At 67.1% G+C, this 56245-nt stretch carries 54 protein-coding genes and 6 tRNA genes (2 of these 60 only partly in view); 17 read left to right on the top strand and 43 right to left on the bottom strand.

Going from position 1 to position 56245, the window contains the following annotated elements; translation table 11 throughout:
* Positions 1-17 carry the 3' portion of an alpha/beta hydrolase gene (locus tag HRV97_RS04555; protein ID WP_425505728.1) on the top strand. The gene continues 955 nt to the left of window position 1, outside the view, so the window shows 17 of its 972 coding nt (coding positions 956-972); the start codon falls outside the window, past its left edge; the stop codon is at positions 15-17.
* Positions 18-45: 28 nt separating this feature from the next.
* Here the strand turns inward: HRV97_RS04555 and HRV97_RS04550 are convergent, their stop codons facing one another.
* The 5 genes from HRV97_RS04550 to HRV97_RS04530 all read right to left on the bottom strand — a co-directional run bounded on the left by HRV97_RS04550 (position 46) and on the right by HRV97_RS04530 (position 5236).
* Positions 46-1059, bottom strand: coding sequence for an SMP-30/gluconolactonase/LRE family protein (locus HRV97_RS04550; RefSeq protein WP_174192440.1), 1014 nt, complete (start codon positions 1057-1059; stop codon positions 46-48).
* A 29-nt stretch (positions 1060-1088) separates the two neighbouring features.
* Positions 1089-3329, bottom strand: a complete 2241-nt coding sequence (locus tag HRV97_RS04545) for a glycoside hydrolase family 3 N-terminal domain-containing protein (protein WP_246248507.1) — start codon at positions 3327-3329, stop codon at positions 1089-1091.
* Positions 3326-4432, bottom strand: coding sequence for a Gfo/Idh/MocA family protein (locus HRV97_RS04540; RefSeq protein WP_174192748.1), 1107 nt, complete (start codon positions 4430-4432; stop codon positions 3326-3328). Before HRV97_RS04540 ends, HRV97_RS04545 begins: the two co-directional genes overlap by 4 nt.
* Before the next feature lie 322 nt (positions 4433-4754).
* Positions 4755-4830: transfer RNA gene (locus HRV97_RS04535), tRNA-Ala, on the bottom strand.
* An 85-nt stretch (positions 4831-4915) separates the two neighbouring features.
* Positions 4916-5236, bottom strand: coding sequence for an FYDLN acid domain-containing protein (locus HRV97_RS04530; protein WP_174192439.1), 321 nt, complete (start codon positions 5234-5236; stop codon positions 4916-4918).
* A gap of 96 nt (positions 5237-5332) precedes the next feature.
* Here HRV97_RS04530 and aroA point away from each other — a divergent pair, with 96 nt between their 5' ends.
* The 7 genes from aroA (at position 5333) to HRV97_RS04495 (ending at position 11737) form a co-directional block, all read left to right on the top strand.
* The gene (gene aroA, locus HRV97_RS04525) at positions 5333-6667 is read left to right on the top strand and encodes a 3-phosphoshikimate 1-carboxyvinyltransferase (RefSeq protein WP_174192438.1); all 1335 of its coding nucleotides are present in this window, start codon (positions 5333-5335) and stop codon (positions 6665-6667) included.
* On the top strand, positions 6664-7290 hold the full coding sequence (locus HRV97_RS04520) for a (d)CMP kinase (protein WP_174192437.1): 627 nt from the start codon (positions 6664-6666) through the stop codon (positions 7288-7290). Before aroA ends, HRV97_RS04520 begins: the two co-directional genes overlap by 4 nt.
* A gap of 258 nt (positions 7291-7548) precedes the next feature.
* Positions 7549-9255 carry a 30S ribosomal protein S1 gene (gene rpsA, locus HRV97_RS04515; protein ID WP_174192436.1) on the top strand — a complete coding sequence of 569 codons (1707 nt, stop codon included), beginning with the start codon at positions 7549-7551 and terminating at the stop codon, positions 9253-9255.
* A 183-nt stretch (positions 9256-9438) separates the two neighbouring features.
* A complete protein-coding gene (ihfB, locus tag HRV97_RS04510; protein WP_174192746.1) occupies positions 9439-9717 on the top strand; it encodes an integration host factor subunit beta in 279 nt (92 codons plus the stop codon).
* Between the two features lie 69 nt (positions 9718-9786).
* A tRNA-Leu gene (locus HRV97_RS04505) sits at positions 9787-9870 on the top strand.
* Positions 9870-11309, top strand: coding sequence for an ABC transporter substrate-binding protein (locus HRV97_RS04500; protein ID WP_174192435.1), 1440 nt, complete (start codon positions 9870-9872; stop codon positions 11307-11309). Before HRV97_RS04505 ends, HRV97_RS04500 begins: the two co-directional genes overlap by 1 nt.
* Before the next feature lie 5 nt (positions 11310-11314).
* Entirely contained in the window at positions 11315-11737 is a 423-nt protein-coding gene (locus HRV97_RS04495) for a DUF4112 domain-containing protein (RefSeq protein WP_174192434.1), read from the top strand.
* Positions 11738-11750: 13 nt separating this feature from the next.
* Here HRV97_RS04495 and HRV97_RS04490 read toward each other — a convergent pair whose 3' ends face one another.
* Positions 11751-12947: an exo-beta-N-acetylmuramidase NamZ family protein gene (locus tag HRV97_RS04490; RefSeq protein ID WP_174192433.1), complete on the bottom strand. Its 1197-nt coding sequence runs from the start codon at positions 12945-12947 to the stop codon at positions 11751-11753.
* Complete coding sequence (locus HRV97_RS04485; protein WP_174192432.1) at positions 12944-13474, bottom strand: DOMON-like domain-containing protein; 531 nt, start codon at positions 13472-13474, stop codon at positions 12944-12946. Before HRV97_RS04485 ends, HRV97_RS04490 begins: the two co-directional genes overlap by 4 nt.
* Positions 13475-13524: 50 nt before the next feature.
* Here HRV97_RS04485 and rimO point away from each other — a divergent pair, with 50 nt between their 5' ends.
* On the top strand, positions 13525-14856 hold the full coding sequence (rimO, locus tag HRV97_RS04480) for a 30S ribosomal protein S12 methylthiotransferase RimO (protein WP_174192431.1): 1332 nt from the start codon (positions 13525-13527) through the stop codon (positions 14854-14856).
* Positions 14857-14973: 117 nt separating this feature from the next.
* On the opposite strand, the gene HRV97_RS04475 is transcribed toward rimO, so the two are convergent.
* From HRV97_RS04475 to HRV97_RS04460, 4 genes are all read right to left on the bottom strand, one after another.
* The gene (locus HRV97_RS04475) at positions 14974-15363 is read right to left on the bottom strand and encodes an HIRAN domain-containing protein (protein ID WP_246248506.1); all 390 of its coding nucleotides are present in this window, start codon (positions 15361-15363) and stop codon (positions 14974-14976) included.
* Positions 15364-15417: 54 nt separating this feature from the next.
* Positions 15418-15494 (bottom strand) — tRNA-Met (locus tag HRV97_RS04470).
* A 55-nt stretch (positions 15495-15549) separates the two neighbouring features.
* Positions 15550-16089 (bottom strand): 2'-5' RNA ligase family protein, encoded by a 540-nt coding sequence (locus HRV97_RS04465; protein ID WP_174192429.1) that lies wholly within the window; start codon positions 16087-16089, stop codon positions 15550-15552.
* A complete protein-coding gene (locus HRV97_RS04460) occupies positions 16086-17999 on the bottom strand; it encodes a potassium transporter Kup (protein WP_174192428.1) in 1914 nt (637 codons plus the stop codon). Before HRV97_RS04460 ends, HRV97_RS04465 begins: the two co-directional genes overlap by 4 nt.
* A gap of 141 nt (positions 18000-18140) precedes the next feature.
* On the opposite strand from HRV97_RS04460, the gene HRV97_RS04455 reads away from it, so the two are divergent.
* On the top strand, positions 18141-18356 hold the full coding sequence (locus tag HRV97_RS04455; protein ID WP_174192427.1) for a DUF3072 domain-containing protein: 216 nt from the start codon (positions 18141-18143) through the stop codon (positions 18354-18356).
* A 98-nt stretch (positions 18357-18454) separates the two neighbouring features.
* Here HRV97_RS04455 and HRV97_RS04450 read toward each other — a convergent pair whose 3' ends face one another.
* The 17 genes from HRV97_RS04450 to HRV97_RS04370 all read right to left on the bottom strand — a co-directional run bounded on the left by HRV97_RS04450 (position 18455) and on the right by HRV97_RS04370 (position 33026).
* The gene (locus HRV97_RS04450; protein WP_174192426.1) at positions 18455-19081 is read right to left on the bottom strand and encodes a tetratricopeptide repeat protein; all 627 of its coding nucleotides are present in this window, start codon (positions 19079-19081) and stop codon (positions 18455-18457) included.
* Positions 19082-19112: 31 nt separating this feature from the next.
* Positions 19113-19547 carry a cytochrome c maturation protein CcmE gene (ccmE, locus tag HRV97_RS04445; RefSeq protein WP_174192425.1) on the bottom strand — a complete coding sequence of 145 codons (435 nt, stop codon included), beginning with the start codon at positions 19545-19547 and terminating at the stop codon, positions 19113-19115.
* Positions 19548-19644: 97 nt separating this feature from the next.
* Positions 19645-20370 (bottom strand): heme ABC transporter permease CcmC, encoded by a 726-nt coding sequence (gene ccmC, locus HRV97_RS04440; protein ID WP_174192424.1) that lies wholly within the window; start codon positions 20368-20370, stop codon positions 19645-19647.
* Between the two features lie 64 nt (positions 20371-20434).
* A complete protein-coding gene (locus HRV97_RS04435; protein WP_174192423.1) occupies positions 20435-21481 on the bottom strand; it encodes a Leu/Phe/Val dehydrogenase in 1047 nt (348 codons plus the stop codon).
* Positions 21482-21504: 23 nt separating this feature from the next.
* Positions 21505-21581: transfer RNA gene (locus tag HRV97_RS04430), tRNA-His, on the bottom strand.
* A 151-nt stretch (positions 21582-21732) separates the two neighbouring features.
* Complete coding sequence (gene gspN, locus HRV97_RS04425) at positions 21733-22455, bottom strand: type II secretion system protein N (RefSeq protein WP_174192422.1); 723 nt, start codon at positions 22453-22455, stop codon at positions 21733-21735.
* Positions 22455-22931, bottom strand: coding sequence for a type II secretion system protein GspM (gene gspM, locus HRV97_RS04420; protein WP_174192421.1), 477 nt, complete (start codon positions 22929-22931; stop codon positions 22455-22457). The genes gspN and gspM overlap by 1 nt, the downstream gene beginning before the upstream one ends.
* A 16-nt stretch (positions 22932-22947) precedes the next feature.
* Positions 22948-24060, bottom strand: a complete 1113-nt coding sequence (gspL, locus tag HRV97_RS04415) for a type II secretion system protein GspL (RefSeq protein WP_174192420.1) — start codon at positions 24058-24060, stop codon at positions 22948-22950.
* Positions 24057-25025: a type II secretion system minor pseudopilin GspK gene (gene gspK / locus HRV97_RS04410; protein WP_174192419.1), complete on the bottom strand. Its 969-nt coding sequence runs from the start codon at positions 25023-25025 to the stop codon at positions 24057-24059. Before gspK ends, gspL begins: the two co-directional genes overlap by 4 nt.
* Entirely contained in the window at positions 25012-25683 is a 672-nt protein-coding gene (gspJ, locus tag HRV97_RS04405; RefSeq protein ID WP_174192418.1) for a type II secretion system minor pseudopilin GspJ, read from the bottom strand. The genes gspK and gspJ overlap by 14 nt, the downstream gene beginning before the upstream one ends.
* A 5-nt stretch (positions 25684-25688) precedes the next feature.
* On the bottom strand, positions 25689-26081 hold the full coding sequence (gene gspI, locus HRV97_RS04400; RefSeq protein ID WP_174192417.1) for a type II secretion system minor pseudopilin GspI: 393 nt from the start codon (positions 26079-26081) through the stop codon (positions 25689-25691).
* On the bottom strand, positions 26068-26550 hold the full coding sequence (locus HRV97_RS04395) for a GspH/FimT family pseudopilin (protein ID WP_174192416.1): 483 nt from the start codon (positions 26548-26550) through the stop codon (positions 26068-26070). The genes gspI and HRV97_RS04395 overlap by 14 nt, the downstream gene beginning before the upstream one ends.
* Before the next feature lie 27 nt (positions 26551-26577).
* Positions 26578-27015 carry a type II secretion system major pseudopilin GspG gene (gspG, locus tag HRV97_RS04390; RefSeq protein ID WP_174192415.1) on the bottom strand — a complete coding sequence of 146 codons (438 nt, stop codon included), beginning with the start codon at positions 27013-27015 and terminating at the stop codon, positions 26578-26580.
* Between the two features lie 8 nt (positions 27016-27023).
* Positions 27024-28247, bottom strand: a complete 1224-nt coding sequence (gspF, locus tag HRV97_RS04385) for a type II secretion system inner membrane protein GspF (RefSeq protein WP_174192414.1) — start codon at positions 28245-28247, stop codon at positions 27024-27026.
* 110 nt (positions 28248-28357) lie between these two features.
* Positions 28358-29989 carry a GspE/PulE family protein gene (locus tag HRV97_RS04380; protein WP_174192413.1) on the bottom strand — a complete coding sequence of 544 codons (1632 nt, stop codon included), beginning with the start codon at positions 29987-29989 and terminating at the stop codon, positions 28358-28360.
* Positions 29986-32223, bottom strand: a complete 2238-nt coding sequence (gene gspD, locus HRV97_RS04375) for a type II secretion system secretin GspD (protein WP_174192412.1) — start codon at positions 32221-32223, stop codon at positions 29986-29988. Before gspD ends, HRV97_RS04380 begins: the two co-directional genes overlap by 4 nt.
* Complete coding sequence (locus tag HRV97_RS04370) at positions 32223-33026, bottom strand: type II secretion system protein N (RefSeq protein ID WP_174192411.1); 804 nt, start codon at positions 33024-33026, stop codon at positions 32223-32225. The genes gspD and HRV97_RS04370 overlap by 1 nt, the downstream gene beginning before the upstream one ends.
* Positions 33027-33146: 120 nt before the next feature.
* Here HRV97_RS04370 and HRV97_RS04365 point away from each other — a divergent pair, with 120 nt between their 5' ends.
* Entirely contained in the window at positions 33147-33776 is a 630-nt protein-coding gene (locus tag HRV97_RS04365; protein ID WP_174192410.1) for a prolyl hydroxylase family protein, read from the top strand.
* A 149-nt stretch (positions 33777-33925) separates the two neighbouring features.
* Here HRV97_RS04365 and HRV97_RS04360 read toward each other — a convergent pair whose 3' ends face one another.
* From HRV97_RS04360 to lon, 6 genes are all read right to left on the bottom strand, one after another.
* Entirely contained in the window at positions 33926-36643 is a 2718-nt protein-coding gene (locus HRV97_RS04360; protein ID WP_174192743.1) for a TonB-dependent receptor domain-containing protein, read from the bottom strand.
* Positions 36644-36720: 77 nt separating this feature from the next.
* Positions 36721-38313 (bottom strand): hypothetical protein, encoded by a 1593-nt coding sequence (locus HRV97_RS04355; protein WP_174192409.1) that lies wholly within the window; start codon positions 38311-38313, stop codon positions 36721-36723.
* A 186-nt stretch (positions 38314-38499) separates the two neighbouring features.
* Positions 38500-39483, bottom strand: coding sequence for an NADP-dependent oxidoreductase (locus HRV97_RS04350; protein WP_174192408.1), 984 nt, complete (start codon positions 39481-39483; stop codon positions 38500-38502).
* A 101-nt stretch (positions 39484-39584) separates the two neighbouring features.
* Positions 39585-39659: transfer RNA gene (locus HRV97_RS04345), tRNA-Val, on the bottom strand.
* A gap of 80 nt (positions 39660-39739) precedes the next feature.
* Entirely contained in the window at positions 39740-40021 is a 282-nt protein-coding gene (locus HRV97_RS04340; protein ID WP_174192407.1) for an HU family DNA-binding protein, read from the bottom strand.
* A 219-nt stretch (positions 40022-40240) separates the two neighbouring features.
* Positions 40241-42637, bottom strand: a complete 2397-nt coding sequence (gene lon, locus HRV97_RS04335) for an endopeptidase La (protein ID WP_174192406.1) — start codon at positions 42635-42637, stop codon at positions 40241-40243.
* A 598-nt stretch (positions 42638-43235) separates the two neighbouring features.
* Here lon and HRV97_RS04330 point away from each other — a divergent pair.
* Both HRV97_RS04330 and HRV97_RS04325 read left to right on the top strand, forming a co-directional pair.
* Entirely contained in the window at positions 43236-44945 is a 1710-nt protein-coding gene (locus HRV97_RS04330) for a M1 family metallopeptidase (protein ID WP_174192405.1), read from the top strand.
* Positions 44942-45217, top strand: coding sequence for a hypothetical protein (locus HRV97_RS04325; protein ID WP_174192404.1), 276 nt, complete (start codon positions 44942-44944; stop codon positions 45215-45217). The genes HRV97_RS04330 and HRV97_RS04325 overlap by 4 nt, the downstream gene beginning before the upstream one ends.
* Before the next feature lie 36 nt (positions 45218-45253).
* Here the strand turns inward: HRV97_RS04325 and HRV97_RS04320 are convergent, their stop codons facing one another.
* The 6 genes from HRV97_RS04320 to HRV97_RS04295 form a co-directional block, all read right to left on the bottom strand.
* Positions 45254-45613 (bottom strand): DUF4440 domain-containing protein, encoded by a 360-nt coding sequence (locus tag HRV97_RS04320; protein WP_174192403.1) that lies wholly within the window; start codon positions 45611-45613, stop codon positions 45254-45256.
* A 134-nt stretch (positions 45614-45747) separates the two neighbouring features.
* A complete protein-coding gene (gene clpX / locus HRV97_RS04315) occupies positions 45748-47016 on the bottom strand; it encodes an ATP-dependent Clp protease ATP-binding subunit ClpX (protein WP_174192402.1) in 1269 nt (422 codons plus the stop codon).
* A gap of 94 nt (positions 47017-47110) precedes the next feature.
* Complete coding sequence (locus tag HRV97_RS04310) at positions 47111-47800, bottom strand: ATP-dependent Clp protease proteolytic subunit (RefSeq protein ID WP_246248505.1); 690 nt, start codon at positions 47798-47800, stop codon at positions 47111-47113.
* A gap of 98 nt (positions 47801-47898) precedes the next feature.
* Positions 47899-48837: a glycosyltransferase gene (locus HRV97_RS04305; RefSeq protein WP_174192401.1), complete on the bottom strand. Its 939-nt coding sequence runs from the start codon at positions 48835-48837 to the stop codon at positions 47899-47901.
* A gap of 105 nt (positions 48838-48942) precedes the next feature.
* The gene (gene tig / locus HRV97_RS04300; protein ID WP_174192400.1) at positions 48943-50643 is read right to left on the bottom strand and encodes a trigger factor; all 1701 of its coding nucleotides are present in this window, start codon (positions 50641-50643) and stop codon (positions 48943-48945) included.
* A gap of 60 nt (positions 50644-50703) precedes the next feature.
* Positions 50704-50788: transfer RNA gene (locus HRV97_RS04295), tRNA-Leu, on the bottom strand.
* 109 nt (positions 50789-50897) lie between these two features.
* Between HRV97_RS04295 and HRV97_RS04290 the strand changes: the two genes are divergently transcribed.
* Both HRV97_RS04290 and HRV97_RS04285 read left to right on the top strand, forming a co-directional pair.
* Positions 50898-51062: a hypothetical protein gene (locus tag HRV97_RS04290; protein WP_174192399.1), complete on the top strand. Its 165-nt coding sequence runs from the start codon at positions 50898-50900 to the stop codon at positions 51060-51062.
* A gap of 7 nt (positions 51063-51069) precedes the next feature.
* Entirely contained in the window at positions 51070-51273 is a 204-nt protein-coding gene (locus HRV97_RS04285; RefSeq protein ID WP_174192398.1) for a hypothetical protein, read from the top strand.
* A 55-nt stretch (positions 51274-51328) separates the two neighbouring features.
* On the opposite strand, the gene gatB is transcribed toward HRV97_RS04285, so the two are convergent.
* Genes gatB through gatC form a run of 3 tightly spaced genes read right to left on the bottom strand, consistent with a single transcriptional unit; the run spans position 51329 to position 54613 of the window.
* Positions 51329-52786: an Asp-tRNA(Asn)/Glu-tRNA(Gln) amidotransferase subunit GatB gene (gene gatB / locus HRV97_RS04280; RefSeq protein WP_174192397.1), complete on the bottom strand. Its 1458-nt coding sequence runs from the start codon at positions 52784-52786 to the stop codon at positions 51329-51331.
* Between the two features lie 55 nt (positions 52787-52841).
* Positions 52842-54326 carry an Asp-tRNA(Asn)/Glu-tRNA(Gln) amidotransferase subunit GatA gene (gene gatA, locus HRV97_RS04275; RefSeq protein WP_174192396.1) on the bottom strand — a complete coding sequence of 495 codons (1485 nt, stop codon included), beginning with the start codon at positions 54324-54326 and terminating at the stop codon, positions 52842-52844.
* Positions 54326-54613, bottom strand: a complete 288-nt coding sequence (gene gatC / locus HRV97_RS04270; RefSeq protein ID WP_174192395.1) for an Asp-tRNA(Asn)/Glu-tRNA(Gln) amidotransferase subunit GatC — start codon at positions 54611-54613, stop codon at positions 54326-54328. The genes gatA and gatC overlap by 1 nt, the downstream gene beginning before the upstream one ends.
* Positions 54614-54740: 127 nt before the next feature.
* Here gatC and HRV97_RS04265 point away from each other — a divergent pair, with 127 nt between their 5' ends.
* Both HRV97_RS04265 and ruvX read left to right on the top strand, forming a co-directional pair.
* Entirely contained in the window at positions 54741-55841 is a 1101-nt protein-coding gene (locus HRV97_RS04265) for a DUF3089 domain-containing protein (RefSeq protein WP_174192394.1), read from the top strand.
* On the top strand, positions 55838-56245 hold the 5' portion of the coding sequence (ruvX, locus tag HRV97_RS04260; protein WP_174192393.1) for a Holliday junction resolvase RuvX. The gene runs 63 nt beyond the window's last position; only the first 408 of its 471 coding nucleotides appear in the window; its start codon is at positions 55838-55840; its stop codon lies off the right edge, out of view. The genes HRV97_RS04265 and ruvX overlap by 4 nt, the downstream gene beginning before the upstream one ends.

The raw sequence follows: 56245 nt of genomic DNA, 5'->3' as shown, positions 1-56245 counted from the left end.
GCCTGTTGCCGGGGTAACCGACCGGGCGCGCCACGGCGATCGCGATCAGCCCGCGACCTTTAACCGGACACGTGCGACCGAGTCGCTGCTGGTCAGGAACAAGGTGCGGTTATCCTCGCCGAACGCGCAATTGGCGATGGCCTTGCCCGTCGCGATCATGCCGAGCTTTCGTCCATCGGGTGCGATCACGTAGATGCCGCCTGGACCGCTCGCGAACAGATATCCGCTGCGCGCCACCTTCATGCCATCGGGCAGTCCGGGCAGGCCGCGGCGGAACTCGGGGGTGAAATCGACGAAGCGGCGCCCCGGTCCACTCGGCAAGCCGTCCTTGTTCAGGTCATAGACGCGAATCTCCGGCGCGGCCTCGTCGGAGCAGGCGACGTACAAGCGGTCGCCGCGTGGCGACAGGCCGATGCCATTAGGGCGGTGCAGCGATTGATCGATCAGATCGACCTTGCCTGTGGATCGCAGGCGATACACGCCGTTAAATCTGAGCTCCTTGAGCGGCGATGCGTCACCTTCCGCCAACCCATAAGGCGGATCGGTAAAATAGATCGCCCCATCACGCGCGAGCGCAACGTCGTTGCAGCTGTTGAAGCGCTTGCCCGCGAACCGATCAGCCAGGATCGTCTTGCGCCGGGTTGCGAGATCGACCCGCGCGATCGCGCGTGTTCCCGAATCCGCCATGATCAGCCGCCCGGAAGCGTCGACCGTCAGTCCGTTCGCTCCGGCCTCACGGATGCCGGCCGGCACCGGACCGCTCAGGCCCGATGGATGCAGGAACGGCCGCGCACCCTCGCCCTGTTTCCAGCGGTGCACCGTATTGGCGGGCACGTCGGAGAACAACAGATACTCGCCCCGTGCGACCCACACCGGCCCCTCGGCCCAGCGATAGCCGGTCGCGATCGTCTCAATCGGTGCCGCGACGTCGATCAACGTGTCGAGTTCGGGGTCGAACCGCGTGATCCCCGCCGCTGTGTCAGCCGCGATCGCACGCCCGCTCGTCATCAACAGCGCCGAGGCTCCGGCCAGGACCGAGCGGCGGGTCACGTTCAACATCTGCGTCACATCCACTTAAACCAAACCAATCACACCACCGCCACCGCGGTGGCGATCGACGCGGCAGGCAGTGTGCCCTCACCCGCGGCGACGCGAAAGCGTCCGCGCGCGCGGATGTCGGCGGACGAACTGCCGACCATCACATCGATCACGCCCGCCTCAATCACCCATTTACCCGCCTTCCACAGCGCGAGCTGCGCGTGCGTGAGCGTGAAGCGCACCGTTCGTTGCTCGCCCGGCTTGAGCGCCAGCCGGTGAAAGCCGCGCAATTCGGTGATCGGTCGCGCGACCGTGGCGACGGGATCGCGCACGTAGAGCTGGACGACCTCCTCTGCCGGAACGCTGCCGGCATTGGTCACCGCGACGCTGACGATGGCCGCGTCGGCGCGCTCCTCGATCGCGAGCGTGCTATAGTCGAAGCGCGCGTAGCTCAGCCCATGACCGAAGGCGAACAACGGCCCGATCGCGGCGTCATGGTAGCGCGCGCTGTCGATCGCCAGATCGGGGTTGGCCGGACGTCCACTCGGCACGTGCGCGTAGCTCATCGGCAATTGCCCGGTGACGCGCGGCATCCCGATCGGCAGGCGACCCGCAGGCGATACCTTGCCTGACAGAATATCGACGATCGCCGGCCCGCTCTCGATCCCTAGAAACCAGGTCTGCAGCACCGCGGGAACGCCATACAATGCTTGTTCGAGCGCGAGCGGGCGTCCACCCATCAGCACCGCGACGATCGGCTTGCCGGCGCCCCGCACCGCTTCGATCAACGCCTGCTGCTTGCCGGGCAAGGTGAGGTCGGCGCGGCTGCGTGCCTCGCCGGTCAGGTCGTAATCCTCACCGATCGCCAGCACGACCACGTCGGCCGCCGCCGCGACGCGCGCGGCACTCGCGAGGTCGCTTCCGGAATCGAACGTCGCCTGCGGCAGCGCGCGACGCAGCGTCACCGCATCCTCCGCCTGCCCGCGCGCGCGCCACGAACCGAGCGCGGAGGAAGCATCGTCGGCCAGCGCACCGATCAGCGCGATCCTGGCACCCGCCTTGAGCGGCAGCACCGCGCCCTCGTTGCGGAGCAGGACGACCGAGCGCGCGGCGATGTCGCGCGCCGGCTTGCGCGCGAGCGGCGCCTTCTCGCGCGCCTCATCACCGAAGGAATAAGGATCGTCGAACAATCCCAGCCGCGCCTTGGCCGCCAGGATGCGCCCGACCGCCTCATCGACCAGCGGCAAGAGCGTGGCATCGGCAGCGACCGCGGGGGCGAGAAAGTCGGCGTAGGTGCTGCTCGCCATGTCCATGTCGATCCCGGCGCGCAGCGCCAGCGCCGCCGCCTCGGCCGGGGTCGCCGCGACGCCGTGGTTGATCAACTCGCGGATCGCATTCCAGTCGCTGACCACCAGCCCCTGATAGCTCCAGCGACCGCGCAGCTCGCCACGCACCAGTTCCGCATTGGCGGTCATCGGTACGCCGCCGACGTCGTTGAACGCGGTCATGAAACTGCCCGAGCCAGCGCGCATCGCGGCGTGGAACGGCGGCAGATACACTTCGTGCAGCGGGCGTTCGGACATATCGGCGCTGTCATAATCCCGCCCGCCGGCCACCGCGCCGTAGCCGACAAAATGCTTGGTACACGACAGGATGCGTCCACGCCCTGCCGGCATGCCCGCCGGACCTTCCAGCCCGCGCACCTGCGCCTCGGCCATGCGGCTGCCGAGATAGGCATCCTCGCCCGCGCCCTCGACCACCCGGCCCCAGCGCGGATCGCGCGCGACGTCGACCATCGGCGTGAAGGTCCAGTGCAGCCCGGCCGCCCATGCCTCCTCCGCCATCAGCGCCGCGGCCTGCTCCATCGCCGCCGGGTCCCACGTCGCGGCGAGTGCCAAGGGCACCGGCAGGGTCGTGCGATAACCGTGGATCACGTCCATCGCGAACAGCAGCGGAATGCCGAGCCGCGACTCCTCCACCGCGATCTTCTGCAACCGGCGCAGCGGCTCGGCGCCCGCGACGTGCAGGAATGAGCCCATCTCGCCGCGCCGCACGCGGTTGAGCATGCCGGGGTCGAGCCGCGAGTTGAGCGCCCGCTGCCGTCCGCCGGCGATCTGGTTCATCTGCCCGATCTTTTCCGCAAGCGTCATGCGCGCGATCAGGTCGCGGATGCGCGCGTCGTGCCGGGCATTGCCCGCGACCGTCGCCCGGACCGGCATCGGCGCCCAGGCGGAGGCGGCGAGCAGCGCACTCGCCTTCATCACGTCGCGTCGGTGGAAGGTGGACATCATGCCAGCGACACGGCCCGCCGCTCACGCGCGGAGCGATAGATCGCCTCGATCAGCCGCATGTCGCGCAAGCCTTCCTCGCCCGAGGCGCGCAGCGGGATGCCGGTCAGTATGCTCTCGGGCAGGTGATCGAGTTGCGCGACGAACTGGTTCTTGCGCGGCGTCGACACCGACACCTGCTCCGTATCGCCGCCGGTGCGGGTGAACAGCTTCTGACCCTCGTAGGAGGTGGCGGGCTCCATGCCGACCCAGCCCTTGGTGCCCGTGACGCGAAAGGCATTGTGCCCAGACGAGTAGCTCGACACGCAATTGGCGATCACGCCCGATGGGAACTTCAACTGAAAATCGATGCGATCCTCGACGTTGCGGAAGCGCGGGTCGGTTCGGTCGGTGTACTCGGTCGCGACCAGTTCCATCGGCTCCTCGCCGGCGAGATAACGCGCGGCGTTGAGGCTGTAGATGCCGATGTCCATCAACGATCCGCCGCCCGACATCGGCCGGTCGAGTCGCCACTGACCCGGTTGCGCGAAGAAGCCGTGCTCGGCAGTGATCAGCGTCGGGCGCCCGACGAAGCCAGTCTTCACCAACTCGACGCTGCGCAGATTGTGCGGCTCGAAATGGCAGCGATAGCCGATCATCAGCTTGCGGTTCGCCGCGCGCGCCGCCTCAATCATCGCCTGACACTCGGCGACGGAGACCGCCATCGGTTTCTCGCACATCACGTGCTTGCCCGCGCGGCTAGCACGAATCGAATATTCGGCATGCATCGAGTTGGGCAGCACGACATAGACCACGTCGATGTCGGGATTGTTCCGAAGCTTGTCGTAATCGGCGTAGCTGTAGCGGTGCGTCCTGGGCACGCCATATTCGGCGCCGTAGCGCTCCAGCTTCTCCGGCGTGCCGCTGACCAGCGCGACTAGGCGCGCATACTCGCAATTCTTGAACTGCGGCATGATCTGCCGTGTGGCGTAGCTGCCGAGCCCGACGATCGCGTAGCCGAGCTTACGCTTGGGACCATTTTGCGCCTGAGCCTGGCCAATCAGCGCGGAACCGGCAAAGCCTGCACCGATCCCCTGCAACACGGTTCGCCTGTTCCAATCCGCCATCATGCGATCCCTCGATATAGTCGAGGGTAGCGATATCAGCTGAGATTGCCGGGGTCCAAGACGACATGGTCGTATGTCGGGGGCAGTGACCTCGCCTGAATGCGCCGTGATGGCGGACGTCGAACCAGCGTCGCTACGCAGCGGCGGGATCAGAGCAATTGTTTGTGGCGGCTGTTGCTACGGCGTCAGGGATCAAGGCCGTGACCCTGAGCACATGGTGTGCGATCGCCTGCGCCGTGCCGAGCAGTGCGCGACACAGCGATCAGTCCGGCATAGTCAAGCCTAGGATGATACAATCACGATGTCAGGACAAACCATGGAATGGTGGAGCCGAGGGGGATCGAACCCCTGACCTTCGCAATGCCATTGCGACGCTCTCCCAGCTGAGCTACGGCCCCATTCCGTTGGGAAGCGCCCACTAACCGGGCGCTGCAGGCTTGGCAAGCGGTGGATCGCACCTTTTGCCAAGCCGGACGCAAAAACTTAGTGTTCGTCGTCGTCGCTGGGTGCCTCGACGCCCAGGTCGTCGTCGCCGCCCAGATCGACCTCGTCGTCGGCCGAGGGCTCCTCGTCCTCCGCGGGTGCCAGATCCTCATCGTCATCACCGGCCAGATCGCTGTCGGGCGCCTGCTTGTCGGACTTCACCGCCTCGAACGGCATCGGCTGCTTGGACTTCAGGATCGGCTCGGGCGCCCAGGCGTACCCGCAATTAATGCAGGTGATGGGATCGTCCTTGGTCAGGTCGTAGAAACGCGTCGCGCATTTCGGGCACGTACGCTTCGTGCCCCATTCCGGCTGGATCATGCCGTGAAAAGCCTTTCGGATGGGTGGTTCTGCAGGATAGCCCTGAGAAGTGGGGCGCGCCTTGCCATAGCACAACCCGGCTGGCAAGCGGCGCGAATGTCGCATGCCGAACCCTCCCCGTTGACCGTACCGATCGCCACCCGCCTGTCGGGGCGCATTCGCGTGCCCGGCGATAAGTCGATCAGCCACCGCGCGCTGATGCTGTCCGCGCTGGCGGTCGGCGAGAGCCGCGTCGAGGGATTGCTGGAGGGCGAGGACGTGCTCGCCACCGCCGCCGCGCTGCGCGCGATGGGCGCGCGGATCGAGCGTGGCGGTGACGGCGCGTGGACAATCAACGGCGTCGGCGTCGGCGGATTACTGCAACCCGCGAGCGCGCTCGACATGGGCAATTCGGGCACCTCGACGCGGCTGCTCATGGGGCTGATCGCCTCGCACCCGATCATCGCGAACTTCACCGGCGACGCGTCGCTGTCGTCGCGCCCGATGGAGCGGGTCATTACGCCCTTGTCTCGGATGGGTGCAGACGTCACCGCGTCGCCGGGCGGGCGCCTGCCGCTGATGCTGCGCGGCCTCTGCCCCGCCGTGCCGATCGAGTACGAATTGCCCGTCGCCTCGGCGCAGGTGAAATCGGCGATCCTGCTCGCCGGGCTCAACACGCCCGGCATCACCCGCGTGATCGAGCCGGTGCCGACGCGCGACCACAGCGAGCGGATGCTCGCGGGCTTCGGCGCCGAGGTGCTGGTCGAGCAGACGTCGCGCGGCCGCGTCATCTCGATTACCGGCGAGGCGGAGTTGCGCCCGCAACAGATCGTCGTCCCCGGCGACCCCTCTTCCGCCGCCTTCTGGCTGGTCGCCGCCACGATCGTGCCGGACAGCGACGTGGTAATCGAGAATGTCGGGCTTAATCCGACCCGCGCCGGGCTGGTCACCGCGCTCCGCATGATGGGCGCGGACATCACCGAGCTTGATCCGCGCACCGTAGGCGGTGAGCCGGTCGCCGACCTGCGCGTCCGTCACGCGGCCTTGAACGGGATCACCGTGCCGCACGACCTCGCGCCGTCGATGATCGACGAATATCCGGTACTGTTCGTCGCCGCCGCCTTTGCCGCTGGCCGCACGATCGCGCGCGGCGCGGACGAGCTGCGCGTCAAGGAAAGCGACCGCATCGCCGCAATGCGCGCCGCGCTGGAGGCGAACGGCGTTTCGGTCACCGAGCACGCGGACGGCCTGTCGATCGACGGCACCGGCGGTGAGGCAATCCCGGGCGGCGGCTGCGTCGCGACCCAGCTCGATCACCGCATCGCGATGAGCATGACGGTGGCCGGCCTGCATGCCCGCGCGCCCGTCATGATCGACGACGTGTCGCCGGTCGCCACCAGCTACCCTGTGTTCTTCGACCAACTCGCCCAGCTGACCGGAGCCTCCGCATGATCATCGCCGTCGATGGCCCCGCCGCCTCGGGCAAGGGCACGATCGCCAAGGCGCTCGCACGCCACTACCATTTGCCTCACCTCGACACCGGTCTGCTCTACCGCGCGGTCGCCGCCACCGTGCGCCGGATGGAGCTCAATCCTGAAAAGGAGGCCGATGCGGTTGCCGCGTGCGACTTCGACGAACTCACCCTCGCCGACCCCGGCCTGCGCGACGACGATGTCGGCCAACTCGCCTCGATCGTATCCGCGCACCCGTTAGTTCGCGCCGCGCTGCTCCAGCGGCAGAAACGCTTCGCGCACCAGGAAGGCGGCGCGGTGCTCGACGGGCGCGACATCGGCACCGTGATCGCACCCGACGCACAGGCCAAGCTGTTCGTCCGCGCGACTCCGACGATCCGCGCGCAGCGCCGTCACAACGAGCTCAAGAACCGCGGCAGTGCGGCCAGCTTCGATCAGGTGCTCGCCGACATCCGCGCGCGCGACGAACGCGACAGCAGCCGCTCGGCCGCCCCCCTCATCCCCGCCAGCGACGCCGCGCTGCTCGACACCAGCTTCCTGTCGATCGACGCCTCGGTCGCGAAGGCGATTGCGCTGGTGGAGGCGCGCCGCACGCCGGCGTAAGCGCTGCTTGCCTGTACGGCGCCGTTCAGGTATGTCGGTCCTGTCCAGCGAGCCGGTGTTCGCGGAGGCACGGCGCGGCGGGCTGGTCCCCTCGCGCCCTTTTCGCATTGGCGTCTAGGTCCTCCACGCATTCCTCGACCCGCGCGGATACCGCGTTTGGCATGGGGCCAGCGTGGTGTTTTGGCCCTGGGGTCACACCCTAGACCAGCGGAACCAACCGCTTGGCCGGAAACGACAACGTTTAGGACTTACGGATTTATGGCCTCTACGGCAGCTCCCTCACGCGACGATTTCGCGGCAATGCTCGATGACATGTTCGGCGGCGCCGACAGCTTCGAGGGCCGCGTGGTGCTCGGCACCGTTACCGGCATCGAGAACGACCTGGCCGTCATCGACGTCGGCCTGAAGAGCGAAGGCCGCGTGCCGTTGCGTGAATTCGCGCCCGCGCCCGGCCAGAAGGCCGAGCTGAAGATCGGCGACGAAGTCGAAGTATACGTCGACCGCGTCGAGAACATGCACGGCGAAGCGATGCTCAGCCGCGACCGCGCGCGCCGCGAAGCCGCCTGGGACAAGCTCGAGGTCGAGTTCGCCAAGACCGCGCGTGTCGAGGGCACGATCTTCGGCCGCGTCAAGGGCGGCTTCACGGTCGACCTGTCGGGCGCCGTCGCCTTCCTGCCGGGTTCGCAGGTCGACATCCGCCCGGTGCGCGACGTCACCCCGCTGATGGACATTCCGCAGCCGTTCCAGATCCTCAAGATGGACCGCAAGCGCGGCAACATCGTCGTGTCGCGTCGCGCGGTGCTCGAGGAAACCCGCGCCGAGCAGCGTTCGGGCCTGATCCAGAGCCTGGCCGAGGGTCAGATCATCGAGGGCGTCGTCAAGAACATCACCGATTACGGCGCGTTCGTTGATCTCGGCGGCATCGACGGCCTGCTGCACGTCACCGACCTGTCGTACAAGCGTGTCCAGCACCCGTCGGAGATGATCAACATCGGCGACACCGTGCGCGTCCAGATCATCCGCATCAACAAGGACACGCAGCGCATCTCGCTCGGCATGAAGCAGCTCGAGAGCGATCCGTGGGATGGTGCGAGCGTGAAGTACCCGGTCGGCGCGAAGCTGTCGGGCCGCGTGACCAACATCACCGAGTACGGCGCGTTCGTTGAGCTCGAAGCGGGCATCGAGGGCCTGGTCCACGTCTCCGAGATGAGCTGGACCAAGAAGAACGTCCACCCGGGCAAGATCGTCTCCACCTCGCAGGAGGTCGACGTGATGGTGCTCGAGGTCGACGCCGAGAAGCGTCGCATCTCGCTGGGTCTCAAGCAGGCGCAGAACAACCCGTGGGAGGCGTTCTCCGCCGCTCACCCGATCGGCTCCACGGTTGAAGGCGAAGTCAAGAACGCGACCGAGTTCGGCCTGTTCATCGGCCTCGACAACGACGTCGACGGCATGGTCCACATGTCCGACATCGCCTGGGGCGTTTCGGGCGAGGACGCGCTCAACCTGCATCGCAAGGGCGAGACGGTTCAGGCCGTCGTGCTCGACATTGATCCGGAGAAGGAGCGCATCTCGCTCGGCATGAAGCAGCTCGAGCGTGGCGGTCCCGTCGCGGCGGGCGCGGGCGACCGGATCGGCAAGAACCAGGTCGTCACCGTCACGGTGCTCGAGGTTCGCGACGCGGGTCTGGAAGTGCAGCAGGGTGACGACGGCGCGACCGGCTTCATCAAGCGGACCGACCTCGGCCGCGACCGTGACGAGCAGCGTCCGGAGCGTTTCCAGGTCGGGCAGAAGTTCGACGCGATGGTGACCGGTTTCGACCGTTCCAAGAAGCCGACCTTCTCGATCAAGGCGATGCAGATCTCCGAGGAGAAGCAGGCGGTGGCGCAGTACGGTTCGTCCGACTCGGGCGCGTCGCTCGGCGACATCCTGGGCGAAGCGCTCAAGGCGCGCGAAACCAAGAAGTAAGCGTACGTTCCTTCATGGGACACCCGGGAAAGGGGTCGGCGTCGCCGGCCCCTTTTTCACGTCCGGCGACCTGATCATTTCGCAGGCATGATGACGTTTCGGTCCTATCGTCCGGACGCATTTACCTGTATCAACTTAGGTCTATCGGCCAGTGCCGGCGTTCGTTGCGAAATGGGGATGGGAATGATTCGGTCGGAACTCGTGAACCGGCTCACGGAAGAGAATCCGGAATTGTCGCAGCGCGACGTCGAGGCGATCGTGACAACCTTCTTTGATCAGATCACCGATCGACTGGCCGCCAACGGCCGGGTCGAGCTGCGCGGCTTCGGCGCCTTCTCCACCCGCCAGCGCGACGAGCGCACCGGCCGCAACCCGCGCACCGGCGAGACGGTCGACGTAACCGCGAAACGCGTGCCTTATTTCAAGCCCGGCAAGGAAATGCGGCAGCGCCTCAACGTCTGATCCGCGACGGAAAACCCGATCGGAACTTGACGCGCGGCAACGAAGCGCGCTTGTGCGCGAACCACATGCGCGGACGTGGCGGAATCGGTAGACGCTGGAGACTTAAAATCTTCTGCCCATGGCGTGCGGGTTCGAGTCCCGCCGTCCGCACCATGACCTTCGGCGTCGTCCTACCGGCGCTGCTGCTCTCCACCTCTTGCGATCGCCGCGCCGACGTCGGACCGGTGGTGGTCAGCGTCATCGGCGACAAGCCCGAGCTGGCGGTGTCCGCGCGGCGCGCGCTGTCGCTGCCCGAGCGCGTGCTGACCGACGCGGTCGCCGAGGGGCTGGTCCGCTTCGACGCGGCCGGGCAGATCGAGGGCGGACTGGCCGAACGCTGGACCGTGACCGACGACGGCACCAGCTACATCTTCCGTCTGCGCAACGCGCGCTGGGCGAGCGGCCAGCCGGTCCGCGCCGGCGAGATCGTCACCTTGCTCAAGCGCCAGCTCACCCGTAGCGACGTGGCGCCATACCTTACCGCGATCAGCGACGTGGTCGAGATGACGCCCGAGGTGATCGAGGTCGAGCTGGCGCGTCCGCGTCCCGACCTGCTCAAATTGTTCGCACAACCCGAACTCGCGCTGGTGCGCAGCGCGTCGGCGGGCGGCGCAGGTCCGCTGCACGTGGTGCGTGAAGGCCGTCACTCGCTGCTGCTGCGCCCGGTCGTGGATCCCGATCGCGACCCGGACAACGCCGGTCCGACGCCCGAGGACGACGTACGGCTGATCGGCGAGCAAGCGGCGCGAGCGATCGTGCGCTTCGTCAACAAGGCCGCCGACCTCGTCACCGGCGGAACGATCGACGATTGGCCGCTGGTGCAGCGCGCCGAGCCTGCCGCCGCCAACATCCGCCTCGATCCCGCCGCCGGGCTGTTCGGCCTCGCGGTGCAGCGTCGCGACGGGTTCCTCGCTGATCCGGCGAACCGCGCCGCATTGTCGGCCGCGTTCGATCGCGCCGCGCTCGTCGCGGCGGTGTCGCCGGAGTGGAGTGCCAGCGAGGCATTGCTGCCTGACCAGCTCGACTCGCTCTCTCCGCCCACCCGCCCCGGCTGGGCGACGCTGCCGCGCGAGCAGCGACTGGGGGCGATCCGCGCACGCGTCGCCACGTGGCGCGCGGCCAACGGTGTCCCGGCGCTCGGCGTCGCGCTGCCCGACAGCCTCGGCGGGACGATGCTGTGGACGCGGCTCGCCGCCGATCTCTACGCCATGGGCGTCCGCCCGGTGCGCCTCGCCGCCGACGATCCCGCGGCCGATCTGCGCCTGATCGACAAGGTCGCGCCGTACGACAGCGCGCGCTGGTATCTGTCGGAGGCGTGTGTCGCCTGTTCGGACGAGGCGCGCGCCGCGATCGAGGATGCGCGGCTCGCCCCGACGCTCGACGCGCGTGCCGCGACGATCGCGCGCGCCGATGCCGCGCTCACCGCCGACACCGCTTATATTCCGCTCGCGCGCCCGTTCCGCTGGTCATTGGTCGCGCTCAGACTGGTGCAATGGCAGCCGAACGCGCGCGCATGGCATCCGTTGAACCATCTGCGCAGTGATACCAGATAATTGATATGACCACGCGCCCGACGATCATGCCCGGCTTCGCCGCCGCCAACCTGCCGCTCGGTCGCGATCCGGCCTCTGTGCGCCGCCGCCTGGTCGCGATGGAGCAATTGCTGGAAGGATTGTTCGTCATCCCCGGCATCAACCGACGCGTCGGCCTCGATGTGGTGCTGGGCATGATCCCCGTTGCGGGCGACGCGGTGGCGGCAGCACTCGGCGGCTGGCTGGTGTGGGAAGCGCGCAACCTCGGCATGAGCAAGGCGTCGTTGCTGCGCATGACCGGGCGCGTCGGCTTCGACGCGCTGCTCGGCCTCATACCGTTCGTCGGCGACGCGGCCGACATCTACTACCGCTCGAACACCAAGAACTTGAAGCGCATCCTGCGTCACCTCGACAAGCATCACCCTGCCACGGTGACGATCAACAATTAGGAACGATCGAGCGTCAGTAGAGCAGGAATGGCGCCCGCGTTTCTTCCCAGGCACGCTCGTCGGGGATCGTCAGCGCGTCCAGATCGCCCGGCTGTGCGGCTGCATCGTCAACCCACTCGCGCAAGCCCGGTCCGCCGTTGATGACGTCGATCGCCAGCTTGTCGAACTCATATTCGTACGGAAAATCGCGCCACAGCGGATAGTCCGGCCGAAGCGCGCGCAACGCCTTGAACGCGAGCGCCTGCAACCGCCACGGCCGAAACGCCGCATGGTCGTAGGCAGCACCCTCGGCGTGAATGAACACCCCCGCGCACAGCTCGCCGGCATGCTTGTGAAACGTCGGCTGAAACCAGATATCGCGCAACGCGCACCCGTTCAGCCACTCGGGCGCGAGCCGCCGCATCTCCGCAATCAGCGCTCGCGCGTCCACGTCTGGTGCGCCGAACAACTCGAGCGGCCGCGTCGTGCCGCGCCCTTCCGACAGCGTGGTACCTTCCAGCATCACCGTGCCGGCATAGGCACGCGCCATGTTGACGTTCGCCGCATTGGGGCTCGGGTTGATCCACACCCGCGTCTCGGGCCAGCCGTATCCGGGCGCGGCCTCGAGCGCCCATCCCTCCATCGCGACGACCCGGTAATCGACGTCCAACCTGTAGTGCGCGATGAACCAATGCCCGAGCTCACCGAGCGTCATGCCGTGCCGCATCGGCATCGGCCCCGCCCCGACGAAGCTCTCCCACCCCGAACGCAGCGTCAGCCCTTCGATCGGCCGCCCCGCGGGATTGGGCCGGTCGAGCACCCACACCGACTTGCCGTGCGCCGCTGCCGCCTCCAGCACGTAGAGCAGCGTCGTCACGAACGTGTAGATGCGGCACCCCACGTCCTGCAGGTCGACCAGCATGACGTCGAACGTGTCCATCGACTCGGGCGTCGGCCGCCGCACCTCGCCGTAGAGGCTGAACACCGGCATGCCGTAGGTCGGGTCAGTGAAGTCGGGCGACTCCATCATATTGTCCTGCAGGTCGCCGCGGACGCCGTGCTGCGGCCCGAACACCGCGGACACATTGACGCCCGCCGCCATCAACGCATCGAGCGTGTGCGTCAGGTCGGCGGTCACCGACGCCGGATGCGCGAGCAGCGCGACGCGGCGGCCCTCAAGTTCGCGGCGGAGGCTCGCATCGGCGAGCAGGCGGTCGATCCCGAGATTCATGGCTGCGCTGGTGCCGGCAGCCGCGCGGTAAAGCAATCGCGGTGATGGAAGTCGGGCGCGCCGGGCGGATGCGCCAACGCCCAGAACGAACGCCGTCCGCCCTCCTCCTCGATCACCGCAGTCAGCGACATCAACAGCTCGCCGTGCGGCAATCCGCCCAGATCGCAGTCGACCTCAACGCCTTGTCTAATCCGCGTGACGTGCGGCACGAGGTCGCGCGATAGCTCGGCCATGCCGTCGCGGTAGCCATCGAACGCATACGCCGCCCATGCACTCGACGGCGAGAAGTTGAACTCGACGTAATGCTCCTCGTCGTCGAACATCAGGAACAGCTCGAAACAGGTCGTCCGCCACAATCCGTCGCTACGCACCGCGCTGGTCCGCTCGGGCCACACCGCTGTTTCTGCTCCATCGACCACGTAGTTCAGCAGCATAGCGCCGCCGTCAATCATGCGCAGGTCGACCGTCACCCCGCGCACACCGAGCGGCGGATGATCGGGGTGAGGCGTCAATGAATATCGGCTCATCACCGCACTCTAGGAAAAGCGCGCACGAATCGCTATGTCCGCGCACTCTCATGGCAACGCAACTTCCCTCCCCGCCCCGCGTGGGCATGGTGTCGCTCGGCTGTCCCAAGAACCTGGTCGACAGCGAACGCATCCTGACCCAGCTCCGCGCTGACGGTTATCAGATGAGCGCCGATTACTCGGGCGCCGACGTCGTGCTGGTCAACACCTGCGGCTTCCTCGATTCCGCGAAGGAGGAGAGCCTGGAGGCGATCGGCGAGGCCATCGCGGAGAACGGTCGCGTCATCGTCACCGGCTGCATGGGCAAGGAAGCCGAGGCGATCCGCACCCGCTTCCCGCAAGTGCTCGCGATCACCGGCGCACACGAATATGAGCAGGTGGTGGAGGCGGTCCACGCCGCCGCGCCCGCCTCGATCGGCCCCTATGTCGACCTGATCCCGGATGCCGGCCTCAAGCTCACGCCGCGCCACTACAGCTATCTGAAGATCTCCGAAGGCTGCAACCACCGCTGCTCCTTCTGCATCATTCCGTCCTTACGCGGCGATCTCGTCAGTCGCCGCCCCGACGCAATCCTGCGCGAGGCGGAGAAGCTGGTTGCGGCCGGCACGCGCGAGCTGCTCGTCATCAGCCAGGACACTTCGGCCTACGGCATCGACATCCGCCGCGAGCCGCGCATGTGGAAGGGCCGCGAGGTCGTGCCGCACATGACCGATCTCGCGCGCGAACTCGGCCAGATCGCGCCCTGGGTTCGGCTCCACTACGTCTACCCCTATCCGCACGTCGATCAGGTCATCCCGCTGATGGCCGACGGGTTGATCCTCCCCTATCTCGACATCCCGTTCCAGCATGCCGCGCCCGCGGTCCTGCGCCGCATGAAGCGCCCCGCGAACGACGCCAAGGTGCTCGACCGCATCCGCGCGTGGCGTGGCATCTGCCCCGACATCGCGATCCGCTCGACCTTCGTCGTCGGCTTCCCCGGCGAGACCGAGGCGGACTTCGAATATCTGCTCGACTGGCTGGATGAAGCGCAGCTCGACCGCGTCGGCGCATTCCGCTTCGAACCAGTCGAGGGTGCGACCGCCAACCTGCTGCCCGACCACGTGCCCGAAGAGGTAAAGGAAGAGCGCTACGCCCGCGTAATGGAGAAGACCGCCGCCATCTCCGCCGCCAAGCTCCAGCGCAAGATCGGCCGCACGCTTGACGTCATCATCGACGCGGTCGACGCGGAGAGCGGCGGCGCGACGGGCCGCTCCTACGCCGACGCACCAGAGATCGACGGCGAGGTCCAGCTGCGCGATGCCGGTCACCTGACCCTCGGCGACATCGTACCCGTCCAGATTGAGGACGCGGACGACCACGACCTCTACGGCGTCCCCGCCTGACGCGAGCGGGGCGTCGAATGAGCCGACGCCCCCTCACCAGCGCCGTCATGCTGAGATAGTTTCAGCATCCATTCCTCGGCGATACGACTCCTGTCGAGCGGGCACGAACGCCCCCGACTAAGCCCCAAACTCCGGCCCATCCGGATCGGGCCAGAAGTTCGGCTCCTCCGCCGTCACCTCATCCCGCTCCCGCGTTACCGGCAAAGTCGGCGCGCCACCGCCGATCCGCAAGCGCAGATAGCCAGCACCGCCGGCCAGCCCCTGGTAGATCGCGACTATCTCGTCACCCGCCCTAATCCGCGCCCCGATCCACGGCGCACGCTCGGCGCTCAGGTATCCGACCTGCAACCCGCTCGAACTGAACACCGCCACAGCCTGCGGATCGACCGGGTTGCGCGGCTCCGGCACCAGCGTCATCGCCGCGCCGGGTGACAACAGCATCAGCTCCGATCGTCGGTTCGAGCGTGCACGATCGTTGTTGGGAAAGTCGATCCCGACGATCGCCAACGTCAGCTCCTTCACGGGCGAACGGCGATGCGGGACATACGCAGACGCTCCAGTTGGTAGCGGAGGAGGGACTTGAACCCCCGACCCCAGGATTATGATTCCCGTGCTCTAACCAGCTGAGCTACTCCGCCATGAAGCGACCGGAGCGTCTGCGAGGCGCGGGCTATAGCAGCCGCGGAAACGCCGTCAAGCGCTGAACTTGTGCACCGACAATTGCTCCCACGGGCCGCCGCGATACCACCATGCCGCCAGCCCCGCGACCTGCACCACGCGCGGCGCGAATGTGGCCTGCAGCGCGGCAAGCGTCTTCTTGGCCTCCGCGGGCTCGACCTTGTTCTGGATCGTCACGTGCGGGCGCCAACCGGCCTGATCCTGCGGCGTCAGCAGGCCCGTGAACGCCTCCGCCAGCCGCGCCCTGAGCGCGACCAGGTCGGGGCTCTCGATCCGGTACGCGACCCCGCGCCCCAGTGTAATGAGGCCGCCGACACGCGCGTCAGGCGCACGGACCCCGCGCGTCTCCTCGTTCAACCGCCGCTTGACCTCGGCCGCCACGCTCGGCGGCAGATGGTGGAACATCGTCAGATGCGCGTCGAGCTGATTGCGCTCGGGTGGGAAATACTCGCGCCGCTGCTGGTCGAACCACGCTTGGTCGGGGCCGGCGAAGATCGCGGTGACGATGATCGGTGCGTTCAGCGCGCTTGCCCCATGATCCTCGTGCGCGCTCATATCTCGATCTGGCTTCCCAACTCCACGACGCGGTTCGTCGGCAATCGGAAGAACTCCATCGCGCTTTCCGCGTTGCGCAGCATCCACGCGAACAGCTTCTCGCGCCACACCGCCATGCCGGGCCGCTCCGACGCCAGCAGCGTCTGGCGCGACAGAAAGAAGCTCGTCTCCATCATGCGGAACTCGGCGCCGCACCCGTCGAAGCCCTTGAGATGTGCGGGCACGTCAGGCTCCTCCATGAAGCCGTAGCGCAAGATCACGCGGTGGAATCCCTGCCCCAAATCCTCGTGCAGGAACCGATCTTCCTCGGGAAAATACGGCATGTTGGTGACGCGCACCGTCAGCAGGATCACGCGGTCGTGCAGCACGCGATTGTGCTTCAGATTGTGGAGCAGCGCGGGCGGCACACCCTCGGGCGTCGAGGTCATGAACACCGCCGTCCCCGACACACGCGTCGCCGAGTTGGCGGCCGAGTCGATGAAGATCTTGATCGGCATCGCTGCCTCGCGCATCCGCTCGAGCATCAGCTTGCGCCCGGTCGACCATGTGGTGAGCAACAGGAACACGATGCTCGCGATCATCAGCGGGAACCAGCCGCCGTCGGGCACCTTGGTCAGGTTGGACGCGAAATACAGCCCGTCGATCGTCAGGAAGATCGCCTCGAACGCGATCACCGCGTAGAGCGGCCAGTGCCACACGCGTCGGATCAGCACGCCGACCATGCAAGTCGAGATGAACATCGTTCCCGTCACCGCGATGCCGTAAGCGGCGGCGAGGTTCGACGACTCACCGAAGCCGAAGATGAGCAGCAGCACCATTACCAGAAGCGCCCAATTCGCGCTCGGGATGTAGATCTGCCCGGCTTCCGAGGCGCTGGTATGCTCAATACGGATGCGCGGCATCAGCCCGAGCTGCACCGCCTGCTGCACGACCGAGTAAGCACCGGTGATGACCGCCTGGCTCGCGATCACCGTCGCCATCGTCGCCAGGATGACCAGCGGCAGCCGCCATTCCTCCGGCGCCATCAGGAAGAATGGGTTCTCGGCCGCCGACGGCGTCGCCAGCAGCAGCGCGCCTTGCCCGAGATAGTTGAGCATCAGCGCCGGAAACACGAACACCAGCCACGCCCAGGAGATCGGCTGGCGTCCGAAATGCCCCATGTCGGCGTAGAGCGCCTCCGCGCCCGTCACGCACAGCACGACCGAGCCGAGCGCCAGGAACGCGAGTTGCCCGTCATTGGCCGCAAAACGCACCGCCCAGATCGGATTGAGCGCCCACAGGATGTCGGGCCGCGCCGCGATATGGATCAGCCCCAGACCTGCGAGCACGACGAAATAAACCAGCATGATCGGGCCGAACAACCGCCCGACCTTCGCGGTCCCGATCGACTGCATATAGAATAATGCGATGATGATCGTCACCGCAATCGGCAGCACGAACGAGTCGAACCCCTGTTCAACCGTCGCCAGTCCCTCGACCGCCGACAGCACCGAGATCGCGGGCGTAATCATGCAATCGCCGAAGAACAACGCAGTCGCGAGCACGCCCAGCATCACTAGGCTAGTGCCCCAGCGCTTGCCCGACTGCGAACGTCGCTGGATCAACGCGAGCAGCGCCAGACTGCCGCCCTCGCCGTTGTTGTCGGCGCGCAGGATCATCAGGACGTACTTGACCGTGACGATCGAGATCAGCGACCAGAACATCAGGCTGACGACGCCAAAGATGTGCAGCTGATCGACGGTCAGCGGATGGTGTCCGACGAACACCTCCTTCATCGCGTAGAGCGGGCTGGTGCCGATATCGCCGTACACGACGCCGATCGCGCCGACCGCCAGCTTCAGCAAGCCGTCGCGGGCGTGGTGATGGTGCGTGCCCGCTTGCGCGCGCGCCGCAGGATCCTCGGTGTTCACGCCTGCGCCGCTCTGACCAAGGTCACGGCCACGTCCGTTTGTGTCCCCATTGCGCCGCCGCGCCTAGCACTCTCCCTATGCCCCCGCAACGCGGAACAGGAAGCGAACATGAAGCGTTCGGCCCGCGAAAGGATCATGACCATGAGCGACACCAACCCCAAGTCCGAGCCATTCAGCAACGCCGAGAAGGATCCGTCCGACTGGACCACCGGTGGTGAGGCGATGACCGGCGCGCAGGCCAGCTACCTGAAGACGCTGAGCGAAGAAGCGCACGAGGAGTTCGACGACTCGCTGACCAAGGCCGATGCGTCGAAGAAGATCGACGAATTGCAGGAAAAGACCGGCCGGGGCCAGTAAGCCTCCAGCACAGCAGACGCGACGGTCAGCGATCGTCGCGTCCGCGCCGCTACGTCGCCGCTAACCCAATCAGTGGCTCAATCGAGCGCCAACGAAAATCAGTTGGCAGCACTCGCACGCAGCACGCGATCGAGCAGTCCCAGCCGTACGCCAATCTCCTGCCGATAAACCGTCCCCACGGGCGACAACGCAAATGCCCGACGCCAGTACGACCGTGCAGTGGCGAAATCGCCCATCCGCACATAAGCCAGCCCGGCGTAAAATGGCGGTGCCGGATGCTCGGGCGCTAGCTGTGCTGCGCGACGGAACGCGAGCAGCGCGGGCGGTTGCACCTGCCCGGCGTCACTCGACAGCGTCGTACCCAACCACGTCCAGGCGATGAAACTGCTGGGCAGCTTGCGCACCGCGCCCAGCATCACCTGCGCCGCGGCACGCGTGTCGCCGCTGCGCGCCATCGCGTCCGACGCGATCAGATAGGCCGTATCCTGCGTGTAGCGACCGAGCAGGCTGTCGCGCAGCGCGATCATCTCGGGCTCGATCGGTGCTGCGTCGATCTGCGGCGCGGCCGCGGTTGCGGCCAACAACGGGCGGCCCTGCCACGCATAGCCGGCCGCACCCAGGAACAACGCGGCACCGACCAGCGACCACAACGGCCGTGCGACCCGCAAGGTGACCAAGGCCGCAAACGCCGCACCACCCAGTAGCGCAAGCGTCAGATAGCCCATCGCGCGTGCTCCATCCTGCCCGGCACGATGCTCATTGCTCCAACGTCTTCGTCTCGTGCATCCGCCCCTTCATCTCAGGCGGCATGTACTTCTCGTCGTGCTTGGCGAGCAGGTTGGTCGCGGTGAACGAACCGTCTGGATTGAAATGCCCCTCGGCGACCACACCCGACTTCTCGCGGAACAGGTCGGGCGCGATGCCTGTAAAGCGCACCGGCGTCGTCGCCTTCCCATCGGTCACGACGAAGTCGATCGACACGCCATCGCCTGCCTGGCGGATCGACCGGTCCGCCACCATGCCGCCCAGTCGCACCGCCTTGTCGGCCGCGGGCAATCCGCGCGCGACGTCGGAGGGCGCGTAGAAGAACGCCGCCTGATCCTTCAACCCCGACAGCGCCAGCACCGCCGCCAGCGCGATCGCGAGCACGCCCGCCCCCACGAGCGCCATTCGCTGGTTCTTGGCCGTCACTTTTCCGCGCGCCGCATCGCGAGATAGCTAACGATCGACAGCAATGCCGCGCCACCCAGCGTCACACCATAGGCAGCCGCCACGAAGGGCCAGGCGTTCACGCCGCCGCCTTTCGCCGCAGCCGCGCCTCAGCCTTGGCGGTTGCAAGAAGCGCGCGCATCCGCATCAGCACGATGGCGGCGAACAGCAGGGTGAACCCGACGAGCGTGAACGGCAGCGGCCACAGGATCGAGCGGTCGATCGTCGATTGCGTCAGCCCAATGCTCGGTCCTTGATGCAGCGTATTCCACCACACCACCGAGTAGCGGATGATCGGCAGCAGCACCGATCCGGCGATCCCGTACAGCGCGGGTATCTCGCCCGCCCCGCCGCGTTCGCGGTCGGCGCGCGACAACGCCATATAGCCGAGATAGACAAACAACAGCAGCAGCATCGACGTCAACCGCCCGTCCCACTGCCAGTACGTGCCCCAGGTCGGCCGCCCCCAGATGGCACCCGTCACCAGACAGATTGCGGCAAATACCGCACCCGGCACCGCAATCGCCCGCGCCGCGATCGCCGCCAACGGATGCCGCCAGACGAGGAATGCAATGCTCGACACCGCGATGCCGCTCCATCCGCCCATCCCTAGCCACGCGGCGGGAACGTGCAAGTAGATGATTCGAACGCTCTCGCCCTGTAGATAGTCTGGCGGCGTCAATGTCAGCCCGGCCCAGACACCGAACGCGATCAGTCCAGCGCCGAGCCAGAACAGCACCGGCGTCAGCGGCCGCGCGATCTTCAGGAAACGCGCCGGATTGGCAAAGGCGTGAAGCGCGGGCACGAAGCTACCGTTAGATCAGCCGAACGCGCGCGTCACGCTCGAGCCACGTCAACGCGAACGCGGCTCAGCGCCCGATCAGGCGCCGCGCCATGCGGTCGGCGACCTCGGCCGCTGGGTCACCCGTCGCTTCGCTCTCGTCCCACACCTGGTGCAGCCGCTCGGGGATGCGTGCGATCCGCGCCATCACCTCGGCCTCGTCGCCGTGGCCGAGATATTCGAGCCCGACGTTGATGATGCCGCCCGCGTTGATGACGTAATCGGGTGCGTAGGTGATGCCCGCGTCGTGCAACCGCTGCCCTTCCGCGGCGGTCGCGAGCTGGTTGTTCGCGCCGCCCGCGACGATCTTCGCCTTCAACCGCCCAATCGACTCCTCGGTCAGGATCGCACCCAGCGCATTCGGGCTAACGATATCGGCATCAGCGAACAGGATCTCGTCGGCCGGCGCCGTGGTCGCGCCCAGCTCGGTCGCCATCCGCTCAGCGCGCGCAGTATCGACGTCGGCGAGCGTCAGCACCGCCCCGTCCTTTGCCAGCAGCTTGGCAAGCCCGCCGCCGACCGAGCCGACGCCTTGGATCGCGACGCGCACGCCGCGCATGTCGTCGCTGCCCAAGCCCCGCTTGGCGGCTGCCTTGACCCCCAGATACACGCCGTGCGCGGTGTAAGGACCCGGGTCACCCCCCGCTGCGCCCTCGGCGACCGGGAGCCCTGAAACGTACTTGGTCTCGCCCGCGATTACCTTCATGCGCGCTTCGGACATGCCGACGTCCTCGGCTGTCACGTAACGCCCCCCGAGCGACTCGACCTTCTGGCCGAACGCGCGCAGCTGTTCCTCGCTGATGACCGCGCCCGGCTTGTCGGCCAGGATCACGCCCTTGCCGCCGCCCAGCTCCAGCCCCGCCATCGCGTTCTTGTAGCTCATGCCGCGCGACAGACGCAGCGCGTCGGTGATCGCGCCCGCGCCGCTCGCGTAATGCCAGAAGCGCGCGCCGCCCGCTGCCGGCCCGAGCGCGGTCGAGTGGATCGCGATCACGGCCTTCAACCCCGAGGCGGGATCGGTGAACAGGTGGACGCCCTCGTGGTCGTCGAAATCAGGGAAGCCCCAGTTCGCCATAACGCTCCAGCCGGGTAGATTGATGGGGCGACCGACGGGACTTGAACCCGCAACTTCCGGCATCACAAGCCGGCGCTCTAACCAATTGAACTACGGTCGCCGCGAAGACCCGCGCTTTAGTCACGCGCGCAACAATCCGTCAACCGACAAAGTGCGCGCTCAAGGTCCGCCTCCTCTACTCCCGTCGGTGACAAGGGAGGAGCCGCAGATGGGCAGGCACGACACGAAGCAGCCAAGCTCCGAGGATGCCCCTAGAACCGCCCCTCGATCGCCAGCATCCGCGCCGCCCCGTTTGCCACGAACCCGGCGGTGTCGAGCCGCGTCGCGACCGCCGGATCGCTCGGCACCAGCGTCAATTCAGCCCGGTAACGCCCGTCCGCCCATAGCCGCAACGCCGCGCCCTCGGTCCCCGCGGCGCTGACCAGCGGCAGCAGCAGCGCGCCACCGTCGCATCGCGCCGTCCCGCTCACCGCGCCCGGCAGCGTCGCGCCCAGGAACGTTCCCGCGATCTCCGCGCGCACGCGTCCCTCGGCCGCCTCGCACGCCCCGTCGACGAAGCGCACGCTCACCTCGTCCAGGTTGAGTGCGGTGACCGGCAGCGGCGCGAAGGCGCTGCCCGGCTCGATCGGCCCGGTCGCGCCGATCACGCCCGCGCGGTTGCGCGACAGCTCGACCGTCCCCGACAGTGGCTGTACCGCGCCACCGCCGCGGCTTTCCAGCGCAACCCGCGCGCGCCCGATCAGCAGCGCCAGCGGCGACACCCGCGCGTCGAGATCACCTAGCGCCAGATCGCCGAAGCGCGCCTCGCTCAACCGTCCCGACCAGACGCTGCCGCGCACCTCGCGCGCCGCGAACCCTTGATCGTCCAGCCCCGCCCAACCGAGCACCAGCCGCAGCGGCAGCAGCGCCACCATCGCCACCACGAACATCGCCAGGAACAGCGTCCGCCGGTTGGTCGTCAACCGTATCCGCATCACGCGGCTCGCGCCTTCAGCGTCATCTGCGCGGTCACCATGCCGTCGCCATTGCCGCGCACGCTCAATCCGTCGACCAGCACGCCGTCATTCTCCAGATTGCCGATCCACGCCATCAGCGCGCCGGCCTTGGCGGTCGCGATCGAGGCGCGAACGCGGTCGTTCGCCTCGGGCTCCAACGTCACCAGCGCGAACCCCGCGGCCTCAGCGCGCGCGCGCACCTCGTCGGCGAGCGGCAGTTGCACCGGGCGCGGTTGCCGCCGCTGGATCGCCTTCACCGCGGCGAGCTCCCGCTCCGCCTCCCCTACGCGCACCACCGCGTCGGCGTAGCGCTCGCGCGTCGAGGACAGGCCATTGCGCACCGGGCGGATCACCAGCCCCCACACGATCGTCACCGCCAGCAATCCCAGCATCACCAGGATCAGGCGCCGCTCGCGCAAGCTCCGCCCGGAGAACCAGGCACGCACGTCGTTCATGCGTCCGCTCCCCACATCACGGCGCCACCGTCAGGTCGCCCGACAAACGCCCGCCCGCCTGCTGGAACACGCCACTCGTCACGGTGAAGCCCGCGCGCTCCAACTGCGTCTTGACTGTATTCGCCTGCCCCTCACCCGCGACCGACAAGGACACGCGCAGCGCGCCGGTCGGCTGGAAATCGAGTGCGGTCACCTCGCTGTCGGGCACGGCCTGAACGATCTGGTACACCGCCGCCGCGGTGCGGCTGAACCCGCTGCCCGGACCGCGCAGCCGCGACAGCCGCTCGCCCAGCATACGGCTCGCATCACCCTCGCCCGCGCCGCGCGGCAATCCCTGCCGCGCCACCGCCGCGGCACGCGCTTCCATCGTGTCCGCCCCGAACGAGTAACGCGCGATCCGCACCAGATCGATCGCCAGCGTCGCCAGCAGGATCATCGCGACCAGCAGCCCCAGCCGCCTGACCAGCGCCCAATCGATCGACCGCCGCGTCCGCCGCGCGAACGGCCCTTGCCTCAGGTCGAGCGGCCACGCGGACGCCGCGCTCGCCGCCGCACGCCACACCTCGTCGCGCGCCAGCGCCACCGGCTCGGCATCGCCGACGATCAGCTCGGTCAGCCGTGCCTCGTCGGCAAAACCGGCGGAGCGCCCGCGCATCACCGCCTGCCCGCCGACCTCGCCGCGCAGCCAGCCCTCCTCGGGTTCGGGCAGCAGCAGCGGCGCGGGCACCATCGCGACGGGATCGACGCCGCGCGCGTTCATCTCTGCGAGCCACGCCGCCATGCGCTCGGGTGCGACCACCGCGATCGCGCGCTCCTCACCTTCGACCCCGGCGCGCGCCTCGCCGATCGCGACGTGCAGATCGGCGGGCGTCGCGGTCGCGTCGCTCACCACGATCCGCGCCGCCGCCGCCGCCTGCGCCGCCGATCGCGCCGGGATCGCCGCCCAGTGAAGCGTCACCGCATCGGCGGGCGCGACCGCGACGACCGGCACGCTCGCGTCCAGCTGGGCGGGCGGCATGCCCTCGCCCTCGTCGTGCGCCGCCGCACCGTCCGCGCCGTCGCGGAACCGCCACCAGCGCCACGGCTGGTCTGCCTGCTGGGGCACGAAGAGGAGCGTCGCCGCCGTCATGATACGTCGCCCCATTGCCGCGCAACGAGCCGCGCGGGAAGGGCCCGCGCGTCGATCAATCCTTGTTCATGCAATTCGGCGCCATTCGCAACCACGTCGATCGTTAGCGCGAACCACCCGGTCTTCACCCCCGTCTGCCCCTTTCCATCCATCGCAGGCGTCCCCGCCCCCGCGAGCGACAGCGCATTCCACACCGGATCGGTCGTGGCGTAACCCTGTTCTGGCCGCCGCAGCAGCACACCCCGCGCCGCCTCCACCCCGCCGCCCGTCTCGATCAGCATCGCGAGCAACGGTGCCTGCTCGGGCAGCAGCGTGTTGACGTTGATCGTCGCACGCTCGACCGTCGGCAACGCGCACAGCCACGGACGAAGCGCGGCATATTGCTCCGCCGTCACCCTCGACACTGCCCGCAATTCGCTCACGTCCGCCATCAGCGTCCCCGCGGTGCGGTAGCCGCGATACGCGCCATCCTCCGCTCCACCCGGCAGCGCGGCATCGTCGGTGTCGATGAAGTCCACCGTCGCCGCGGGGATTGCGTCACCCTGCGGCACGCGCAGCAAGCGGATCAGCCGCTGAAATTGCAGCAGCGTCTGGTTGTTGGCGGCATAGGTGCCGTCGTCGCCGCGCACCACCAGGCTGTTCAAGTTGAAGCAGTTGCCCCCGTCACGCACCCGCGCGGTCGCGACTCCGCCGGGGATCGGCAAACCGAACGGCCGGTCGCTCCATCCACCCAGCAGCGCGACGCGGTCGCCAGCCTTGCTGAGCAAGCTCGTCACCCGCGTCGTTGCCAGCGTCTCGGCGGCATAAGCGTAGCCGCGCGCGGCATCGAGCGCACCAGCGTTGGCGGTCAGCCGCGTCGACACGCGCAACCGCTCCAGCGCGGTCGCCGCCAAAACCACGATCACCGCGACCAGCAGCAGCACCGTCAGCAGCGCCGCGCCGCGCTCACCGTCACCGCGGCGCATTGGGCGTCGGCGTCGGTATTGGGAACGGATTGACGCCCGGCGCACCACTCACGCGAGCACGCGGCGAACCGGTGCCGACCAGGAAAAGCATGCGGTAGCTGCGCCCGTCCTCACGTACCAGCGTAAGCTCGGCCGCCTGCGGCAAGGCAGCGACGGGCGTCCCCTCCCAGCGGTCGCTCCACGCGCCGGCGTAGCGGAACCGCCACGTCGCCTGCCGCACCCCCTCGACGATCAGCGCCGCAGGGAGCGGTGCCGCGCCGTCGAGCGCGGGATAGCCGACACGCTCGATCCCACTCGCGGTCAGTTGATATTCGACCTTCTGCAACGTCGCGCGCGGCGACTGGTCGATGTTGCTCCACCCGCCACGCACCAGCCGCAGCATCGGCACTTGCCCCGACCCGCCGGTAAAGGCGGGCAGCCGTGTGCCGTTCTGGTCACGCGTGGGCCGGTCGACCGCCTGCGCTAGGTCCGCGGTCAGGATCGACGACAGCCGGTTAATCGCGCCGATGTCGTCCAGCGCCGCGCCCGATGCACCCTGCGCGCGCACGCTGAACGCCAGCAGCGCGACACCCGCGGCGGCGATCATGCCGAAGATCATCAGCGCGATCATGACCTCGATCAGCGTGAAGCCGGCCTGCCCTTGAGTTTTTTTTGGCATGCGCCTCACTGCTGCACGCTCGCCAGTTGCGCGGGCGGCCGGATCATCGTCGCGCGACCCAGCACCGCGCCTTGGCTGTCCGCCACCGCCACGTCGACGCGCATCACGTCGCCGTCGCCGATCGCGCGCACGTCACGCACCCAGCGCCACGTGCGCCCGCCGTTCTGCTCGGCGCCGCTCACGCGCCCGCGCGTCGGCGGCTGCACGCCGCTCACCGCCTCCACCGCCACGTTCCGTGCGACGATTTGCGCGAGCAATGTGGATTGCAGTAGCGCCGTCGACCGGATCGTCGCCCCTTCCAGCCGGATCAGCGCCAGCGCGGCAAGACTGAACACCGCCAGCGCGACCATGATCTCGATCAGCGTGAAGCCGCTGTCCCGAACACTAACCCGCGACACGAACGCTCCCGTCCGCCGCGATCGCGACGCTCGCGCTCGTCCCATCGCGCCGCAGCGATACGGTGAGCGACTTGTCGGCCAGTCCGGTCGTATCGAACGTCACCCGCTCGCGCGCCATCCCTGTCGCGCCGGTTCCCTGGCTCCAGCGCTCGACCCGCAGCGGCTTCTCGACCATCGCCGCCCAGCGTCCGCCGCGCCACTGATCGAACCCGTAGCCGCTCGGCGTCACCCACACGCTCACCGGTCGCGCGTCAATAATCGCGCTGTCGTGCGCCGCGCGCACCCGCGTCGCGAAGCGTGCCGCCTCGTCCATCAACCGCCCACGCGGATCGGGCATCGCGAGCACCGCGACCGCGGAGGCGAGCCCGATGATCGTCACCACGACCATCAGCTCGATAAGCGTAAAACCCCGGTCGGCCGGGCGCAGCGCCGACGTCGAGCCCGGCTCGGCAATCCGGTTACATCGCATCAGATCGGCTCGCCGGCTCGGCCCACCTTACTGCCAGCTACCAATATCGGCATTGATCCCCTCGCCGCCGTCCTTGCCGTCGGCGCCCAGCGTCCAGATATCCGCCGCACCATGCTGCCCGGGCGAGGCGTACAGATATGCGCGGTTCCACGGGTCCTCGGGCAAGCGCTTGATATACCCGCCCGCCTGATAGCGCGACGCATCGACCCCCGCGGGCGCGCTCACCAGCGCCTGCAGCCCCTGCGAGGTGGTTGGATAGCTACCCTGCTGGAGCCGGTACATTTCCAGCCCCTGCTCGATCGTCGCGATGTCGGCCTTCGCCTTCTGAATGCGCGCGGTGTCGCCCGAGGGCAGCACGTTCAACGCCACGATGGTCGCGAGCAGACCGATGATGACGATCACCACCATCAGCTCGACGAGCGTGAAACCGTTCTTGCGCCGGCGCTTCTTCTGTTCGGTACGCATAATCTCTCTCACTGTCCCGCGAGCGTGTTGAGCTGGAGGATCGGAAGCAGGATGGATAGCACGATCGTCGCCACGATACCGCCCATGATGACGATGATCAGCGGCTCCAGCAGCGACAGCGCAGTCGCGGTGAAGCGGTCGAACTCGCGCTCCATGTAATCCGCCGCGCGCTCGAGCATCTCGTCCAGCCGCCCCGCCGCCTCGCCCGACGCCGCCAGATAGACGAGCAGCGGCGGGAACACGGCCGTCCGCCGCATCGCCGCCGACAGGCTGCCGCCCCCGCGGATCGCGTCGGTGATCTCGTCCGACGCCGCCTTCAATCGCCGGTTGTGGATCGTCCCCGCGGTCAGGTTGAGCCCTTCCAAGAGCGGCAACCGGCTTGCTACCATCGTCGACAGCGTCCGCGCCATCCGCGCCGCGTGCAGGTCGCGCAGCAACCGCCCGACGAGCGGCACACGCAGCAGCCAGGTGTCGAACGCCAGCCGGATCGGCGCTTGCCGGAGCGCCGCCCAAGCCCCCAGCCCGGCGAGCACCAGCACCAGCAGCATCGCCCACCAGTAATCCGTGATCGCCGCTGACAGCGCAATCACCATCCGCGTCAGGAACGGCAACTCCTGCCCGACGGTATCGAATTGCTCCACCACCTGCGGCACCACGAACGCCATCAGCGCGATCACGACCCCCATCGCGACCGTCGCCAGCACCGCCGGGTATGCCATCGCGGTAAACAGCTTGCCCCTGATCTCCGCCTGTCGCTCCAGCAGCAGCGACAATCGCTCCATGATCTCAGGCAGCGACCCCGAACTCTCCCCCGCCGCCACCATCGCGCGGTACAGCGGCGGAAAGCTCTTCGGCTCGCGCGCCATTGCGTCCGCCAGGCGCCGCCCCTCGGTCACGCCCGCGTGGACGTTCTGCACGATCACGCGCACGCGCTCCTGTTCGGTCTGGCGCGACACGGTGCGCAGGCTTTCCTCCAGCGGCGAAACGCGGTTCAACGTCGCCAACTGCCGCGTGAACAAGGTCAATTGCTTGCCCGACATCTTTGCACGACCGAGCTCGAGCCCGAACAGCGGCCGCCCCTTGCTCGCCGGTGCGCTCCCCGCCTCGATCTTGACCACGAACAACCGCCGCCGATCGAGCACCGCGCGCGCCGCCTCAACCGACGCCGCCGCGACATGCCCGCGCGCCTCGTTCCCGCGCGTGTCGATCGCGACATAGTCGAAGTCAGCCATCTATCCTCCCCAATTTGGGGAGGGGGACCAGCCGAAGGCTGGTGGAGGGGCGCTGCGGCGAACGACACATTAGTCCAGCAGGCGCGAACCTTACCTTACGAGACGTCACCTCAATGCGCATCTGCGATCGCCGCCTCAGCCGCATCGGCCGCGACAAGCCTCTCCTGCGGCGTGTCGGTCGCGTCCGCCCGGCTGACCCGCACCGCTTCCTCCGCAGTTGTGCGCCCTTCCTCGACCAGCCGCCGCGCGGCACCCGCCAGCGTGTCGCGCGCCGGATCGGCGAAGGCGTGCCGCGCGATCGCGTCCTCGTCGCCGCCATCGTTGATCAGCCGGCGGATCACGGAGTCGACCCGCACCGCCTCGTACACGCCGATCCGCCCGCGAAACCCCGTCCGGTTGCACTCCTCGCACCCGACCGCCTCGTACACCAGTGCGTCGGCAGCGATCCCGAGCAAAGGCGCCACCGTCTCACGCGCCGGCACCGCGCGCCGGCACGTCGGGCACAACCGCCTGACCAACCGCTGCGCGATCACCGCGCGCAGCGTCGAGGCGAGGAGGAACGGCTCGACCTTCATGTCGCGCATCCGCGTAATCGCGCCGACCGCGTCGTTGGTGTGGACGGTGGAGAGCACCAGGTGCCCCGTCAGCGACGCCTGCACCGCGATCTCCGCCGTCTCGCGATCGCGAATTTCGCCGATCATCACCGTGTCGGGGTCCTGCCGCAGGATCGCGCGCAGCCCGGCGGCGAAGGTCAGCCCGACCTTGGCATTGACCTGCGTCTGCCCCACCCCCTCGACCGCATATTCGACCGGGTCCTCGACCGTCAGGATGTTTCGACTGCCGTCGTTCAACAGGCGCAGCGCCGCGTAGAGCGTCGTCGTCTTGCCGCTGCCGGTCGGCCCGGTCACCAGCACGATCCCGTTTGGAACCGATATCGCCTCGCGCAGTAGCGCGTTCATCTCCGCGCTCATGCCCAGCGCGTCGAGGTCGATACCCGCATTCTCCTTGTCGAGGATACGCAGCACCACGCGCTCGCCCGCGCGTGCCGGCAGCGTCGAGACGCGCACGTCGAGCAACTTGCCCCCCAGTGTAAGCCCCATGCGCCCGTCCTGCGGCACGCGCCGCTCGGCAATGTCCAACCGCGCCATCACCTTGATGCGGCTGACCACTACCGGCGCGACGTGAGGCGGCATCCGCAACGTCTCGCGCAGCACGCCGTCGATCCGCATGCGGATAACCAGCCCCGTCTCGTACGGCTCGATGTGAATATCCGACACGCCGTTGCGCGCCGCGTCCGCAATCACGCCGTTGATCAGCCGGATCGCCGGCGCATCGTCGGCGGTGTCGAGCAGGTCGTCCGCAGTCGGCAATCCTTCCGCCAGCAGGTCGAGTTCGTCGCCCATCCCCACCGCCGCCGCCGCGGTCGCCTGTCCGTCCATCGCGTAATTGTCGGAGAGCAGCCGGTCGAACGCCGCCGCCTCGATCACCGCGACGTCGAACGCCCGCCCCAGCACGCGCCGCACCTCGATCAACGCGCGCGGATCGCTCCCCTCGCGCAGCGCGACGCGGTCGCCGTCGAGCGCGACGCCGAACTTGCGCGCGAACGGATAGGGCAGATGCACCGGCGCGGTGACGCCCGCGACGACCTGCGGCACCTCGTCCAGCACCGCGTCCGCGTCAACCGGCACGACACCGCTCGACAGCGTCGGATCGACCGCGACTTCGGCGCCGGTGCGGATCATTTCGGCCGCGCCGGGATCGTCGACACCGAATTGCGATACACCGGCACGCCGACGCGCGGATCCTCGATGCTGCCGGGCTGCCCCGCGGGCGGAATCGGCGGCGCCGCGCCCATGTAATCACGCACCAACGCGTCGATCGACGGCTCGCTCGCCGGGTCCTGCAACCCCTGCTGCAATCGCAGGTAACCGTAGCGCTGCTCGGTCACGCGGCGATTGTCGGCGGCCGAGCGGATCACGGTCGGGCGGATGAAGATCATCAAATTGGTCTTGGCGCGCGATTTCGCCTTCGACTTGAACAGATTGCCCAGCACCGGAATGTCGCCCAGGAACGGGATCTTCTCGATCGTCCGCCGCTCCTCGTCGGAGAGCAACCCGCCGATTACCCCGATCGCGCCGTCGTCGACGGTCAGCACCGTCTCGACCTCGCGCTTGTTGAGGATCAGGTCCGAATTGTCACTCGACACCGGCCCCGCGATCGAGCTGACTTCGATGTGCAGGTTTAGCTTGATCGTGCCGCTCGAGTTCACCTGCGGGCGCACGTCCAGCCCGATGCCGACATTCTGCCGCTGCGTGGTGCGGAACGTATTGTCGAAATTGTTCGACAGCGCCTGCCCCGTCGTGATCGGGATCTCCTGCCCCACGAGGCTATGCGCTTCCTGATTGTCCAGCGTCATGATGTGCGGGACTTGGAGCAGGTTCGACTGATTGTCGCTCTTCACCGCCTGGATGATCGCGCCGAACAGCGTGTTACCGATCGTGCCGCCGAACCCGGCCAGCCCACCCGACGACTGGATGATCGAGTTGATCGCCGACTGCGTCAGCGTGTCGGCCGCGGGCGAGGTGCTGCGCGTCGTCGTCGTGCTGCCATCGGTATTGCGCGTGACCGTAGTCGAGGTCGCGAGCTGCTGTGCGCCGATCGCGCCCGCGATCTGCAGGATGTTGGGTGCGGAGTTGGAGAAGGTCGACGCGCCGAACGCCCCACCCGACAGATTGCCTAAGATGAACTGCGCGCCCAGCCGGTTGACGGTCGAATCGGACACTTCCGCCACGATCGCCTCGACCAGCACCTGCGCGCGGCGCGTGTCGAGTTGCTGGATCACTTCGGTCAATTGCCGCTGGATGTCGCCCGGTGCCGCGATCACGATCGCGTTCGCGCCCGCGAAGCGCGTCACCACCGCCGCGGTCCGCCCGCCCTGCCCCGTGATTGCCGCCTGCTGCGGCTGGCTGCCCGACTGCGTCGTTACGCTCTGCGGCGCGGTTGATTGCTGAAAGCTCGAAGAGTTTGACTGTTGCGAGATCGCGCCGCCGCTCGTCGGCCCGGTGCTGCTCGACCCGAAGTTCGCGCGCCCCAGCGCCTGTTCCTGCACCGCATCGGGCTGCTGCCCGACGAGCTGCTGGAGCACCGGCAGCAATTGCGCCGCGTCGGCATTCTCCAGGAACACCACCTTGATCTCGTTGGCGTTGCGCGCGCGCGTGTCGAGATCGCGCGCGACCGCCACCAGCCGCGCGACTGTTGATGGATCACCGCGGAGCGCAACCGCGTTCGAACTCTCGATCGCCACCGCCGACGCGCCGCCCGGCGTCACACCCGGCTGTCCACCGCCGCCACCCGCACCGCCGCCGATCAACTGCGTCAGCGCGGTCGCGACCTCCTTCGCGTTGGCGTTCCTGAGCGCCACGATCCGGGTCGAGGCGACGTCGGTATCGAACCGCCGTACCACCTCGCGCACGCGCCGCACGTTGTCGGCGAAGTCGACCACTACCAGGCTGTTGCCGCCGCGGTTCGCGGTCACCGATCCTTGCGCGCTCACCAGCGGACGCACCGTGTCGACCGCCTGCGTCGCGTCGGTCGAGCGCAGCCGGATGATCTCGGTCACCAACTGGTTGCGCGCCGCCCCGCGCAGCCCGATCCGCCCCGGCTGGCTCGCCGCATTGTCGATCGGCTGGACGCGCAGCGCGCCGTTCGCGGTCGGCACCGCCACCAGCCCGTTGGCGCGCAGCGTGGAGAGGAACACCTCGAAATATTCCGACCGCGACAGCGGTCGGTCAGTCACCACCGTCACCTTGCCTTGCACGCGATTGTCGATGATGAACGTCCGCCCGGTCACCTTCGCCGCGTCGGCGATGAACGCGCGAATGTCGGCATCGCGCACGTTGAGCGTCGTCTGCGCTACGGCGGGTGCGCCCGAGAGCGCGCACGACGCCAGCAGCGCCGCGGAGAGGATGTGCCGCATCACCGTGCCCCCGCCGGCAGCGTGACGGGCAGCGACTGCCCGCCGCGCTCGATCGTCACGCCCGTCGCCTGGCCGTTCTGCAACTGCTCGAGATCGGCGGCGCTGCCGATCGGGCGTCCCTGAATAGCGGTCACCACGTCGCCGTCCTGCAAGCCCGCCGCCTGGAACGCACCCTTGCCCTGCCCGCGCAGCGTCAACCCGGTCACACGCCCGCCATCGATCCGCGGGATCGCCGACAGATCGGCCCGCAGGTCGACCGCTGAGGGTGTCGCGGTCGCCGGCGTCGCCGCTCCGCCTGCTCCGGGCGCTGCCACCGGCGCGCTGTTGCCGTCGCTCTGCGGCAAGAACAGGTCCTCGCTCGCACCACCGCGGTCGAGCGTGACGTGATCGAACGCAACCGATTTCAACACCACACCCGGCGCCACTTCCTCACCCACGCTCACGCTTTTCTGCACCCCATCAGGCCCCGCGATGATCGCCGATCCGCGACCCTGCGCTTCATCGATCCGCGTGCCGAACAGCGTCAGTTGCAGCGACGTCACCGCCGCTGCCTGCGTCTGCACGCCGCTCACGCGGTAGAACGGATCGAAGCTCGCGAACACGCCCGCCGGATCGCCCGGCAGCACCGGACCCGCCGGCGCCCACGCCCCCAACGGCGCGATCGGCGTTACCACGGTCCACACCAGCCGCGCGCATTGCACCGCCAGCACGCCCAGCAGCGCGATCTCGGCGACCGAATAGACATTCACCACGGGCACCCGCCGCAGGATCGCCCGTGCCCGGGCGTCGAACTTCAATCGCATGCGCTTTGGCCAACTCCCCGCCCCACCGGCGCTAGGTCGGCGATGTTACAGCCGCGTGGCAGGCTTGTGTAATATTTCTGTGATTGGGGCGGCTTAGCCGCTCGCGCTACAGGAGCAATCATGGCCACAGACGCGATCACCGCCCACCTCGCCCAGCAGCCCGGCATCCAGAAGCTGCCCAGCCTCAAACTGACGCTGTTCGTCCAGCGCGGCTTCCTCGACGCCACCACCTGCGCCGCCCTGTGCGCGATGATCGATGCCGAACGCCGCCCCTCGACCATCTCCGACCACAATGGCGACAGTGCCTTTCGCACCAGCGAGACATGCGACCTCGCTGCCACCGACCCGCTCGTCGCGGCGGTCGACGCGAGGCTCGCCGCCTTCACCGGACTCGACCCACTCCACGGCGAACCGCTGCAGGGTCAGCGCTACGCGGTGGGTCAGGAATTCAAGGCGCACACCGATTATTTCGAGCCCAATGGCGTCGACTTTCACCGCTACTGCTCGGTCGCGGGCAACCGCACCTGGACCGCGATGGTCTATCTGAACGAACCCGAGGCCGGCGGCGCGACGCGGTTCAAGGCGGTCGACAAGACGATCCAGCCGGAGGTCGGCAAGCTCGTCTGCTGGAACAACCACCGCGCCGACGGTTCACTCAACTCCGCGACGATCCACCACGGCATGAAGGTGCGCGCCGGCACCAAATACGTCATCACCAAATGGTACCGCGAACGCCCTTGGGGCTGGTGACTCGTCAGCCACAACCGCCGTCATCCCGGTCTCGACTCAGGATTCCGCTTCTTCGCAACACCAGAAGGCAAGTCGCCGCCGGATCAACTCCGAGGCGACGGTAACAAAACGGACGGAGCGGGTGCCACGACGACACCCGCCCCATCCCCTTAGAACTTCACGCCCAGCCCCAGCGACACCGAAGCGCCCAGGTCGTAGCGGTTATAGTAGATCCGCTGCGCGTCGAACTGCTGATATTCCTTGTACGGCGTCGCGGTGATGTTGCGCGCCTCGAACTTCACCTCGGTCTCGACCCCCGCGATCGTCACGCCTTCGCGCGCGACGAAGTCGAGGCGGAAACCCGGATATTCGTACACATCGGGCTGCGCGTTCGGTCCGCGCGTGGTGACCCGCTTCGAGGCGTAGCTCAGCAGGAATGTCTGCTGCGACAGCCGGTCGGTATCCTCCAGCCCGAGTTGCAGGTTGACCAGATGATCCGACTGCCCCGTCAGCGGCGCACCGTCACGGAAGAACAGATTGGCGTCGCGTGACACGCCGTTAATCACCGTCTGGTCACCGTCACGCACCTTCAGCTCCGATTGCGTGAAGGTGTAGTTGGCGATCGCCAGGAACCGACGCGCTGCCCAGAACTCGCCGCCCAACCCTTCGAGCGGGAAATACTTCTGCAGCTCGACCTCCGCACCGTAGAGCTGTGCCTCCGGCGCGGTGGCGAAGCTCGTCTGCACCTGGCCCACGATCGCCGAATAGGTTTCGATCGGGCGGTCGATCTTCTTGTAGAAACCCGCCAGCGTGAAACGCTGATCACGCCCGAAGAACCATTCGTAGCGCGCCTCGGCATTATACAATTCGCTGTCCACCAGCGAGTTGTTGCCGCGGAACAGACGGTTGGTGTCGGTGTCGATATAGACCTGGCTGATCAGCTCGCGGAACTGCGGCCGCGCGATCGTCTTCGATCCGCTCGCGCGCAACTGCATGCCCGGCTGCAACTCGTAGGTGACCGTCAGCGACGGCAGCCAGTAATCCTTGTCGATCCGCGTGTTGAGCTGACCCGCCAGCCCCACCAGCCCGGTGTTGAACACGTCGATCGCGTCGACGCGCTGCTTGCCGGTCTCGTAACGCACACCCGCGGTCACGTTCAGCGCCGGGCTCAATTGCGCGATGATCTGCCCGTAGCCGGCATGCGTGCGCAAGCTGGCGTCGAACGCCGCGGTACCGTCCTGCGCGGTCGTTTCCTGCAGGTAGATGCCGTATGCCTGGATCGTCTGGTCGGCGAGCAGATAGTCCGGGCGCAACTGCTGCACCGCGATCGGCAGCGAATTCGCCAGGAAGCTCAGCGCACGCCGCGACGAGGTGCGCTTGGTGTCGGTGTAGGCGTAGCCCACGCCCAGCTTCAGGTCGTTGGTCAGCGAGTAGACCACGTCCGCGCCGCCCGACCAGAGATTCTCCTCCAGGTCGCTGAACGCGACGTTCGCGCCGCCCTTGCCGCCGGTGCCTAAGTTGTTGCTGTACTTGTTGCCGATCGGATCGAGCGGCAGGTTGGTGCGCACGTACAGGAACTCGCGCTCGTACGGCGCCTCGCGCTGCGAATTGGCGTAGCTGCCGCGCAGCTCGACCTTCAGGTCGTCGGTCGGCTTGAACTCGCCCACCAACTGCGTGTTGATCAACTGCCGCTCGTACCAGCCGGTGTTCTGGATCAGCAGGTCCTGCCCCGCACGGTCGAGGTCGAAGCCGACGCCCAGCCGTGCCTGCTTGATCGTGTCGCGGATGTACAAATTGGTCCAGCGGATCACGTTGTCGCCGAACTCGGCGTTGATGCCGAGCAGGCCGTTCACCACCACGCGGTTGTCGGTAACGACGCGGTTGATGCTGTTCTGCAGCACGCCCTCGTCGCCGACGCCGTTGGCGAATTGCTGCAACGTCTGGCGCGTGCGCCACGTGTTGCCGATCCCCGCCGAGGCGAGCAGGCCCAGCCGCAGCCCGCCGACGTCGACGCTGGTCCCGCCGGTCAGATTGCCCGCGAAGTTGATCGGCATCTGATATTGCGTCTGCAATACCGAGGTGCGCGCATTGACCAGGCTCGACGCGATCTGGCCGAGCTGTTCGCGGTTGAACGTCGCATTCTCGCCGATCGGCGACCCGCTGTTCAGCGCGTTGGCGAGCGGGCCGGGCACGTCGCGCGTGCCATTGTCGAACCCGGTCCAGTCGGTCGGGCTGCCGTAATACACGTAGCCGAGCCGCCCGGTGGTGTAACTGTCGCCGCTGACCGATCCCGATACGGTCAGGAACGGCTCGTTCGGCGTCGTCTTGGTGGTCAGGTTGATGACGCCGCCGCCGAACTCGCCGGGGAAGTTCGCCGAATAGCTCTTTTGAACGAGACTCGACGCGATCACGTCGGTCGGAAAGATGTCGAGCGGCACGACGCGTCGCAGCGGCTCGGGGCTCGGCAACGGCGACCCGTTGAGCAGCGCCAGGCTGTAGCGATCGCCCAGACCACGAACGTACACGAACCCGCTGCCGACGACCGACAGGCCGGTCACGCGCTGCAACGCGCCCGCGATGTCGCCCTCGCCGGTGCGCGCGATATCCTCGGTCGACAGGACCGAGATTACCTGCGGCGCATTCTGCACCGGATTGGCGCGCGCGCGGCCGACGACCACGATGTCGTCGCCACCGCCGGGGATCGACACCTGCGGCGCGGCGCTCGTTTCTTCCTCGTCCTGCGTCGGATTGCCCGACGGGCTCGACGGCGTGGCGCCCGGCGCGCCGGTGGTCGGCGTGTTCGATCCGCCGGCCTGCGCGAACGCGGGGCTCGCGAACAGGCAGGTGCTCAACAACAGGGCGCTCGCGAGCGGCAGCCGCTTGGACATCATTCTTCCCCCAAATCCTTACACATGCGAATCAGGGGACGGCATCGCTGCCGCCCCCCTTGTGCGACCCGCAGGTCTCAGGTGGTCGGCAGCGACAGGCACGAACCGTTGGTGCTGCCGAAATCGGCATAGGCCAGGTTGCAGGTCCAGTTGCGGTACCAGGTGTCGCTCGCGTTGCGCACCGCACCCACGTACGGCGCCGACTGGAAGAAGCCGCCCGAGTTGACCACGCTCGCGCTCGACGGATCGACCGCGGTCGCCGCCGTTTCACCACTACCGTTGATGAACGTGCTGGTCAGCGTCGAGGTGAAGGCCGCATTGTTGTTGCGCCCGCCGTTGAAGATGCCCGCAACCTGATCGGTTGTCACGCCGCCCGTGCCGCTGAACGCCGGGCTGCAACCCGACAGCAGCACCGAGGTGAAGCTCGGCGGCCCCGCCTTGTCAGTGGCGCTGTTGGCCGCCGCGACCGTCGTCGCGCTGTTGATGCGCACGCACGGCAGGCCCGAGTCGGTCACCACCACGCCGTTGTAGAGCGAATAATCGCCGCCGCCACGGAACAGCATCACCGACGCGTTCGAGCCGATCTTGGAGCGGTGAATGAAGGTGAAGTTGGCGAGCCGCACGTTGGAGCGCGGCACCGCGTCCTCGTTGCCGTTCGAGTCGTGCTCGATCATCGCGTCACCCGAGCTGCCGCCCGGACGCTGGATCGCGATCACATATTGGATGAAGCCCTTGTAACCGACGTCGGTGTCGAGCGAATCGTCGTCCGCGCCAGAGATGACGAGGTAGTTCATGTTGGGACGGCCGCCGAACACCTCGATGCCGTCGTCCGACGAGTTGACCGACTGGAAGTGGTCGATCTGCGTGCCCGAACCGACGCCCGACGGGGTCAGCGACTGGAGCTCGCGGTCGGGCGCCAGCGCGAAGCCCGAATAGCGGATCTGCACGTAGCTCATGCGGCCCGAATTGTCGGTCGGCTGCGCACCGCCGTAGATCGCGCCCGACGTACCCTCGGTGTCACGCGTGCAGTTCGCGCTGCCCGCGACCGCGCCCGGCTCCGAACAATCGGTGATCGGCGCGCGGCCCAGCAGCACGATGCCGCCCCACTGGCCTTGCGAGTTGACGTCGTTCTGGCCGACGACGTTGGCGCGGCTGGTGAAGATGATCGGCGCGGTCGGCGTGCCGACGGCGTTCAACTGGTTGCCGCGGTTGACCGCCATGAACGACGGACCACCCTCGGCGTAGATCACCACGCCCGGATCGATGTTCAGCACCGTGTTGTAGCCGGTGCTGGTCGCGCCCGCGTCGGTGCCGACGTCGACGCGGCCGTTCATGCGGTACACGACGCCCGACACGCGCGGCAGCGTGGTGGTGGCGGTGAAGCGCGCGGGCAGCGTGCAGGCGCGGTACGTGCCGGTCGGGCCGGTCACCGTGCCCGCGTCGGTCAGCGCGTTCGGCCCCGTGATCGTCGGGCAGCTCGCCGCCGCGGTCACCAGGCCGGTGCCGGTGCTCGGCGTCGGGGTGGGCGACGCCGCCGGTGCGGGCGTCGGCGACGGCAGAACGATCACGCCTTCGCCCGGCGATGCGATGTCGTCGGCACCGCACGCGGTCAGCGCGGCGGTCGCGCAACCGAGCATGAGCATGAGCGAAGCGCGCTTGAGATTCTGCATTGAACACTCCCCGAACCGTGAATGGTGGACATCAGGTGATGCCCGGCCGACTCGATACCCCTGTGCCGGCCTCCACGCCGCGCTAGGCGTCGTGGATGACAACGGCATGGATGTTCGGAGACAGTGGAATGACTGTTGCGTTTCGGTTCCGTGACAATCCCCGCAAACCGATTGGGTCAGCCCTGCTTATTCATTCTCCGCCATGATCAGCACCACCTTGCCGCGCGGATGCTCGTCCTTGGTGAACGCGTAAGCGTCGCGCACCCGGTCGAACCCGAACGTCTCGGCCACCGCGACCTTAACCGTACCCGCCGCAACGAGCGCCGCGATTTCGCCTAATTGCGCCGCGTTCGGCTCGGCCAGCCACCGCGGCACGGTGCGGATGCCGAGTTCGCGGCCCTTCTCCTCGTCGGTTTCGAGCGTCGACACCAACGTGCCCCCGCGTTTCAGCACTCCGAACGATCGCGCCTGCGTTTCGCCGCCCTGCGTGTCGAACACGAGGTCGAGGTCGGTTGCGTGATCCTCGAACCGCTCGTTCTCGTAATCGATCGCGCGCTCGACCCCCAGCGAGCGGACATAATCGAGGTCACGGCTCCCGGCCGTGGCGAATACGGTCGCGCCCTTCCACACCGCCAATTGCGCCGCCAGATGCCCGACCCCGCCCGCCGCACCGTGGATCAGCACGCGCTGCCCCGCCTGCAACTGCCCGTGATCGAACAGCCCCTGCCACGCGGTCATCCCAGCGAGCGGCAGCGCCGCCGCGGTCGCATTGTCGATCTCGTCGGGCGTCGCCACCAGCTCCACCGCCTTCACCACAACGTAATCGGCCTGGCCGCCGCGATCGAAATCGATGAAGGCGAACACGCGCTGCCCCACGCTCAGCATGTTGTGCGCGCGCGTTCCCAGCGCCTCGATCCGCCCCGACAGATCGCGCCCAAGCGCGAACGGCAGCGCGTCCGCACTCATCGGCGGGAACTCGCCCGCCGCGGTCTTCCAGTCGACGGGATTGATGCTCGCCGCCGCCACGCGCACCAGCACCTCGTCGTCCACCGCCTGCGGGATCGGCCGCTCGGACAATGCGATCACGTCGAGGTCGCCAAACTGGTCGAGCCACACCGTCCGGTTCGGCACGAGCGGCTGATGCTGATCGGAAATCACGTCGTCGGTCATGTGTGCGCTCCTGCTGTCGAAGCGGCAACGAGCCGAGCCTCGCAGAGGATGCAGCGCAGATACGACAAGGCCCGCCGCCATCGCTGGCTGCGGGCCTGAAATGGTGGGCGCGACAGGGATTGAACCTGTGACCCCACCCGTGTGAAGGGTGTGCTCTACCGCTGAGCTACGCGCCCGAACCGTGTCGGAGCGGCGCCTTTAGGCAAGCACCACCCGCCTGTCCAGTACGAAAAGGCTCAGCGAAAAAACGCCGTCATCATTTCGCGACGTTGAGCGAATCCTTCAACACCTTGCCTGCCTTGAACTTGGGCTGCGTGCTCGCCTCGATCGTCATGGGCTCGCCGGTGCGCGGGTTGCGCCCGGTCGACGCCTTGCGCTTGCTGACCGCGAACGTGCCGAAACCGACCAGCCGCACTTCCTCGCCCTTCTTCAGGCAGGTCGAGATCGAATCGAACACCGCCTCGACGGCGCGCACCGCCTCCGCCTTGCCCAGCCCCGCATTGGTCGCGACCTGCGCGATCAATTCCTGTTTGTTCATCCCCGGAAAGTCCCCGTGTTACGCGTCGAACGGCAAAAAGAATGGCGCGCGGACTCGCTCAAACGCGAACCCGCATCTCCCCAGTAAGGCCGCAGCCGTTAACCGAGTCAAACGAAACCGCCGCGCTTCATGGTCGAAGCACGGCGGCATGTTGTGGCGCTACCACGATCGGACGGTTACGGCCATATTCGTCACGCGGCCGTAACCATCTTTGGTCGCCTAATGGTGCATCTCGCCCCCGACCGGTGCGATCGGCGCGGGCGGCAGCGCGGCGAGCTCGTCCGCCTCGGTCCAATCGATCGCCTCCAGCGGCTCGGTCAGCGCGAGCCGCAGCACTTCGTCGACGTGCGCGACGGGCACGATCGTCAACCCGGCTTTCACGTTCGCGGGAATGTCCGCCAGGTCCTTCTCATTCTCCTGCGGGATGATGACGGTCTTGATCCCACCGCGCAGCGCGGCAAGCAGCTTCTCCTTCAGCCCCCCGATCGGCAGCACGCGCCCGCGCAGCGTCACCTCGCCCGTCATCGCCACGTCGCGCCGGATCGGCACGCCGGTCAACGTCGAGACGATCGCAGTCACCATGCCGATGCCCGCCGACGGCCCATCCTTCGGCACCGCGCCCTCGGGCAGGTGGATGTGGATGTCCTTGCGGTGGAACAGGCTCGGCTTGATCCCGAACGACGGCGCACGCGCCTGAACGAAGCTGTAGGCGGCCTGCACCGACTCCTTCATCACGTCGCCCAGCTTGCCCGTCACCTTTGCCTGGCCCTTGCCCGGCACGGTCACGCTCTCGATCGTCAGCAACTCGCCGCCGACCTCGGTCCAGGCCAGCCCGGTCACCGCGCCGATCTGATCCTCCTGCTCGGACAGGCCGTGGCGATATTTCTGCACCCCGGCATATTCGTGCAGATTGTCCGGCGTGATCGTCACGCTGGTCAGCTTGTTCTCCAATATCTGACGCAGCGCCTTGCGCGCCAGCTTGGCGATCTCGCGCTCCAACGTGCGTACGCCCGCCTCGCGCGTATATTGCTGGATCAGCGCGCGCAGACCTTCGGTCGTCAGCGTGAACTCGCCGTCCTTGAGGCCATGCGCCTCGATCTGCTTGGCAACCAGATGCCGCTCGGCGATCTCGACCTTCTCGTCCTCGGTGTAACCCTCCAGCCGGATGATCTCCATGCGGTCGAGCAGCGGCTGCGGCAGGTTGAGCGAGTTCGCCGTGCACACGAACATCACGTCCGACAGATCGATGTCGATCTCGAGATAATGGTCGTTGAACTTCGCGTTCTGCTCCGGATCCAACACCTCGAGCAGCGCCGAGGCCGGATCGCCGCGGAAATCCTGTCCCAGCTTGTCGATCTCGTCGAGCAGGAACAGCGGGTTCGCCGCCCCTGCCTTTTTCAGGTTGGTGACGATCTTGCCCGGCAGCGAGCCGATGTAAGTCCGGCGATGCCCGCGGATCTCCGCCTCGTCCCGCACGCCGCCCAGCGACTGACGGATGAACTCGCGACCGGTCGCCTTGGCGATCGACTTGCCGAGCGAGGTCTTGCCGACGCCCGGCGGGCCGACCAGGCACAGGATCGGACCCTTCAACTTGTTGGTCCGCGCCTGTACCGCCAGATACTCGAGAATACGATCCTTGACCTTGTCGAGCGCGTAATGGTCCTCGTTGAGCACGCCCTCGGCCGCCACCAGGTCGCGCTTGATCTTGCTGCGCTTGCCCCACGGCAGCCCCAGCAGCACGTCCAGGTAATTGCGCACTACCGTCGCCTCGGCGCTCATCGGCGCCATCGTCTTGAGCTTCTTGAGCTCTGACGTCGCCTTGGTGCGCGCTTCCTTCGACATCTTCAGGCCGGCGATCTTCTGCGTCAGCTCGGCGATCTCGTCGCCATTGCCCTCGTCGTCGCTGTTGCCCAGCTCGCGCTGGATCGCCTTCAACTGCTCGTTGAGGTAATATTCGCGCTGCGTCTTCTCCATCTGGCGCTTGACGCGGCTCTTGATCTTCTTCTCGACCTGCAGGACGCCGAGCTCGCCCTCCATCAGCGCGAACGCCATCTCCAGCCGCTTGACCGGATCGACCTCCATCAGCAGCGACTGCTTCTCGGCTACCTTGATCTGCACGTTGCCCGCGATCGAATCGGACAGCAGGCCCGCCTCGCTCAACTCGCCGAGTTGCGCGGCGGTCTCCGCCGGCAGCTTGCGATGCAGCTTCGCGTAAGCCTCGAACTGCTTCACGACCGAGCGCATCAGCGCCTCGACGTCCGGCCCCTCGACTGCCTTGTCCTCGACTGCGGCGATCTGGGCCTCGAAGAAGCCGTCACGCTCGTTCAGCGCCTCCAGCGTCGCGCGCTGCTTGCCCTCGACCAGCACGCGCACGGTGCCGTCGGGCAGCTTGAGCAATTGCAGCACGGTCGCGGTCACGCCCATCGAATACAGATCGTCGCGCGCGGGATCGTCATTGGCAGGATCGAGCTGCGCGACCAGGAAGATCTCCTTGTCGGCAGCCATCGCCGCTTCCAACGCCGCCACCGACTTGTCGCGTCCGACGAACAGCGGAACGATCATGTGCGGAAAGACGACGATGTCGCGAAGCGGCAGGACGGGAAGAGTGGACGTCATGGATACTCCGGGGGTCGCCGAACAGCGGCGACGTTCATGATCCTATATGGTGCGTCGGCGATTTCCATCAATCGTTGCGGCGGCGTTCCACTCGCGCTGTCCTACGACCCGAGCGCGTGTCATGCTCCCCCGATGCGCGCGCTCGTTTCCGCAGTCCACACCCCACCCCGTTCCGTCGCCCTGAACTCGTTTCAGGGCCCATCCATCCTCCATCGGCTTCGCTTCCAGATCCCGGCCGCGTCCCTCCTTCGCAACAAGCCCCCCTCGCTGAAAGGGAGAAATTCGGGGTGGGTAGCCGCGGCACGAACCGCTGCCTCTCACCCAACCCATTCCGCTGCCTTCCGACAAGGAAAGAGGCTCTCCACTTCCTCCACTTACCATTTCTGCAATCGCGCGCCTTTCAGGCTCCAAGGCGCCACGACCGATCGAAGTCGCATCAGCCTCCGCTGCCGTTTATCATCCTACGAGAGGTACTTACGCCTCCAACCTCCCCCCTCACCTGAGCACCCGCTACCCAAAGTGTAAGCGCCAAGAAAAACGCGTTTGAACCTCCACTTCCTCCACTTCGCATCCCTGCAACCGTACTCCGAAGGCTTCCATGCGCCATCTAGCCGCCCTGCTCGCCCTCCCGCTGCTCGCCCTCGCTCCGCCGCCAAAAGGCAGCCCACCGCTGACCGAGCAGACCCAGCGCTCGGGCGGACCACTCACCCCCGAGCAGACCGCGCTCCGCTTCGACCACGCCGATCTGTCGTTCGAGGTATTGCCCGACCAGCAGGCGCTAACCGGCATCGCCACCCTCACCTTCACCGCGCGCGCAGCCATCACCCGGTTGGTCGTAGACCTCGACCGTAACCTGCCGATCAGCGCGATCAGCATCGACGGACGCGCGCTTCCCCGCACCGCCTGGACCAACCCCGAAGGCCGCCTGACGATCACGCTCCCCCACCCACTAGCCCCGGGCAAGCAGGTAACAGCCCGCATCAGCTACGGCGGGACCCCACACGTCGCCGTCAACGCTCCGTGGGACGACGGCATGGTGTGGTCGAAGACGCCCGACGGCCGCACCTGGTTCGCCACCACCGCGGAGGGCTATGGCTGCGACCTGTTCTGGCCGTGCCTTGACTTCCCGACCAGAGAGCCCGCCTCGGTCGACCTGCACATCACCGTGCCGGCGGGGCTCAAGGCGCCATCCAACGGTCGCCTGCTCGGCATCGATCACCTGCCAAACGACCGCACCCGCTGGAACTGGCGCGCGCGCCAGCCCAACACCTATGCCATCGCGCTCAACGTCGGTCCGTACGAGGAGATCAGCGGTAGCTACAAGAGCCGCTTCGGCAACACGATCCCGATGAGTTACTGGTACCTGCCCGGCGAAAAGGCGAAGGCCGAGGCATTGTTCGCCGAGTTCGCCCCGACGCTCGACTTCTTCGAGGCGACGGTCGGCCCTTACCCATTCGGCGACGAGAAGCTCGGCGTGGTCGAGACCCCGCACAAGGGCATGGAGCACCAGACGATCAACGCCTACGGCAACAATTACGCCAAGGCACCAGAAGGTTTCGATTGGCTGTTCCACCACGAACTCAGCCACGAATGGTTCGGCAACCAGCTCACCGCCGCCAATTGGGACGATTACTGGCTGCACGAGGGCTTCGGCAGCTACATGCAACCGCTCTACGGCCGCTGGCGCGAGGGTGAGGCACGCTACAACGTCATGCTCGACACGCAACGCAACCAGATCGCCAACGACCATCCGATCGTGCGCGGCAAGGTGCTGACCGAGGAGGAAGTCTACGAACCCAAGCTCGGTGGCCCCGGCACCGACATCTACTACAAGGGCTCGTGGATGCTCCACAGCCTGCGCTGGCTGATCGGCGACGCCGCCTTCTTCAAGGCGATGCGGATCATGGTCTACGGCCGCGACGATCCCAAGCCCGGCAACTTCCGCCCCCGCTTCGGCTCGACCGCCGAGTATCAGCGCATCGTCAATCAGGTGACGGGCAAGAATTACGACTGGTTCTTCGACGCCTATCTGCGCCAGGCCTCACTGCCCGACCTCGTCACCACGCCGCTTGCCGGTCACCGCACGGAGTTGCGCTGGAAGGTTCCGGGCGCGTCCACTTTCCCGATGCCGATCGAGGTGAGCCTCGACGGACGCACACAGCGCCTGGCAATGACCAACGGCGCGGCGATCATCGACACCTCGCCCGGCACGCACCTCGTCATCGACCCGGAAGCGCGCGTGCTGCGGCGCAATCCGGCAATCGAAGCGTTCCGCAGCCGGAGCAACCAGCAGAGGTCACGCAAATGAACGAGCGCACATCCGTCAACGCCGGCGATGACAACATTACTCTTGGCATGAAACGCGCAAGCGAGATGGCCGCGGTGTTCATGATCGGCGACGGCCTGCTCGGCCTGCTCCAGCCGACCCGCCATGTCGACCTATGGCGATCAGATCTCCGCCCCGTCGACGCCTTGGTCTCGCCGTTCGGCGGAAAACCAACTCGGCGTCGCCTCTACGGTTTGGCTCAACTGACTGCCGGAATTGCACTCGCCGCCAGCCTGCGCCCAACCAGCAACTAGAAACGGGCACCTCGCTGCAGCGAGGTGCCGTCTCGATCAACCGTTGGAGGTCAGCGGCACCATCTGCTGGTGCTGCACCACCCGCCAATTCTCATGCGACAACCAGCGATAGGTCGAGGTACAATAAGCCGCGTACTGTTCATCCCCACGCGATGCCGCGACGTGATAGGCAACGACGATCAGCCCTTCCTGCGGCCGCGCCACCTGACGCTCGCTCAACTCGACCTTGTCCCACCGCGGCGTCTTCTTCACCGCCTCGATCGCCTGCTGCCCGCTCATCACGAACGGCGGCTCGGGCAGCACCATCAGGCATTCGTCGTCGATTGACTCTTCGTAATGCTCGGGCGTCGCCGTCCACAGGCTTTCCTCGAAACTCCACACGCGATTGTCGTCCACGAACCATGCTCCCGTTGTCCGCCAAGACAATCGCACGCGCCGTTCTTCGTTCCGCTGATCGGGCACCCACCAACGAGAAAGGGCGCCGCCGAACAAGCCGGCAGCGCCCTCCTAGAGTTTCGCGGAGCGAGGAGTCAGGCGGCGCCGTCCGCCACCTTCTGCTTCTCGGCATAGACGCGGATCGGCTCCTTGCGGCCCTCCACCACGTCCTTGTCGATCATCACCTCGTCGATCGAGTTCATCCCGGGCAGGTCGAACATCGTGTCGAGCAGGATCGCCTCCAGGATCGATCGCAACCCGCGCGCACCCGTCTTGCGCTCGATCGCCTTCTTGGCGACCGTCGTCAGCGCATCGTCGGTGAAGCCGAGCTTGGTGTCCTCCATCTCGAACAGCTTCTGATACTGCTTGACCAAAGCGTTCTTCGGCTCGCTCAAAATCTTGACCAGCGCCGGGATGTCGAGGTCCTCCAACGTCGCGATCACCGGCAGACGGCCGACGAACTCCGGGATGAGGCCGAACTTGAGCAGATCCTCCGGCTCGGTCTGACGCAGCATCTCGCCGGTGCGCTTCTCTTCCGGAGAGGCGACATAGGCGCCGAAGCCGATCGACTTGCCCTGCAACCGGTCGCCGATGATCTTCTCGAGGCCCGAGAACGCACCGCCGCAGATGAACAGGATGTTGGTCGTGTCGACCTGTAGGAACTCCTGCTGCGGATGCTTGCGCCCGCCCTGCGGCGGCACACTCGCGGTGGTGCCTTCCATCAGCTTGAGCAGCGCCTGCTGCACGCCCTCACCCGACACGTCGCGCGTGATCGACGGGTTCTCGGCCTTGCGGCTGATCTTGTCGATCTCGTCGATGTAGACGATGCCGCGCTGCGCACGCTCGACGTTGTAGTCGGACGCCTGGAGCAGCTTGAGGATGATGTTCTCGACGTCCTCGCCGACGTAACCCGCCTCGGTCAGCGTCGTCGCGTCCGCCATCGTGAACGGCACGTCGAGGATGCGCGCAAGCGTCTGCGCCAGCAACGTCTTGCCGCAGCCAGTCGGCCCGACGAGCAGGATGTTCGACTTGGCGAGCTCGACATCGGCCCCCTTGGCGCCGTGGTTCAACCGCTTGTAGTGATTGTGCACCGCGACCGAGAGCACGCGCTTCGCCTGCTTCTGCCCGATGACGTAATCGTCGAGCACGTCGCAGATTTCCTGCGGCGTGGGAACGCTGCCGTCCTTCTTGGATACGAGCGCCGACTTCGTTTCCTCGCGGATGATGTCATTGCACAGTTCGACGCATTCGTCGCAGATGAAGACCGTCGGCCCGGCAATCAACTTGCGTACCTCGTGCTGCGACTTGCCGCAGAACGAGCAGTAAAGAGTGCTCTTGGAGTCGCCGCCGGAGAGCTTCGTCATTCAATCATCCTTCCCGCGCATCCGCGGTATGGTGGGGCAGGCATGGTAACCCGCCCCTCGTTCAGTGGGCAATGCCGTTGCGGCGTGGCGCCGCTCAGGCGGCAGCCGCCACGTCGTCAGCCGGTGCAGGCCGCTTGTCGAACACCTCGTCGATCAGCCCGAAGTCCCTGGCTTCGTTGGCCTCAAGGAACGTGTCGCGGTCCATGCGACGCTCAATCTCCTCCAGCGGCTGACCGGTATATTGGCTGTAGAGCTCGTTCATCCGCTTGCGGATGCGCAGGATCTCCTTGGCCTGGATCTCGATGTCCGACGCCATGCCCTGCGCGCCGCCCGATGGCTGGTGAATCATGATGCGCGCGTTGGTAAGCGCGACGCGCATGCCCGGCTCTCCGGATGCCAGCAGAAAGCTGCCCATCGATGCCGCCTGCCCGATGCAGACCGTGCCGACACGCGGCCGAATGTATTGCATCGTGTCGTGGATCGCCATGCCCGCCGTGACGACGCCGCCTGGCGAGTTGATGTACATGAAGATGTCCTTCTTCGGGTTCTCCGACTCAAGGAACAGCAACTGCGCGGTGATGAGCGAGGCCATGCCGTCCTCGACGCCGCCGGTCACGAACACGATGCGCTCGCGCAGCAGGCGCGAGAAGATGTCGAACGAACGCTCACCGCGGTTCGACTGCTCGATCACGATCGGAACCAGCCCGGCCTGGGTCGGCTGGAGGCCGACGCCGGCGCTCGCCAACTTGCCCGCGAAATCGCCGTTGTCGAACGGATTGTGCATGGAAAAACTCTCTTGAAGGGAAGACCTGCAACATCGTCGCTGGCGCAGGCTTGTTCAAGCCCCAACGTGGGCGGTAGAGATTGGGAGGCTGGCTGGGATCAAGAAGGCCGCGGCGCCGGATGCCCGAGATAGGCCAGCCGGCGCACCTCGCGACGCCCGCGCACCACCGTATCGAGGATCAAGCTGGCGAAGAACGCCAGTGTCGCAATGATGACCAGACCGGTGACCAAGATGGCCGTCGGCACGCGCGGCACCAAACCCGTCTCGGCATAAGTGATGCCGAGCGGCACCGCGAGCACGACAGCGAGCAGCGCCAGCAAGCCACCCAGACCGCCGAAGAACCACAACGGCCGCTCGATCCGATAAAGCGTCACGATCGTCCCGAGGATGCGCCAGCCGTCGCGGTAAGTCGACAGCTTCGATGCGGAACCCTCGGGCCGAGCAAAATAGGGCGTCGAGACTTCGGCGACCGGCATCTTCAACTCAAGCGCATGCACGCTGATCTCGGTCTCAATCTCGAACCCGACCGACAAGACCGGGAAGCTTTTCACGAACCGGCGCGAGAAGACGCGGTAGCCTGATAAGATGTCGCTGAAGCTGCGGCCGAACAGCCGCGCGAGCATGCCCGTCAGCATCGCGTTGCCGAACTGATGCCCGCGGCGATACGCCTCGACCGCCTCGTGCACGCGGCTGCCGACCACCATGTCGAGCTGTTCGTCGAGCAATCGCGCGACCAGTGCTGGCGCCGATGCGGCATCGTAGGTCGCGTCGCCGTCCGCCATCACGTAGACGTCGGCATCGACGTCGGCGAACATGCGCCGCACCACCGCGCCCTTGCCCTGGATACGCTCGGTCCGGACAATCGCGCCGGCAGCGCGCGCTACCTCGACTGTCCGGTCGCGGCTGTTATTATCGTAAACGTAGATCGCGGCACCGGGCAGCGCTGAGCGGAAATCCGCTACAGTCTGCGCGATCGCGGCTTCCTCATTGTAGCAAGGCAGCAGCACGGCGATCGTCGGAGCGGTTGATGGCGGCACTGAACACCCGATCGAGCATCACCGCGGCAACGCTCCAGACTGAAGGAACACAGCCCGCGACGATGCCGCGGGTGAGCGCCAGTAACTAGCGCCCACCCCTTAACATCACGCTTCGGTCGCGGGCGCCTTCTTCGCGCGCGGCTTCTTGGCAGCGGGTGCGGCCTCGTCCGGCGCCGTCGTGCCTTCCGCTGCTTCTGCCGCCTCGGGCGATGCTTCGAGAACCTGCGTCTCGGCCTCGACCGGCGCACCCTTCTTGGCGCGCGGCTTCTTGGCCGGCGCGGCCTCGGCGTCGGTCGACTCGACGCCGGCATTGTCGCCCTTGGCCGTCGGCTTCTTGGCAGCCTTCTTCGCCGGCTCTGCCTCGGTCACCTCGGCAGCGGCGTCTTCGTCGGTCGCGGGCTCGGCCACTTCCTTCTTCGCCTTCTGCTTGGGCTTGTGGTTGTCGTGATCGTGCGTGTGGGTACCGGTCGCGAAGCCGTCCTCACTCTCGATCGCGGCCTCCAGCTCCTCACGCGTCGTCTCGCGATCGGTGATCTCGGCCTTTTCGAACAGGAAGTCGACGACCTTGTCCTCGTACAGCGGCGCGCGCAGCTGGGCGGCAGCCATCGGCTCCTGCTGCACATACTGGACGAACTGCTGGCGCTGCTCGGCCGGATATTGCTGCGCGGCCTGCATGATCAGTCGCTGCATTTCCTGTTGGCTGACCTCGACGCCGTTCGCCTGGCCGATCTCCGACAGGAGCAGGCCCAGACGCACGCGGCGCTCGGCAATCTTGCGGTAATCGTCGCGCTCGGCTTCCATTTCGGCGAGTGCCGCCTGCGGATCGGGCTCGTGCGTCGCTTCGTGCTGGAGCTGCGACCAGATCTGGTTGAACTCCGCCTCGACCATCGACGGCGGCACTTCGAAGTCGTGCCCTTCGGCGAGCTGATCGAGCAGCTTGCGCTTCATGTGGGTGCGCGTCAGCCCGTTGTGTTCTTGCTCGATCTGCCCCTTCAGCAGACCGCGCAGCTGCTCCAGGCTCTCAAGCCCCAAGTTGGTCGCGAGCTCGTCGTCGATCACGCTCTCGCCAGCAGTCTTCACCGACTTGATCGTCAGGTCGAAGGTCGCGTCCTGCCCGGCGAGCTCCTTGGCCGGATAGTCCTCCGGGAAGGTCACCTTGATCTGACGCTCTTCACCGGCCTTCGCACCGACAACCTGATCCTCGAACCCAGGAATCAGACGGCCGGAGCCGATCTCGACCGCCATATCCTCGCCGGTGCCGCCCTCGAACGCCACGCCATCGGTCGTCTTGCCGACGAAGTCGACGGTGACGAGATCGCCCTGCTCGGCAGCCTTCTCGCCAGCGTCGTCCCACTTCTTCTGCTGGTCGGCGAACTTCTGCAGGTGCGCGTCGACCGCCTCGTCGGCAACCGGCACGCTCAAGCGCTCGAGCTTCAGCGCGTCGATCGCGGGCGTCGACACCTGCGGCAGCACTTCCAGCTCGACCTTGAGCTCGGCGTCCTTGCCTTCCTCATATCCGTCGGCGAGTTCGACCGAGGGCTGGGTCGCGGGACGCAGCTGCTTCTCGGCGATCAGCGACTGCACGCCGTCCTGGATCGAGGTGTTGAGCGCTTCCTGCATCAGCGCGGGGCCATGCATCTTGCGCACCAGATTGGCGGGCACCTTGCCGGGACGGAAACCGGGCATGCGGATCTGCGGAGCGACGCGCTTCAGCTCGGCGTCGACCTTCTTCGCGATCTCGGCGGCGGGGATGGTGAGGGTGTAGACGCGCTTCAGCCCCTCGTTCAACGTCTCCACAGTCTGCATGTTACGCCTTCGCTTCTAGGAATATCGTTGATGGTGGCACCCGCGAGCAAGTCGCGGGACTGGTGCGGGCGAAGGGACTCGAACCCCCACATCTTGCGATGGCAGGACCTAAACCTGCTGCGTCTACCAGTTCCGCCACGCCCGCACAGGACACCGTCGGTCGCGCGCCTCTATACCGTGGAAACCGCGGGAGCAAGCGCGGCGGCAACCGAAGCTTGCCGCACGGCGTTCAGACCAGCGAAGGAGACGAACACATGGCCACCAACCCAGGCGATCTGCCCGCCGACGTGCCGCAGCCGACCCAACCCGCGCAGCCCGACGTACCGCCGCCGGAAGTGTCGCCGCCCGGACCCGACATCGACATGCCAAGCCCGGGCGCGCCGAACGAGATGCCCGCCCCCGCGAACCCGACCATCTGAGGCCGCTATGACCGATCCAAAGACAGTAGACGTGACGCCCAACCGCGATGACGAGCGCCCCGACATCCAGCAGGCCGTCGAGGCACGCAGCGACGCGGTTGAGCGCGGCGAAGGCGGCTCGGAGCCCGCGATGTTCACCGACACCGGCGAGTTCGACGGCAATAGCGGTACCGGCGGCGAGGTGAAGAACCAGGACGACACGCAGCAGTAACCGCTCGAGGGTCGGTCTCGCTGATGGCGGCCGACCCTCGGTTCACCACCGCAAGTTAGTTTGCCAGCGCCTTGTTCAGCAGATCGTTGACCACCTGCGGATTGGCTTTGCCAGCCATCGCCTTCATCGTCTGACCGACGAAGAAGCCAAACAGCGTTTCCTTGCCACCGCGATATTGCTCGAGCTGCTTGGGGTTCTTCGCCAGCACGTCGGCAATCACCACCTCGATCGCGCCCGTGTCGCTGGTCTGCTTGAGCCCGCGTTCCTCGACGATCTTGCCCGGCGCGTCGCGCGTTTCCAGCATCGCCTCGAACACCTGCTTGGCAAGACTGCCCGACAACGTGCCGTCCGCCACCAGCGCGAGCAGCTCCGCCGCCTGCCCCGGCTGCACCGGACTATCGCCGATCGACTTGCCAAGGCGGTTCAGTGCACCGAACAGCTCGCTTGTCACCCAATTTGCCGCTGCGACCGGCGCCGCACCCGTCTCCAGCAGCGCGTCGAACCAGCGCGCGCTCTCGACCTCGGCGGTTAGGACGTTGGCGGCATAGGCGCTGATCCCTAACGCCTCATACCGCTTGCGCTTGGCATCGGGCAGTTCGGGCAGCGACGCGCGGCACTCCTCGAGAAAGGCATCGTCGAGTTCGAGCGGCAGCAGATCGGGATCGGGGAAATAGCGGTAATCGTGCGCGTCTTCCTTCGACCGCATCGACCGCGTCGTGCCCGTATCGGGGTTGAACAGCCGCGTCTCCTGCTGGATCGCGCCGCCGTCCTCAAGCACCTCAACCTGCCGCTTCGCCTCATGCTCGATCGCGGCCATCACGAAACGGACCGAGTTGACGTTCTTCGTCTCGGTACGTGTGCCGAGTTCGTCACCCGGCTTGCGCACGCTCACGTTGACGTCGGCGCGCATCGATCCCTGGTCCATGTTGCCGTCGCACGACCCGACGTAGCGCAGGATCGAGCGCAGCTTCGTCAGATACGCCCCGGCTTCCGCGGGCGAGCGCATGTCCGGGCGGCTGACGATCTCCATCAGCGCCACGCCTGACCGGTTGAGGTCGACGTAGGAGCGCGTCGGATGCTGGTCGTGCATCAGCTTGCCCGCGTCCTGCTCGACGTGGATGCGCTCGACCCCGATCGTTTTGACCGCGTCGCCGTCCTCAATCTCGATCGCGCCTTCGCCGACCAGCGGATGGTAGAGCTGGCTGATCTGATAACCCTGCGGCAGATCGGCGTAGAAGTAATTCTTCCGATCGAACCGCGACCATTTGTTGATCTGAGCGTCGATCGCCAGCCCGGTGCGTACCGCCTGGCGGATGCACTCGCGGTTGGGCACCGGCAGCATCCCCGGCATCGCCGCGTCGACCAGGCTCACCTGGCTGTTCGGCTCGGCCCCGAACGCGGTTGCCGCACCCGAGAACAGCTTGGCGTTGCTCGTCACCTGCGCGTGGACTTCCAGGCCGATCACGACCTCCCAGTCCCCGGTCGCGCCCTTGATGCGATAGGTCGATTCCATTGTCGTCAATCCGCTTCCACCCACGGCGCACGAGCCTTGCTCGCACGCCTGCCTATCACCACCAGCGCTCCGGCCGCGCCACGAAGCCCGCGCGCTCTTCGATCGCGAGCGCGGCGTTCAACACGCCCTGCTCGTCGAGCGCGCGACCGATCACCTGCAGCCCGAGCGGCAGCCCCGCCTTGTCGAGCCCGCCCGGCACGCTCATCGCCGGCAACCCGGCCAGCGACGACGGCACGGTGAAGACGTCGTTCAGGTACATCGCCAGCGGATCGGCGCTCTTCTCACCCAGCTCGAACGCGGCCGACGGCGCGGTCGGGGTCAACAGCACGTCGCATTGCTCCCACGCGCGCTCGAAATCCTGCGCGATCAGCGCGCGGACCTTCGATGCTTGCGTGAAATAGGCATCGTAGAAGCCCGCCGACAGCACGTAGGTACCGATCAGGATGCGACGCTTCACCTCGTCGCCGAACCCCGCCTCGCGCGTCGCGGCGTACATGTCCTGCAGGTTCGCACCCTCGGGCAGGTCGCGCTGCCCGAACCGCACGCCGTCGTAACGCGCCAGGTTGGACGATGCTTCGGCCGGCGCGATGATGTAATAGGCCGGCAGCGCGTAGCGCGTGTGCGGAAGCGACACCTCCAAAATCTCGGCACCAGCGTCACGCAGCCAGGCGATCCCCTGCTGCCACAACGCCTCGATCTCCTCGGGCATGTTGTCGACACGGTATTCGCGCGGGATGCCGACGCGCTTGCCGGCCATGCTCGCGTTCAGCCCGGCCTCCCACTTGGGTACGGGCAGGTCGAGCGAGGTCGCGTCCTTCGGATCGAACCCGCTCATCGCCTCCAGCATGATCGCGCAGTCGCGCACGTCGCGTGCCATCGGTCCCGCCTGATCAAGCGAGGAGGCAAAGGCGATCGTGCCCCAGCGCGAGCAGCGCCCGTAGGTCGGCTTGATGCCCGAAATGCCGACGAACGCCGCGGGCTGGCGGATCGAACCGCCCGTATCGGTACCCGTTGCGCCGGGCGCGATCCGCCCCGCAACGACCGCCGCGCTGCCGCCCGACGATCCGCCGGGCGCTAGGGGCGCATTGCCGCCGTCGTTGCGCCGCCACGGGCTGATCACGTTGCCGAAATAGCTCGTCTCATTCGACGACCCCATTGCGAACTGGTCGAGGTTGAGCTTGCCGAGCATGCCTGCGCCCGCGTCCCACAGCTTCTGCGAAACGGTGGACTCATATTCGGGCTTGAAGCTTTCAAGAATGTGGCTCGCCGCGGTTGTCTGCACGCCGCGGGTGCAGAACAGGTCCTTCATCCCGATCGGCACGCCCGCCATCGATGGCAGCGTGTCACCTGCCGCGCGCGCCTCATCGACCTTGTCGGCCGCGGCGAGCGCGTGGTCGGGCGTTTCGACAATGAACGCGTTGAGCGGCTTCGCGGCCGCCACCGCGGCGTTGAAGGCCTCGGCCACCTCGCGCGCGGAGAAGTCGCCGCCCGCCACGCCGTCGCGGATCTGGCGGATACCCAGGTCGGTCAGCTCGCTCACTATTCGATCACCTTGGGAACCGTGAAGAAGCCGTGCTCGGCCTGGGGCGCGTTGGCGAGCACCTGCGTGCGGATGTTGCCATCGGTCACCACGTCGTCGCGCAGCCGCAGATGGTTCGGGATCACCGCGGTCATCGGCTGCACCGACGAGGTGTCGACCTCACCCAATTGCTCGATCCAGCCGAGGATGTTGCCGAGTTCGGGCGCGAGGCGGCTCGCCTCCTCGTCGCCGATCGCGATCCGCGCGAGCTTGGCCACGCGTTTAACGGTTGCTGTGTCTACGGACATGCCCGCGCCGCTACCACCAGCCGCATTCCCTGCGCAACCGCGTGATTGCGCAGCGATCCCGGCTGCGGCAGAGCGAAGCCGACCGGCGCGGCTCTTCTCGCGGTGCCAGGGTAATGGACGCTGTCGCTTGGTTCGCAAATTCCTCTACATCGTCACCGGACTGATCGTCCTCGCGCTCGCGGGGCTCATCGCCTACCGCATCTGGGGCGTCGAGCTGATGCGCGCGGCAATGGTGCCGGGCGAGGAGTTCAAGGCGGTACGCGGCCTGACCCCGGCCGACTACCGCGACGCCAAGCTGTGGCTCGCGCGGCCCGACATCCGCAACAACCCCGCATTGTGGACGCCCGCGGGTGAGCAGCCGCGGCGGCAGCCCGGCGGTGCGGCAGTGTTCTTCATCCACCCGACGTCTTACCTCAACCGCGCGCACTGGAACGCGCCGCTCTATGACGCGGAGGCGAACGACCGCGCCGCATTGTTCCTGCGCGGGCAGGCGAGCGCGTTCAACGCGGTCGGCGAGATCTGGGCGCCGCGTTATCATCAGGCGACCTTCGGCGCGTTCCTGACCGATCAGGCGAATGCCGAGCGTGCGCTCGATCAAGCGTACCGCGACGTGCTCGCCGCCTTCGACGACTTCTTGGCGCAGGTTGGCCCCGATCGCGCAATCATCCTCGCCGGGCACAGCCAGGGTGGCTTGCACCTGACCCACCTGCTGCGCGACCGGGTCGCGGGCAAGCCGCTCGCGCGTCGCATCGTCGCGGCTTACGTGATCGGCTGGCCGGTCTCGACTGCGACCGACCTGTCCGCGCTAGGGCTACCTGCCTGCGTGCGCGCCGACCAGCGCGGCTGTATCCTGTCGTGGCAGAGCTTCGCCGAGCCGGCCGATCCCTCGCTGATCACCGAGAATTACGACCGTACCACCGGGTTCGACGGACGCCCGCGCAAGGGCACGCGGATGCTGTGTACGAACCCGATCACCGGCGTGCCCTTCACCGCTGCTCCGGCAACGGCCAACCTCGGCACGCTCTATCCCAGCGAAGACCTGTCGACCGCGCAGCTGCGCCCCGGCACGGTCGGTGCGCGCTGCGATGCGCGCGGTCTGCTGCTGATCGGGTCGCCCCCCGATGTCGGCCCGTACGTGCTGCCGGGCAACAACTATCACGTCTACGACTACAGCCTGTTCTGGGCCAACGTCCGCGCCGACGCTGCGCGCCGGATGGCAGCGCGATGATCACGACCGACGCGCATGAATTCGCCGCGGCTTTGCCTAACGGTGGGCGGCTGCTGGGGCTCGACCTCGGCACCAAGACGATCGGCACCGCTCTGTGTGACGCGGGGTGGAGCTTCGCCAGCCCCGCCCCCCTTGTCCGCCGCACCAAATTCACCGCCGACAAGGCAGCATTGGCCCAGTTGGCCCAGGCGCAGCACGTCGTCGGTATCGTCATGGGCCTGCCGCTCAACCTCGACGGCAGCGTCAGCCCACGCAGCCAGTCGGCCCGCGCCTTTGCGCGCAATTGCGCCGACATGAACCTGCCCATCCTGCTGTGGGACGAACGCTGGTCGACCGTCGCTGCCGAACGCGCGATGATCGAGCAGGACATGAGCCGCGCCAAGCGCGCCGAACGCATCGACTCG

It is taken from the genome of Sphingomonas hominis (genome assembly GCF_013328205.1).
Lineage (GTDB): Bacteria > Pseudomonadota > Alphaproteobacteria > Sphingomonadales > Sphingomonadaceae > Sphingomonas > Sphingomonas hominis.
The sequence above is the reverse complement of the archived record's forward strand: the minus strand, read 5'-3'. Positions and strand labels throughout refer to the sequence as shown.

Coding starts and splice junctions, on each gene's coding strand:
- HRV97_RS04455 (WP_174192427.1), top strand. CDS start 18,141: ATGAGCGACACCAACCCCAAGTCCGAGCCATTCAGCAACGCCGAGAAG.
- HRV97_RS04465 (WP_174192429.1), bottom strand. CDS start 16,089: ATGAGCGCGCACGAGGATCATGGGGCAAGCGCGCTGAACGCACCGATC.
- HRV97_RS04550 (WP_174192440.1), bottom strand. CDS start 1,059: ATGTTGAACGTGACCCGCCGCTCGGTCCTGGCCGGAGCCTCGGCGCTG.
- aroA (WP_174192438.1), top strand. CDS start 5,333: ATGTCGCATGCCGAACCCTCCCCGTTGACCGTACCGATCGCCACCCGC.
- HRV97_RS04520 (WP_174192437.1), top strand. CDS start 6,664: ATGATCATCGCCGTCGATGGCCCCGCCGCCTCGGGCAAGGGCACGATC.
- HRV97_RS04380 (WP_174192413.1), bottom strand. CDS start 29,989: ATGATCCGCACCGGCGCCGAAGTCGCGGTCGATCCGACGCTGTCGAGC.
- HRV97_RS04340 (WP_174192407.1), bottom strand. CDS start 40,021: ATGAACAAACAGGAATTGATCGCGCAGGTCGCGACCAATGCGGGGCTG.
- tig (WP_174192400.1), bottom strand. CDS start 50,643: ATGCAGACTGTGGAGACGTTGAACGAGGGGCTGAAGCGCGTCTACACC.
- HRV97_RS04310 (WP_246248505.1), bottom strand. CDS start 47,800: ATGCACAATCCGTTCGACAACGGCGATTTCGCGGGCAAGTTGGCGAGC.
- HRV97_RS04350 (WP_174192408.1), bottom strand. CDS start 39,483: ATGACCGACGACGTGATTTCCGATCAGCATCAGCCGCTCGTGCCGAAC.
- HRV97_RS04290 (WP_174192399.1), top strand. CDS start 50,898: ATGGCCACCAACCCAGGCGATCTGCCCGCCGACGTGCCGCAGCCGACC.
- HRV97_RS04485 (WP_174192432.1), bottom strand. CDS start 13,474: ATGAGCCGATATTCATTGACGCCTCACCCCGATCATCCGCCGCTCGGT.
- HRV97_RS04360 (WP_174192743.1), bottom strand. CDS start 36,643: ATGTCCAAGCGGCTGCCGCTCGCGAGCGCCCTGTTGTTGAGCACCTGC.
- HRV97_RS04545 (WP_246248507.1), bottom strand. CDS start 3,329: ATGATGTCCACCTTCCACCGACGCGACGTGATGAAGGCGAGTGCGCTG.
- rimO (WP_174192431.1), top strand. CDS start 13,525: ATGGCAACGCAACTTCCCTCCCCGCCCCGCGTGGGCATGGTGTCGCTC.
- gspF (WP_174192414.1), bottom strand. CDS start 28,247: ATGGCTGACTTCGACTATGTCGCGATCGACACGCGCGGGAACGAGGCG.
- HRV97_RS04370 (WP_174192411.1), bottom strand. CDS start 33,026: ATGCGATTGAAGTTCGACGCCCGGGCACGGGCGATCCTGCGGCGGGTG.
- HRV97_RS04355 (WP_174192409.1), bottom strand. CDS start 38,313: ATGCAGAATCTCAAGCGCGCTTCGCTCATGCTCATGCTCGGTTGCGCG.
- HRV97_RS04330 (WP_174192405.1), top strand. CDS start 43,236: ATGCGCCATCTAGCCGCCCTGCTCGCCCTCCCGCTGCTCGCCCTCGCT.
- rpsA (WP_174192436.1), top strand. CDS start 7,549: ATGGCCTCTACGGCAGCTCCCTCACGCGACGATTTCGCGGCAATGCTC.
- HRV97_RS04325 (WP_174192404.1), top strand. CDS start 44,942: ATGAACGAGCGCACATCCGTCAACGCCGGCGATGACAACATTACTCTT.
- HRV97_RS04435 (WP_174192423.1), bottom strand. CDS start 21,481: ATGGCGAACTGGGGCTTCCCTGATTTCGACGACCACGAGGGCGTCCAC.
- gspG (WP_174192415.1), bottom strand. CDS start 27,015: ATGCGTACCGAACAGAAGAAGCGCCGGCGCAAGAACGGTTTCACGCTC.
- ihfB (WP_174192746.1), top strand. CDS start 9,439: ATGATTCGGTCGGAACTCGTGAACCGGCTCACGGAAGAGAATCCGGAA.
- clpX (WP_174192402.1), bottom strand. CDS start 47,016: ATGACGAAGCTCTCCGGCGGCGACTCCAAGAGCACTCTTTACTGCTCG.
- HRV97_RS04450 (WP_174192426.1), bottom strand. CDS start 19,081: ATGGGCTATCTGACGCTTGCGCTACTGGGTGGTGCGGCGTTTGCGGCC.
- HRV97_RS04285 (WP_174192398.1), top strand. CDS start 51,070: ATGACCGATCCAAAGACAGTAGACGTGACGCCCAACCGCGATGACGAG.
- gspK (WP_174192419.1), bottom strand. CDS start 25,025: ATGCGCCGCGGTGACGGTGAGCGCGGCGCGGCGCTGCTGACGGTGCTG.
- lon (WP_174192406.1), bottom strand. CDS start 42,637: ATGACGTCCACTCTTCCCGTCCTGCCGCTTCGCGACATCGTCGTCTTT.
- gspD (WP_174192412.1), bottom strand. CDS start 32,223: ATGCGGCACATCCTCTCCGCGGCGCTGCTGGCGTCGTGCGCGCTCTCG.
- HRV97_RS04490 (WP_174192433.1), bottom strand. CDS start 12,947: ATGAATCTCGGGATCGACCGCCTGCTCGCCGATGCGAGCCTCCGCCGC.
- HRV97_RS04540 (WP_174192748.1), bottom strand. CDS start 4,432: ATGGCGGATTGGAACAGGCGAACCGTGTTGCAGGGGATCGGTGCAGGC.
- HRV97_RS04395 (WP_174192416.1), bottom strand. CDS start 26,550: ATGCGATGTAACCGGATTGCCGAGCCGGGCTCGACGTCGGCGCTGCGC.
- HRV97_RS04365 (WP_174192410.1), top strand. CDS start 33,147: ATGGCCACAGACGCGATCACCGCCCACCTCGCCCAGCAGCCCGGCATC.
- HRV97_RS04500 (WP_174192435.1), top strand. CDS start 9,870: ATGACCTTCGGCGTCGTCCTACCGGCGCTGCTGCTCTCCACCTCTTGC.
- gspN (WP_174192422.1), bottom strand. CDS start 22,455: ATGCGGATACGGTTGACGACCAACCGGCGGACGCTGTTCCTGGCGATG.
- HRV97_RS04530 (WP_174192439.1), bottom strand. CDS start 5,236: ATGATCCAGCCGGAATGGGGCACGAAGCGTACGTGCCCGAAATGCGCG.
- gspJ (WP_174192418.1), bottom strand. CDS start 25,683: ATGCCAAAAAAAACTCAAGGGCAGGCCGGCTTCACGCTGATCGAGGTC.
- gspL (WP_174192420.1), bottom strand. CDS start 24,060: ATGACGGCGGCGACGCTCCTCTTCGTGCCCCAGCAGGCAGACCAGCCG.
- gatB (WP_174192397.1), bottom strand. CDS start 52,786: ATGGAATCGACCTATCGCATCAAGGGCGCGACCGGGGACTGGGAGGTC.
- gatC (WP_174192395.1), bottom strand. CDS start 54,613: ATGTCCGTAGACACAGCAACCGTTAAACGCGTGGCCAAGCTCGCGCGG.
- HRV97_RS04495 (WP_174192434.1), top strand. CDS start 11,315: ATGACCACGCGCCCGACGATCATGCCCGGCTTCGCCGCCGCCAACCTG.
- gspM (WP_174192421.1), bottom strand. CDS start 22,931: ATGAACGACGTGCGTGCCTGGTTCTCCGGGCGGAGCTTGCGCGAGCGG.